Here is a 57,671-nt window from a genome sequence, read left to right on the forward strand (position 1 = left end):
GCACCGGCTCTCCCAGCCCATCGGAGCGAAGGCAACCGAGCGGGCGCCGGGCGGATACCGCTCCGAGCACGAGTGGTTCATGAAGTCGCGCCGTCTGGCAACGCTTGAGGACCGGCTGGAGCGGGAGCGGGCTGAGCGTGAGGCCGGTATCGTGCACGTGGTGCGCGGCGGTCGCCGTCTGCTGGGCACCCGGCACAACCTCGCCAAAGCCCAGCTCAGTGAGCAGGAGTGGCGGCAGCGGTGGGAGGCGGAGCGCTGGTTCCTGGCCGCGGACGGCGAGTCGGGCAAGCGGTACGGCAACGAAACCCTCCGCCTCACCCCCGAAGGCGAAGTGTCGATCAGGCTGCCCGCCCCGCTCGCCCCCCGGTCGGCGACCCGCACCGCTTCTTCTACGACCTGTCCGGCACCGCCAGCCACCGCGACGCGCAGATCCGGCATGCCATCACCCGGCTCCTGCACTGGGCCAAAGGTGCCGGTGTGGCCGCGATCGGTATCGAGGACCTGGACTTCACCGCCGAGAAGACCCGCGAGAAGCACGGCCGTAACAAGCGGTTCCGGCAGCTCATCTCCGGCATCCCCACCGGCAAGCTCAAGGCGCGGCTGGTGTCGATGGCCGCCGAGATGAATGTGTCCATCGTGGCCGTTGATCCGGCCTACACCTCGCAGTGGGGCGCGCAGCACTGGCAGAAGCCCATGAGCACGCCCCGCCGGAAGACCACCCGTCACGATGCCGCGAGCATCGCGATCGGACGGCGCGCCCTCGGGCACCCGATCCGGCGACGGACGACACCGCCCCAGCATCACCAGAGCGATGGTGCTGGGCATCGGACCGTCCAGGCCGATCGTGGTACCCGGGGGCGTGAGGAAACCCGCCGCCCCGTCACGGAACGTGCACATGATGCACGTAGCCGGACAGGGAACATACAAGGAACGCGGGCGACCGCGCATCCATCACCGTTCGGGATGCGCGCAGTGCCGGGCAGCGGGTCCAAGACCCACTCCTGATCACTGATGAGGAACGGTTAGGAGTGCGATGTCCTGGTGGCGGGGCGCCGCGATCTACCAGGTCTACCTGCGCAGTTTCGCCGACGGGAACGGCGACGGCGTCGGCGACCTGGCCGGGCTGCGCGACCGCCTGCCGTACCTGAAGGAGCTGGGGGTGGACGCGATCTGGCTCAACCCGTGGTACCCGTCGCCGATGGCCGACGGCGGCTACGACGTGGCCGATTACCGCGACATCGAGCCGGTGTTCGGGACGCTGGCAGAGGCGGAGCGGTTCATCGAGGAGGCCCACGACCTGGGCCTCAAGGTGATCATCGACGTGGTGCCGAACCACAGCTCCACCGCCAGCGCCTGGTTCCAGGAGGCGCTGCGCGACCGGTCCAAGCGCGACCGGTTCTGGTTCCGCGACGAGCCGAACGACTGGCAGTCGATCTTCGGTGGGCCCGCGTGGACCCAGGTGGACGACGGCCAGTGGTACCTCCACCTGTTCGACCCCGGGCAGCCCGACTTCAACTGGGACAGCCCCGAGGTGCGCCAGGAGTTCCACGACGTGCTGCGCTTCTGGTTCGACAGGGGCGCCGACGGCATCCGCGTCGACTCGGCGGCGCTGCTGGTCAAGTCGGCGACCGCCGTCGAGGACCTCGACGGCGTCCACGACATCTACCGCGGCTGGCGGCAGGTGGCCGACGAGTGCGACGACCGGATCCTCGTCGGCGAGGTGTGGCTGCCCGACCAGGAGCGCTTCGCCCGCTACCTGCGCCCCGACGAGCTGCACACCGCGTTCAACTTCGACTTCCTCGCCTGCCCGTGGGAGCCGGGGGAGATGCGGGCCCGCATCTCGCTGACGCTGGCGACGCACGCCTCCGTGGGCGCGCCGCCGACGTGGGTGCTGTCCAACCACGACGTCGCCCGCGTGGTCACCAGGTACGGCCGCGCCGACACCTCATGGGACCACGCCGCGCGCAGGGACGGCGTGCCCAGCGACCTGGAGCTCGGCCACCGCAGGGCCAGGGCGGCCGCGCTGCTGGCGATGGCCCTGCCCGGCGGCGTCTACGTCTACCAGGGCGAGGAGCTGGGCCTGCCCGAGGTCGACGACATCCCCGACCAGCTGCGCCAGGACCCCATCTGGACCAGGTCGGGGCACACGGTGCCGGGGCGGGACGGCTGCCGCGTACCGATGCCGTGGTCGGGCGACGCGCCGCCGTTCGGGTTCGGCTCGGGTGCGGGCGAGCCGTGGCTGCCGCAGCCACCGGAGTGGAAGGAGCTGACCGCCGAGGCGCAGACGGACGACCCCGGCTCCATGCTCACCCTTACCGCACGGCCCTGCGCCTGCGGGCGGACCGGCTGGGTGACGGGTCACTGACGTGGCTCAAGATGGGCGACGACGTGCTGGCGTTCACCCGCGACTCGGGGGTGGTGTGCGTGGTGAACCTGGGCCCCCATCCGGTACGGCTCCCGCCGCACTCGGCGGTGCTGGTGTCCAGCGGCCCGATCGGCGACGGCCTGCTGCCCGGCGACACGGCGGCCTGGCTGGAACCCTGAAGCCGGACGCAAAGGATCAGCGGACGGCTTTCAGGTTGAGGATCCACAGGTCACGACCCTCGGAGTCGCTCCACGCCAGCATCGTCCCCGGGTCGTTCCTGTCGCCCAGGCCGACCGCCATCGAGGGGTCGGGGGGGTCGAAGGTCGCCAGCGTCCCCGTCCGCAGATCCTTGATCACCTGTAGCCCCGCCCGCACCCGCAAGACCACGAACCGGTTCAGCACCGGCCCGTCCGTCGTCGAGCCCGGCAACTCGACCGTCCCAGACCCGTCCGTCCGGCGCGCGACCGTCATCCGTGAGATCGCGTGCCGTTCCACACACCAGTCGGGCGAGCACCGCTCCACCCCTCGCCCGCTGGTCACGAACTCCCTGGACCGGCCCGACTCCAGGTCGTGCCGTATCCCCTTCGCCAGGTCGGCCGCCCACGGCCACTCCAGCAGCCGCAGCCCGTCGCGCACCTTCGCCCTGCTGCCCTTTCCCGACAGCGGTTGGCGGTAGATCGCCTTGCCGGTGTCCCACAGCAGGTTGCCGCCGCCGAGCTGGAAGTGGATCTCCGGCGGCGCCGTCCTGTCACCTGTCGCTGCCCTCGTCACCAGCCGGGGCTTGCCGCCCTTGACCGGCACCCGCCAGAACCGCTTCTCCATCGTGTCGTCCGCGCGCAGCCCGAGCGCGCTCCACACCACGAACCGCCCGTCGGTGGCGAACCACCGCACCTCGTCATCCGGAGGCAGCCGCGCGAACCTGCCGATCCGGCCGGTGACCGCGTCGTAGACGTCCAGCCGTACGTCGTCGTGGCCGAGCCGTCGCTGCGCCAGCAGCACCACGCGGCGGTCGTCGATCGCGATGGCCGGCTGGTAGACCAGCCCGTCGGCCGAGCGGGCGGGCAGCCGGGAGACCGCGCGCGGCCACACCTCCTGGGCCGCCCTGGCCAGCCCGACCCTGGAGGGCGCGGGGCGGGCGGTGGCGGAGACGTGGTCGGCGGGCGCCGCCACCGTGGGCCTGACCAGCACGATCAGCCCGGTCACCGTGGCCAGCGCGAGCCCCGCGGCCGCCGCCGACCGCAGCCGCCTGCTGGTACGGCGCCGCCGTAACCGCGACAGTCCCGACAGCAGGTCGGCGGGCTCAGCCGTCGCCGCCGCCGCGTCGAGGGTCCTGACCAGGTCGTCCTGTCTGAAGGCGGCGGCCTGGTCGCGCACCCTGGCCGGGGGCAGGTCGAGGACGCGCGCGATCTCCTCGTTCGACAGCCCGCCGTACGAGCGGAGCACGATCACCGCCCTGGGCAGCGCGGGCAGCTCGGCCAGTTGCCGCCAGATGTCGGGGTCGCCGCCGTGCCTGGCGATGTCGGCCCCTGGGACGCCGGGCCCGTGGCGGCGCCGCCGTCCCGTCACGAACAGGCGGGCCATCGCCGTGCCGATGAAGGTGTCTGGACTGTCGGTCTTCCTCACGTCCAGCCGCGCCAGCGCCTCCTGGGCCAGCCGGACGCCTTCGCGCTGGTCGCCGGTGAGCACGAGGCCGTAGCGCACGAACCTCATGCCCTTGATGAGGACGAAATCGGTGAAGTCGCCCGGAGGACCCATCCAGCCACCTCCGTGGCCAGCATCTCAGGCCGATTCGCGGATGACCAGTTCGGTCGGCAGGATGACCGGATCGGCGGGGCCGCCCTCGAACAGCCCGAGCAGCAGCCGCGTCATGGCCGCGGCCTGCTCGAAGATGTGGTGGCGGACCGTGGTCAGCGGCGGGTCGGTGTACTTGGCGGCCTCGATGTCGTCGAAGCCGACTACGGCCACGTCGTCGGGCACCCTGCGCCCTGCCTGGCGCAGCGCCTGGAGCGCGCCCACCGCCATGAGGTCGTTGCCGCAGAAGACCGCGTCGAGGCCGGGGTCGTCCTCCAGCAGCTGCCGCATCGCGATCGCGCCCGACTCGCGGGTGAAGTCGCCGATCGCGACGATGGAGCGCCGGTCGGAGTCGCGCAGCACGTCACGGTAGCCGGCCAGCCGGTCCAGCCCCGCGATCATGTCCTGCGGCCCGGCGATGGTGGCGATCCTGCGCCTGCCCGAGGCGACCAGATGCCGTACGGCCTCGGCCGCCCCGCCCACGTTGTCGTTGTCCACGAACGGGATGTCGATGGGGACGGCGGGCCTGCCGTACGAGACGACGGGCACCCGCATGCGCGCGATCGCGGCGGGCAGCGGGTCGGAGCCGTGCATGGAGATGAGCATCACGCCGTCGACGTGCCCGCTGGCGATGTAGCGCTCGATCCGCGCATGGCTCTTGGCCGAGCTGGTCAGCATGAGCACGACCTGCTTGTCGGCCGCCTCCAGCTCCGCGCTGGCCGATCTGATGACGGTGGAGAACATCGGGTCCTCGGAGAACACCCTGGTCGGCGGCTCGGAGAAGACCAGGGCGATCGAGTCGGTGCGCTGGGTGACGAGGCTGCGCGCCGCCGGGTTGGGCACGTAGCCGAGCTCGTCGACCGCGCGCAGCACCGCGTCGCGGATGTGCGGGGCGACCGTCGCCTGCCCGTTGACCACCCGGGAGACCGTGGCGCGCGACACCCCCGCCCTGGCGGCGACCGCCTCCAGCGTGGGGCGCTTCACCCCTTGACGCTTCCGGCAAGGAGCCCGCGGACGAAGTAGCGCTGCATCGACACGAAGACCACGAGAGGAATGATGACAGATACGAACGCCCCGGCGGTCAGCCGCTGCCACTCGTTGCCGCGGGTGCCGGCCATCTGGGCCAGCCGTACCGTCATGGGCGCGCTCTCCTCGGTGCCGCCCGCGAAGATCAGCCCGACGAGCAGGTCGTTCCACACCCAGAGGAACTGGAAGATCGCAAAGGTGGCGAGCGCGGGCGCGACCAGCGGCAGCACGATCCTGCGGAAGATCGTGCCATGGGTGGCGCCGTCGACGCGGGCCGCCTCCATCAGCTCGTGCGGAAGCTCCGACATGAAGTTGTGCAGCAGGAAGACGCCGAGCGGCAGCGCGAAGCAGGTGTGGGCGAACCAGACCTGGACGAACCTGCCCGCGCCCTCCAGGTTCCAGGCGGGCGTGAGCGGCACGCCGAACACCTCGACGCCCTGGGAGAAGAACGACAGCAGCGGCACCAGCGCCATCTGCAGCGGCACGACCTGGAGCGCGAAGATCCCGATGTAGATCCAGTCGCGCCCCTTGAACGGCAGCCATGCCAGCGCGTAGGCCGCGAAGGCGGCGAAGGCCAGCGGGAACAGCACTGACGGCACGGTGATGACGATCGAGTTGATCAGGAAGCTGGCCAGCCGCCCCGAGGAGGAGGACGTGCCGAACAGCACCTCCTGGTAGTTGTCGAAGGTCAGGGCGGGCTCGGAGAAGAACGCCCCGGCCACCCGCCGGTCCAGGTGCCGGTCGTGACCACGGTAGACGGCGCCCATGCCACCCCGGCCCAGGGGCAGGTCGTCGAGCTCATAGCGGTCACCGATGACCATCCGCCCCTCCCGTTCCCCTCCAGGACAAGCCCGCACGAGACCCTCTGGGAATCTACAGCAACCCGGTGGATCTTGATCGCTTGCGGCGAAGGCGCACGCGTCTTCCAGGACGCGCTTCGATGAGGGGCCAGCCCCCGGCTGCCCGCCATGATCACATCACGGGCGACGACCGGGGGACGGGGCCGGGGTCCGGAGACCCACCGGTGGGGGCCCGGGGGAGTCGGGCACCCAGGGACCGGTCAGACGTTGCGGCGGTACTGGCCGCCTGCCTCGAAGAGGGCCTCGGTGATCTGGCCGAGCGAGCACACGCGCGCCGCGTCCATCAGCACCTCGAACGCGTTCTCCTCCGACATGGCGACCTCTCTCAGCCGCCGCAGCGCCGCCGCCGACTCCGAACGGTTCCTGGCGTGGAAGCCGTGCAGGCGGTCGAGCTGGGAGCGCTTCTCCTCCTCGGTCCCCCGGGCCAGTTCGAGCGGACCGTGCTCCACGTCGCCGCGCGGGTTGCGGAAGGTGTTCACGCCGATGATCGGCAGCGACCCGTCGTGCTTGCGGGTCTCGTAGAGCATCGACTCGTCCTGGATCTTGCCGCGCTGGTAGCCGGTCTCCATCGCGCCGAGCACGCCGCCCCTGTCCGACAGCCGCTCGAACTCGCCGAGCACCGCCTCCTCCACCAGGTCGGTCAGCTCGTCGATGATGAACGAGCCCTGGAGCGGGTTCTCGTTCCTCGCCAGGCCCCATTCGCGGTTGATGATGAGCTGGATGGCCATCGCCCGCCGTACCGACTCTGCGGAGGGGGTGGTGACGGCCTCGTCGAAGGCGTTGGTGTGGAGGCTGTTGCAGTTGTCGTAGATCGCGATGAGGGCCTGGAGGGTGGTGCGGATGTCGTTGAAGTCCATCTCCTGGGCGTGCAGCGAGCGGCCCGAGGTCTGGATGTGGTACTTCAGCTTCTGCGAGCGTTCGGCCGCGCCGTACCGCTCCCTCATGGCGACGGCCCAGATACGGCGGGCCACGCGTCCGAGCACCGAGTACTCGGGGTCCATGCCGTTGGAGAAGAAGAACGACAGGTTGGGCGCGAAGTCGTCGATGTTCATGCCGCGCGCGAGGTAGGCCTCGACGTAGGTGAAGCCGTTGGAGAGGGTGAAGGCGAGCTGGCTGATGGGGTTGGCGCCCGCCTCGGCAATGTGGTAGCCGGAGATGGACACCGAGTAGAAGTTGCGCACCTGGTTGCGGATGAACCATTCCTGGATGTCGGCCATCATGCGCAGGGAGAACTCTGTGGAGAAGATGCAGGTGTTCTGTCCCTGGTCCTCTTTGAGAATGTCAGCCTGTACGGTGCCCCGCACGGTGGCGAGCGTCTTCGCACGCAGCTGGGCGGCCTCCTGCGGGGAAGGCGCTCGGCCTTCGGCGGACTCGAAGCGCTCGAGGGCCTGGTCGATGGCGGCGTTGAGGAAGAAGGCCAGGATCGTGGGGGCGGGACCGTTGATGGTCATGGAGACGGAGGTGTTCGGCGCGGACAGGTCGAAGCCGTCGTAGAGCACCTTCATGTCGTCGAGCGTCGCGATCGACACCCCCGAAGTCCCGACTTTTCCGTAAATGTCGGGCCGCAGGTCGGGGTCGTTACCGTACAGCGTCACCGAGTCGAACGCGGTCGACAGCCGCGTCGCCGGCTGGCCCTCCGAGAGCAGCTTGAAGCGGCGGTTCGTCCTGAACGGGTCGCCTTCGCCGGCGAACATCCTGGTCGGGTCCTCGTCGTCCCGCTTGAAGGGGAACACGCCCGCCGTGAACGGGAAGCGGCCTGGGAGGTTCTCCGAGCGGAGGAAGCGCAGGAGCTCGCCGTGGTCCTCGAAGCGGGGCAGCGCGACGCGCGGAATCCGGTTGCCCGACAGGGTCTCGCGCCACAGCGGGGTGTGGATCTCCCTGTCGCGGACCCGCACGACGAGCTCGTCGGCCGTGTACTGCTCCTTCAGCGCCGGCCACTCGGCCAGCAGCGTCCGGCTCTCGTCGGACAGTTCCCCCTCGGCCCGCTCGGCCAGCTCAGCCAACCGCGCGTCCGTCGCGCCCGTCCTGTCGGCGGCTCGCCCGGAGTTCACGCCGGTCCCGCCGCTCGGGCCACCCGCGGCGAGGCCTGTGCCGCCGCTCGCCTGGGCCTGTGCGTCGGGCGAGGTGGCCGCCAACGCCGTGCCGGGCTCGCCGGTCGGGGTGAGGGTGGAGGTTTCACCCAGGAGGGCGCGTACGGCGGTCAGCTGCTGGCGGCGACGGGCCACCTCCACCTGGGCCAGTGTCTCGGCGTGGTAGCCGCGTACCGTCTCGGAGATCTCCGCGAGATAGCGGACCCGCGCGGGCGGCACGATCGCGGCGGCCGTCTGGGAGGTGCGCACCCGCACCTTCGGTAGCAGTCCGGCCCCGGCCGGCATGCCACGCTCCACCAGCACGTCACGCAGGTGCTGGTAGAGCGCCGTCACGCCCGCGTCGTTGTAGCGGGCCGCGATCGTCCCGAACACCGGCATCTCGTCGGGCGAGACCCCGAACGCCGCCCTGTTGCGCACCATCTGCCGGCGTACGTCGCGCAGGGCGTCCTCGGCTCCGCGCCGCTCATACTTGTTGATCACTACGGCCTCGGCGAAGTCGAGCATGTCGATCTTCTCCAGCTGTGAGGCCGCGCCGAACTCCGGCGTCATCACGTAGATCGGCACGTCCACGTGCGGGACGATCCCCGCGTCGCCCTGCCCGATGCCGGGCGTCTCGACGATGACGAGGTCGTATCCGGCCGCGCGGCACGCGGCGATCACGTCGTCGAGGCAGGCGGGCACCTCGCTGGCGGCGCCGCGGGTGGCGAGGGAGCGGAAGTAGGTCTGGCCGCCGAGGCTGTTCATCCTGATGCGGTCGCCGAGCAGGGCACCGCCGCCACGTCGCCTGGTGGGGTCGATGGCGATGACGGCGATGCGCAGCTTGTCGTCGTTGTCGACGCGGATCCTGCGCAGCAGCTCGTCGGTCAGCGACGACTTGCCGGACCCGCCGGTGCCGGTGATGCCCAGCACGGGCGCCCGCCGCACCGCGGGCGCGCCACCATCGGCGGCTCCGTCGGTTTCGCCGCCTTCCACGGGTTCCCGGTCCTCCACCGGCGCATAAGCCCCGGCTCCGGCAGCGCTCCCGAGAGGCGCGCGGCCCGGGCCCAGCGCGCCGCCCAGGGCGCGGATGCCCGCGAGGAGCTCCTCGGGCGCGCGGCCCGCCTCGATCAGCGTGATCGCCCTGGCCAGCGCCGCCTGGTCGCCCGAGGCGACGGCCTCGACCGACGGCGGGTCGCCGAGCTCGACGTCGCATTCCTCGATCAGCTTGTTGATCATCCCGGGGAGGCCGAGTCGCTGCCCGTCCTCAGGGGAGAAGATCCGCGCCACGCCCCTGGAGTGCAGCAGCTCGATCTCCTCGGGGACGATGACGCCGCCGCCTCCGCCGTACACCCTGACGTGCCCGGCGCCGCGCTCGCGCAGCAGCTCGACGAGGTAGCTGAAGAACTCGACGTGGCCGCCCTGGTAGGAGCTGATCGCGACGCCCTGGACGTCTTCCTGGATGGCCGCGGTCACGATCTCGTCGACGGACCTGTTGTGCCCGAGATGCACGACCTCGGCCCCTTGTGACTGCAGGATCCGCCGCATGATGTTGATCGCGGCGTCGTGGCCGTCGAACAGCGCCGCCGCGGTCACGAAACGGACGGGATGGACCGGTGCGTGCACGCCTGATCACTCCTTTGTGAGGGGCCTCCCTTCCGAAGATACTAGGACGTCCTACTATTTCCCAGTCGCCGCCTCGTACGGCCTGCGCCGCGTGGCCGTTCTCCCGGAGGGCTGCGGGCTCACGACGGTACGGCCGGCCTGGGCGGAACGCTCCAACGGCACGCGCGCCCGCTCTCCCCCCGAGAAGGCGACATCATCGCCCGGCACGCGAGCGCGAGGAACACCGGCCCGCGACCGGGCCTCCTCGACGCCCGATCCCCGGTGGCGGCCAGGGCCGCGGGACCGGCCCGCCACCCGGAACGACACGATCAACGCGGTCAGCACCATCGCCGCGAGCAGCGCCTGGGGCGTCCCCAGCACGTCGAACGGCGAGCCGCCCGCAGCGGCCGAAACCGAAGTCGATACCGAAGGCGGCGCGGCCTGGGCAGTGAGAGGCGGGCGTACCTCGATCAGCGTGGGTCGTTGCTCGACCAGCCGCGGCAGCCCGTAACCGACGACCTGGTCGGTGTCACGGACCTTGCGTTTGAGCCAGACCCTGTCGACGTTCGCCTCGATCGTGTGGATCTTCGAGCCGGCGACCTTCTCGACGATGCCGACGTGGTCGATGCCCTTGTAGCTCTTGCCGCCCTTCCAGTCGTAGAAGACGAGGGCGCCGGGCTCTGGTCTGTCCGACCAGGCTCCCCGCTGGATGAACCAGGCCGCGTGGGAGGGCGTCCAGGCGAACTGTCCGACATATTGCTGGACGCCCGCCTTCTGTGCGGCCCACGCGATGAACATGTCGCACCATGGCGCGTTGCGGTACTGGGGGTCCTGGACGAGGTTCGCGTACCACGTGCCGAACTTCGTGTGCTGGCCGCCCTTCTCGCGGTATCCGAGCTCGGGTCGCGCCGCCTCTAACAGTCCTTCAGCGATCGGGTCCAGGACGACTCCTTCCCAGAAGACCGGCGACTAACGAGGGACTGTAGTAGCGCCTTCGTGCCCGCGTGCCGGACATCTGGAAAGTGTCTATATATGAGGTGAAATATACCCGCTGGGACGGAGGTGACTTCCTACTGCAGGTAGGAGTAGAGGTTCTTCCAGCTACCCGCGTAGTAGCAGTTCAGCGACGGCTCCTTGGCCTTGCCCTCGTTGCACACCTTGACCTCGACGAGGACGACGCGGTGGTCGGTGAAGGCGAACTTCTTCGGCGTGCCCTTGGAGCAGTCGAGGTAGTAGCGGTGCTTGGACGGCACGCTTCCGTCGCTCTTCAGGTACGAGATGCGGAAGACCGTCCAGCCGCAGCCCTTGCTGTTCGTCAGGTCGGTGATCTTGCCCTTGACGTGGACGGTGGCGGTCATGGGGTTCGTGCTCTTGTCACGCGCCACCACGGTGAGAGTCCCGCCCGTGACGGCCCTGTCGCCCTGGGCGCGCAGCGGACCCCACGTGGTGGGGGAGTCGGTGGAGGCGGCGGCGGAGGCTGCGGTGGCGGAGGCCGCCGCGGTCAGCAGCCCCGCGGTGACGGCGATCAGGATGGTACGGCTGGTCCTCATGGAAGTTCTCCTCTCTGTGCCGAGAGTGTGGACTTCCGCGCTTTCACGCCGGTTGAGAACCGCCGTACCTTTTCATGAACCGACGCCGACCCGGTACATCGAGGTGCCGCCCTCCCCCGACGGCACGACGTCGGCCACGATGACGGTCACGTTGTCGGGCCCTCCGCCCTCGTTGGCCAGCTCGATGAGCTTGCGCACGGCGGCGTCGGGCTCGCCGTACGAGGTCAGGATCTCGTGCAGCGTCTCTGGCCCCAGCACGTCGGTCAGCCCGTCGGAGCACAACATGTAGCGGTCGCCGACCTCGGCCTCGCGCAGCGACATGTCCGGCTCGGACCTGCCCTCGCTGCCCAGCACGCGCAACACCATCGACCTGCGCGGATGCACCGCCGCCTGGTCCTCCGTGATGCGGCCTTCGTCCACCATCGACTGCACCAGGGTGTGGTCCTTGGTGATCTGGTAGAGCGCGCCGTCACGCAGCAGGTACGCCCGGGAGTCGCCCAGATGGGCCAGGGCGAACCTGGTGCCGTCCCACAACATGGCGGTCACGGTCGTGCCCATGCCCCTGCGGGCAGGGTCGATCTCGACCAGCTCGGCAAGCCTGCGCCCCGCCTCAAGAACGGCCGCCTCCAGGGCGGTTTCGAGATCGGCGCCCGCCTCTGGCAAGCTTGCGTCGAGCTCGCGCAGCACCGAGATCGTGGCGGAGCTGGCCAGCTCGCCGGCCGCGTGGCCGCCCATCCCGTCCGCGATCGCCAGCATGCGGGCGCTCACGTAGCCCGAATCCTCGTTCTGCTCCCTTCGTCGGCCCACGTCCGACCCGGCGGCATAGCGGATGTTGTGCTTCATAGTAGGCAGTAAATCATTGGTTGAAACACTTCACAAGCAGATGCGCTGAAGAGTGTTGTGAACTAATGTGGCCTTCATGAGCCACGACCCGACCGTGAACGCCGGCGACATCGCTCGGCTCGCCGGTGTCGGGCGGGCCGCGGTGAGCAACTGGCGCCGCCGCCACGACGACTTCCCCAAACCCGTCGGCGGAACCGCCGCGCAGCCGCATTTCGCGCTGCGCGAGGTCGAGGCATGGCTGAGTCGCTATGGGAAGTCCTACCAGGTCTCGCTGGCAGATCGCGCGTGGCAACGCCTGAAAGCTTCGGGAGATCTTCAGCTTGGCGAGCTCGTGGCCGCCGCTGGGGGCTTTCTCGCCAGTCCCGGCAGCGGCGATCACGGGCTCGACCCGCGTCTGGCCGCCGTGCTGCGCGAACTGGCCGCCGAGCGCGGCGCGCTGGCCGCCTACGAGTTCCTGTGCGCCCGCTACTTCGAGGCCCACTCCCGCAAACTGTCCGTCACCCGCGACGACGTGGCGGCCCTGATGGTACGGCTGGCCGCGCCCGAGGGCGGCATCGTCCTCGACCCCGCCTGCGGCGTCGGCACCCTCCTGCTGCCGCTGGCGCCCCGCGACCCGGCACCGGGCCCCCACCGGGTCCCCAACGGTGTCCCCAACGGTGGCCCCGGTGGTGTCAGGGTGCTCGGCCAGGAGCTGGAGGCCACCTCGGCCCGCATCGCCGCCGCCAGGCTGGCACTGCGCGGGGTCGAGGCCGAGATCGTCCACGGCGACGCGCTCAGACACGACGCCTTCCCCGGCCCCCGCGCCGACGCGGTGGTCTGCGACCCGCCGTTCAACGAGCGCTCGTGGGGCTACGACGAGCTCACCGGCGACCCCCGCTGGGAGCACGGCCTGCCGCCGCGCGGCGAGTCCGAGCTCGCGTGGGTGCAGCACTGCCTCACCCACGTCAGGCCGGGCGGCCTGGTCGCCATCCTCATGCCGGCCGCCGCCGCCAGCCGCAGGGCGGGCCGCCGCATCAGGGGCAACCTGCTGCGGGCCGGCGCCCTGCGGGCCGTCGTGACGCTCTGGCCGGGCGGCCCCGACCTGTGGCTGCTGCGCAGGCCTGACAGCGGTGAGCGCCCGCCGTCCGAGATCGTCATCATGGACGCCGAGGGTGACCTGAGCACGGTGGAGCCCACGCTGCGCGAGGGCGCGCACCAGGTCCGCATCATCGACCTGCTCGACGACGAGGTCGACGTCAGCCCCGCCCGCCACGCCCCCCGTGCGGGCGCCGATCTCGGCCGCGCCTTCGCCGACGCCCGCGAGCGCTTCCTGGCCGCCTCCGTCGACGCGCCCGACCTGCTGGTGCTCGACCAGCCGCTCGACCGGCCCGCCACCACGATCGGCGAGCTGGTCAAGGCGGGCCTGGTCACGATCCTGCAGGCCCCGCCCAGAATGGCGGCCGACGGCGGCGACCTGCCCGTGCTGACCGCCGACGACGTGGAGCGCGGCACGACGCCTTCGGGCGCCACGACCGCCGAGCCGGGACTGGTCAGGATCCAGCCCGGCGACGTCGTGGCCACCTACGCCACGGCCAGGGTCGTCAGCCAGGACGGCGCCGTCCTCGGCCCCCAGCTGACCCTCTACCGGGTCGACCAGCGCCGCGTCGACCCCCACTTCCTCGCCGGGTTCCTGCGCTCGGCAGGGGCGCGGGTGCCCGCGGGCTCCAGCAGGGTCGACGCGCGCCGCACCCGCCTGCCCAGGCTGTCGCTGGCCGAGCAGCGCGCCTACGGCGACGCCTTCCGCCGGCTGGCCGTCATGGAAGACTCCCTGCGCGAGGCGACCGCGCTGGGCGAGACGCTCATCAGGCTCGGCCACGAGGGCCTGGCCGACGGCCGCCTCCAGCCGCCGCGCTGACCGCGGATCAGGCCGCGCACGTGTCGTGCGTGGCGTCGAACCCCTTCAGCGCCTCCGCATCCCCCGCCTGCAACGGCTTCAGCCCCTTCCAGTCGTCGCCGATCGTCAGCACCAGCCGCGGCGTCGTCGCCTTGGCGACGAGCTGGGGCGTGCCGGACAGCAGGTCGCGGGTGATCGTGGGCACCCGGGTCTCGCCGTTCGGCGAGTACAGGATCAAGGTCTTCGGGTACGGCTTGCGCGGCGCGTCGCCGATCTTGGCGATGTGGTAGCCGCGCTGCTCGAGCGCCACCGCCACCTGGCTGGCCAGCCCGGAGCGGAGCGTGCCGTTGCGCACCTCAACATTGATCTTCGAGCGCGGCACCTTCGCCTGGCCGCCCTTGATCCCCGCCACGCTCTTGTCCTTGGCGACGATCTGGAACAGGGTCTTGGCCTGCGGCTGCACCCACTCCACCCGCCCCGGCTGGGTGATGGAGTAGTGCCACGGCGTGGTGACGAAGCGGATCTGCCCGGCGGTCATGCCCTGCGCGCTCTCGGCGAGGTCCTTCATGACGCCGGCCGTGAGGGCCGGGTCGGTGGCGACGGCCTTGGTGGCCGCGTCGAGGAAGCCGAGGAGCCTGGCCGGATCGGTGAGCGTCTGCCCGCTCATCACCTTCTTCAGCATGGAGGCGATGAACATCTGCTGCCGCTGGATGCGTCCGATGTCGGAGCCGTCGCCCATGCTGTAGCGGGCGCGGACGTAGCCGAGCGCCTGCTCGCCGGTGAGCGTCTGGCGCCCCGCGTCGAGGTGGAGCAGCGCCTTGGTGTCGTCGATGCGTTCGGGCAGGCACACCTCGACCCCGCCGACGGCGTCGACCATGCTCTTGAAACCGGTGAAGTCGACCTTCACGAAGTGGTCGATGTGGATGCCGGTCAGCGACTCGATCGTCTTCCACGTGCAGCCGATGCCGCCGGAGTTGAACGACTCGTTGATCATGCCGAGGTGGGGCTGCTGGCCCGGCAGCCTGCCCTTGGCGCGGCAGGCGGGCAGCTGGACCAGCGAGTCGCGGGGGAAGCTGATCACCATGGCGTCGTCGCGCCTGGACGACAGGTGCGCCAGCATGATCGTGTCGGTGCGCTCGCCCTCGATGGCGCGGCCGTACTTCGCGTTCTTCCCGCCGCGCTGGTCGGAGCCGACGATCAGCACATTGAGCGCGGTCGTGGGGGCCTTGGGCGGCCGGGTGGCGCCCAGATCGCCGGAGACGTCGATGTGCTCCACGTTGCCGGTCAGCTTCACATACACGCCGATCACCACGCCGGCGGCGGCGAGCACCAGCGCGATCGTCACCCCGGCGACCCAGCGAAGCCAGCGCCGCCGCGCCCGCGCGGGCGGCCCTGGAGGGGGCGAAGGCGAAGGAGGGGCGTCAACGAGCCCGCTACTCACATGTCACTCCAGGGGAGGGCCAAGTCGAACTCGCCGAGTGTACTGAGTCACACGGCCCCGGGTGCGCCGAAACGCGGGCAGGGGGAGGCCATAGGATCGAGCCCTTGGCTTTTGACCCTTTTCGCCGGGAGGCGTTCATGTCTGATGTCACCTTCAAGGGCAACCCGATCACCGTCGGCGGCACTTTCCCGCAGCCGGGCGACGCGGCCCCCGCGTTCAGCCTCGTGGGCAAGGACCTGTCCGACGTGACGCTCGCCGCGTTCGGCGGCAAGACCAAGGTCCTCAACATCTTCCCCAGCGTCGACACCGGCGTCTGCGCCGCCTCGGTCCGCCGCTTCAACGAGGTGGCCGCCCAGCACCCGGAGGTGGCCGTGGTGTGCGTCTCGGCCGACCTGCCGTTCGCCCAGGGCCGCTTCTGCGGCGCCGAGGGCCTCGACAACGTGGTGACGCTGTCGCTGATGCGGGGCAGGGAGTTCCTGACCGCGTACGGCGTCGCCCAGGAGTCGGGCCCGCTGGCGGGTCTGGCCGCCCGCGCCGTGGTGGTGCTCGACGCCGACAACAAGGTCGTCTACTCCGAGCTGGTCCCCGAGATCACCCAGGAGCCCGACTACGAGGGCGCGCTCAAGGCCCTGGCGTAACACTCTCGTGGCGGATCCCCGGGAAGGGGATCCGCCGCAAGCCCTGTGGAGGCGTGATGGCGTGCGATGACCTCGGCGTCGAGGTGCGGGTGCCCTCGGCGGTCGGCCGGATCGTCTCCCTCGTGCCCTCGCTCACCGAGTCGGTAGCGGCCACGGGCAAGCTGGTCGGGGCCACCGACTGGTGCAGCCATCCGGCCGACCTCGACGTGACCAGGGTGCGCGGCACCAAGAACCCCGATCTCGACCGGATCGTGGCGCTCGAACCCGACGTGGTGCTGGCCAACGCCGAGGAGAACAGGGAGGCCGACCTCCAGGCGCTCAGGCAGGCGGGCCTGGCGGTGTGGGTGACGCGCATCGAGACCGTCGAGGCCGCCTTCACCTCGCTGGCCAGGATGTTCGAGCACGCCTGCCGCAGTCCCGAACCGGCCTGGCTCGGCCGCGCGCGCCAGGCGTGGGACTTCCCTGAGCCCGAGGTCAGGCGCACCGCGATCATCCCCATCTGGCGGCGGCCGTGGATGGTGGTCGGCCGCGACACCTTCACCGGCGACGTCCTGCGGCGGCTGGGCGTCGACAACCTCTACGCCGACCACGCCGAGCGCTACCCCAAGATCCCGCTCGACGAGCTCGTCGCGCAGGACGCCGACCTGGTGGTGCTGCCGGACGAGCCGTACGCCTTCAACGAGCACGACGGCCCCGAATGCTTCGCCGCCAGGAGCGCGCTGGTGAGCGGACGCCTGCTGACCTGGTACGGGCCCTCGATGGTGGAGGCGCCGGCCGCGCTCATGGCCGGCCTGGGCCGCTGACTCACGCCAGGGCCGCGTCGACGCTCTCCGGCGACAGCACGTGCTCGGTCACCATCACCGCGGTCCCGATGATGCCGGCCCTGTCGCCCAGCACGCTGTTGACGATCTCCAGGTTCCTCGTCGTGTACGGCAGGCTGTGCCGGTAGACGCTCTCCCTGATGCCGGTCAGGTAGTGCTCCCTCGTCTCGGCCATGTCGCCGGCCAGCACCAGCACGCCCGGGTTGAGCAGGCTGACCGCGGTGGCCAGCACCAGCCCGAGCGTGCGCCCCGCCTCCTGGGTGCGGGCGATCGCCTCGGGATCGCCCGCCTGCACGAGGCGGACCACGTCGCGGCTGCTGTCCTGCCCGAGGTCCTGGGCCACGGCCAGGCCGCTGGCCAGCGAGGCCACGCACCCCTTCGAGCCGCAGGTGCAGACCCTGATGTCGCTCTCGTTCAGCCGCACGTGGCCGATGTTGCCCGCGCCCTCCTCCACGCCGCGGTAGATGCGCCCGTCGAGCACGATGCCCGCGCCGATGCCGGTGGAGACCTTCACCAGCAGCAGCGAGGGCGAGCGGCGGTGGGCGGCCCACCACTCGCCGAGCGCCATCGCCTTGGCGTCGTTCTCCACCAGGATCGGCACGTCGAACCGGGCGCCGAGGCTCGCCTTGATCGGCAGGTCGTCCCAGCCCGGCATCAGGAAGGACCGCAGCACCTTGCCCGAGGTGTGGTCGACCGAGCCCGGCAGGTCGAGGCCGATGCCGCACACCTGCTCGCGGGTGCGTCCGGTGCGGTCGAGCAGGCGCTCGAAGGCCTGCCGTACCCACGTCAGGACCTCTTCGGGGCCGCGGTCGATGCGCATGCTCGCCGACTCCTCGGCCTGCGGGCGCGCGGCGAGGTCGGTCAGCGCCACGCGCGCGTGGCCGGCGCCGAGGTCGGCGACGAGGACGGCCCTGCTGGTGGAGTCGAGGGCCAGGACCGAAGGCGGGCGCCCGCCGCCCGAGGCGCCCTTGTCGGCCTCGCGGATGTAGCGGGCCTCGATCAGCCGGTCGACCCTGTCGGTGATCGTGGACCTGGACAGGCCGGTGTGGTCGATCAGCTCTTTGCGGGTACGGCAGACGCCCTGCCTGATCAACTGGAGCACGTGTCCCGCTGTCAGCATCTCTAGCCCTTCTCCGCGCCTGCCGTGAGGCCCTCCGCCAGCAGCCGCTCACTGGCGAAGAACACCACCACGATGGGTAGCGTCAGGATGACCGATCCTGCCATGAGAACGGTCGTCGGGATCTCGATGCTGCCCGCCAGTTGCGACAGGCCCAGGGAGACAGTCCAGCTCTCCCTGCGCTCGACGAGGAAGAGCAGCGCGAAGAGGAACTCGTTCCAGGCGATCATGAAGGCGTAGAGCCCGGTGGCCATGAGCGCGGGCTTCGACAGCGGCAGCACCACCCGCCAGATGGTCTCGATCCGGCCGCAGCCGTCGATGGCCGCCGCCTCCTCCACGCTCTCCGGCACGGTCTCGAAGTAGTTGCGCAGCATGTAGACGGTGACCGGCACGGTCTGGGCGATGTAGACCAGGATCAGACCGAACAGCGACCCGCGCAGCCCGAGCATGGTGAACAGCACGAACAGCGGGATCGCCAGCACGATCGCGGGGAAGAGGTAGACCGCCAGGAACAGGAAGTGCACCTGGCGGCGGCCGAAGAAGCGCAGCCGCGCCACCGCGTAGGCGCCGGGGATCGAGATCAGCAGCGTCACCGCGACCGAGGCGACGGCGACGACCGCGCTGTTGCGCATGAACGTCAGGAAGCCCTGCCTGCCCAGCACGTCCTGGTAGGTGGACAGGGTGAAGTTGCGCGGCCACAGCGATCCGGGGTCGAGGATCAGCTCCTGGATGTCGCGGACCGACAGCATCACCATGTAGAGGAAGGGGAAGGCGGTGATCACCGTCAGGAACGCGATCACCAGCACCCTGAGCACCCTGAACAGCGCGCGCTCGAAGCGGTCCCTACTCACGCTCGCCCCCGAAGAACCTCAGGTACACCGCCAGGAAGACGACCAGCACCACGGCCAGCACGATGGCCTGGGCCGCCGAGGCGCCGATGTCGTCGCGCGCGGTGAGGAAGGTGTAGACCCTGACGCTGACCACCTCGGTGCCCGCGCCGCCGCCGGTGAGGAGGTAGACGTCGTCGAACTTGGTGAAGGTGAACACGAACCGCAGCACCGACAGCAGCGCCACGACGCGCCAGAGCTGCGGCATGATCACGTGCCGGAAGCGCTGGCTGGGCGTCGCGCCGTCGACGACCGCCGCCTCGTCGAGCTCGCGGGGCAGCGCCTGGAGCCTGGCGAGGATGAACAGGAAGGCGAAGGGAAAGTAGCGCCAGGCCTCGAAGGCGATGACGGTGAGCAGCGCCACCGGCACCGTCAGGCCGAGTAACGTGCCCCTGGCCTGGGTGAGGAAGGCGATCGGCTCGCTGAGCCAGGTGTTGACGATGCCGTACTGCGGATTCAGCATCACCTCCCACAGGAAGGCGACCGCCACGACCGGGGCGACGTAGGGGATGAGGATGGAGGCCCTGACCAGGGTGCGCCCCTTGAACCTGTCCTTCAGCGCCAGGGCGGCCACCAGGCCGATCGCGATCGACAGCGCGGTGCCCGCCACGGTGTAGACCAGCGTGTTGGTCAGGGCGCTCCAGAAGCCCGGCTCGGAGATGACGTAGGTGAAGTTGTCCAGCGTGTAGTTGCCGAACAGGCCGGTCCGCCTGATGTTGATCAGGCGCGCGTCCTGGAAGGCCAGCATGATCGCCCACAGCAGCGGGACGACCACGACGACCAGCGTGATCACGAGCGTGGGCGAGATGAGCAGCAGGCCCGTTCTGGCCTCCCGACGCCGCAGGGTCATTGCCTGATCCCGCGCTTGATCGCCTCGATGTCGGCCTTGGCCTGGGTGGCCGCGGCCTGCGGGGTCAGCGTGCCGTCCACGATGGCGCTGAGCGCCTTGGGCACGGGCAGTTCGCCCATGGTGGCCCCGACCAGCTTGCCCTGCCCCTGCGGGATGCCCCACCTGGCGAAGTTGTCAGGGCTGTCGCGCAGCGCGTCGAGCACCGCGGCCGGGTAGACCTCCGACAGCGGCTTCTTGGCGTCGACTCCCGCGGGCAGCGCGTCCCACTTGGCCGCGAAGCCCTCGCGGGTGGGGAACTTGCCCTCGGGCGCCATCCCGATCCACCGCTCGTAGCCCTCGTTCATCATGAAGGTGACGAACCGCTCGGCGGCGGCGGTGTTGGCGTCCCTGGTCACCGCCCACGAGACGATCTCGCCGTACTGGGCGGGCTGGTCGCCCGCCGGGCCCTTCAGCGCGGTGACCACGCCGGTGTTCTTGGCCAGCCACTCCTTGTCCTTCCTGCACTCGGGGCAGGACGGCAGCGCGTCGTTGCGCAGCCCGGCCAGCTCGTCGAGGATGAACGACGACCAGATGGTCATCGCGGCCTTGCCGGCGAAGTAGGTGGCCCTGGTCGAGTCGACGTCCTGCTCGCCCTTCACGGAGTACTGCGCGGCCAGGCGCGAGTAGAAGTCGAAGGCCTGCACGCACGCGGGGGAGTCGAGGGGGATGTTGCCCGCGCTGTCGACGAGCTGGCAGCCGTTGGCCAGCGCCACGTGCTCGAAGCTCTGCGCGGTGAAGGAGTCCTTGGGCGCGTTGGCCAGCGTGATGCCCGCGACGCCTCCGGTGTTGAGCTTCTTGGCCGCCGCCTCCAGCCGCTCGTAGGTGTCGGGCGGTTCGAGCCCCGCCTGATCGAACAGGTCCTTGCGGTAGAGGATCAGCTGCGCCCACCCGTCGCTGGGCACGGCCAGCAGCGTGCCGGAGGAGGTGTTGAGCTCCAGCGCCCTGGGCGAGAAGGTGGCGCGGCCGAGCCCGTCCACGACCTTGGCCGGAGTCTCGGTGTCGAGCAGATCGTTGGCCTCCAGCTCGCGCACCGCCGACAGGGGGAGCGCGCCGATGACGTCGGGCAGCCGTCCCGCCGCGGCGGCGGCGGTGACGATCTGGCTGAACTGGTCCTCCGCCACCCCGACCAGATTGACCTTGATGCCGGTCTTCTCGGTGAAGTCGGCGGCGATCCGGCGTTGCACGTTCATGCGGTCGGCGAGTGATTCCTCGGTCCACACGGTGATCGTGTCGGCGGGCTGTTCCTCCGTGCCGCCGCCGCACGCGGCCATGGTGAGAGCCAGCAGTGCGGCGGAGAGGACGGCGGTTACCTTGTACGGCATGGCTCGTTCCTCCTGACGTGATGGTGCCTGGAGTACCCGCTGCGCAGGGCGAGCAACGCGGTGTGCAATTTCCGGCATCCGTTGAGAAACTCGGCGGGTCCATCGTGCCTGGTCAGCGCCCGGATGCTTGATCATGGGAAAGGTAGCGTCCCGGGAATCTACGTTCCAACTCGCAGCAATGTGCGGTTAAAGACGTAGACTCTTAAGTGTGATTTGAGCGCCACTATGGTTTGCGATCACGCGGTAAATCGCCGACTTTTGTTTGATCAAAAAGCGTAAGTGTGGGAAATGCACGTCATAACCATTGAAGAGCCGGGTCTCGTCCGCGTCACCAAGGAAGAGCCCGGCCACCTGGCGCCAGGTACCGTGCGGGTACGCACGCTGTACTCGGGCGTCTCGGCCGGCACCGAGCTGACCGCCTACCGGGGGACCAACCCCTACCTCAACCGCAGCTGGGACACCGAGCGCCGGCTGTTCGTCGAGGGCCAGAGCCACTCCTACCCGCTGGCGGGCTGGGGCTACCAGGAGGTCGGCGAGGTCGTCGAGGCCGCGCCCGACGTCGCCGACCCGCCGGTCGGGTCGCTGGTGTGGGGCATCTGGGGCCATCGCGAAGAAGCGGTCGTCCCGGCCGCCAAGCTCGTCGGCCACCTGATCCCGCCCGGCGTCGACCCGCTCATCGGCGTCTTCGCCAGGGTCGGCGCGATCGCGCTCAACGCCGTCCACGCCGCCGACATCCACCTCGGCGACCAGGTGACCGTCTTCGGGCAGGGCGTGATCGGGCTGCTGGCCACCCGCCTCGCCGTGCTCAACGGGGCCAGGGTGGTCGCCGCCGACGCGCTGCCCGCCCGCCTCGAACTTGCCAGGCGGTTCGGCGCGGCCGAGACCTTCGACGTCCAGTCGGGCTCGGTGGCCGAGTTCGTGCGCAAGCGCATCGAGGGCGCCGACACCGCCATCGAGCTGAGCGGCAGCCACCTCGGCCTGCACGAGGCCATCAGGACCGTCCGCAGGGGCGGCAGGGTCGTCGCGGCGGGCTTCTACCAGGGCGAGGGCCTTGGGCTGCGGCTCGGCGAGGAGTTCCACCACAACCAGGTGCAGCTCGTCTCCTCGCAGATCGGCGGCGTGGCCTCGTGGCTGTCGCACCGCTGGGACGTCGAGCGGCTGCAGCGCACGTTCATGGAGCTGGTCTACCGCGGCGAGGTCGACGCCGCCCAGCTGATCAGCCACGTCATGCCCGTCGAATCGGCCGCCGAGGCCTTCGCCCTGCTCGACCGGCAACCGGCCGACGTTCTGCAACTCGTCTTCGCTTTTGAAGGAACCACAGGATGAAGCTCGCCGTACAGGAGCAGCTGCTGCCCGGCCGCACGCTGCAGGAGAAGTTCGCGTTCGCCCTCGATGCCGGGTTCGACGCGATCGAGCTGCGCGGCAAGGGCGACTTCCAGTTCGCCACCAGGCTGACCGAGCTCAAGCGCGCGCTGGCCGACGGGGTCGTCATGCCGACCGTCTGCGTCGACATGCCGCACTTCATCGGCGACTTCGACCCGGCCAAGCGCAAGGACGCCATCCAGCAGCTACGCTCCCAGCTGACGGTGATCGCCGAGCTGGGCGGCATCGGCGTGATGACGCCCGCCTCGTGGGGGCAGTTCTCCAGGCGGCTGCCGCCGTTCGAGCCGCCGCGCGGCCCCGAGGAGGACCGCGAGGTGCTGGCCGAGGCGCTGGGCCTGCTGGGCGAGCATGCGCAGCGCAACGGCGTGAAGATCATGCTGGAGCCGCTCAACAGGTACGAGAACCACATGGTCAACACGCTGGCCGAGGCGGTCTCCTACTGCGCCATGGACTCCATCAAGGTCGTCGGCGACACCTACCACATGAACATCGAGGAGGACGACCCCTGCCGCTCGCTGGTGGAGGCCGCGCCGTACCTCGCCCACATGCAGATCAGCGAGTCGAACCGCAACCAGCCGGGCACCGGGCACCTCGACTGGGGCGCGCAGCTGGCCACCCTGGACGCGGTCGGCTACGACGGCTACCTCGCGCTGGAGTGCCGCCTGCGCGGCGAGCCGGAGATCGTCCTGCCCCAGACCGCCGCCTTCATCAGGAAGTTCCTATGATCGCACGTGAGGCCGTGCGTGTTCTGGTCGCCAACTGGGACGGCAGCTACACCGTCCCGTCGCGGCGGCTCTATCCCCACCAGTGGAGCTGGGACTCCGCGTTCATCGCGATCGGCAACGCGCGGTGGTCGCCGCGCAGGGCCCGCTCGGAGCTGCTGTCGCTGTTCGGCGCGCAGTGGCGCGACGGCAGGGTGCCGCACATCGTCTTCAACCCCAGCGTGCCCGACAGCGCCTACTTCCCTGGACCGGAGTTCTGGGACGTCCGCGCCCCCTCGGGCAGCGCCACCTCGGGGATCGTGCAGCCGCCCGTGCACGCCATCGCGGCCTGGCAGGTGCACCTGGCCGAGCCCGACACCACCTTCCTGCGCCGCCTGTACCCGCGCCTGGTGGCCCAGCAGCACTTCCTCCGTACGGCCAGGCGCTCGGCCGACGGCCTGATGGCGATCGTCCACCCGTGGGAGTCGGGCATGGACAACAGCCCCGCCTGGGACATCCCACTCGCCGCCGTCGCGCCCGGACCGGCGGGCGTGGCGCGCCGCGACCTCACCCACGTCAGCCCCGACGAGCGGCCCACCGACCGCGACTACGAGCGCTACGCCGCGCTCGCCCGCGCCTACCGCGACACCGGCTACCGCAGGGCGGGCGCCTTCGCCGTGGAGGACCCGCTGTTCAACGCCGCCTACGGCGCGTCGGAGTCGGCCCTGGCCAAGATCGCCGCCGCCTGCGGCCTCGACCCCGCGCCGCACCACGCGGAGGCGGCCAGGGTCACCGCCGCGATGGTCGAGCACCTCTACGACGACGGCCTGTTCCACAGCCGCGACATCGACAGTGGCATCCTGCTGCGCTCCCACAGCGCGGCAGGCCTGGTGCCGCTGATCCTGCCCGACCTGCCGCGCGAGATCGTCAACGCGCTCACCGGCACGGCCCTCGACAGGTTCGAGATCAAGCGGGGGTTGCTGCCCAGCTTCGCGCCCGGTACGCCGGAGTTCGACCCGGTCCGCTACTGGCGGGGACCGAGCTGGATCAACCTGACCTGGCTGGTCTGGCACGGCCTGCGCCACCGCCGGCCCGACCTGGCCGAACTGCTGGCCGAGGGGATGATCAGGGCGGTGTCGACCGCGGGGTTCAGGGAGTACTTCGACCCGTTCACCGCCGAGGGGCACGGCTGCGGCGACTTCAGCTGGTCGGCGGCGCTAGTCCTCGACATCCTGGCTCAGCACGGCCTGGATGGTGTGCCGACGTCCCTGAGCCAGGTCGGCGAGGAGCTCGGGAGCCTGGCCGAATCCGACGACGTCGGTCACCACGTGCTCGCGTAGCCCCGTCCTGGCTTTGAGCAGCTCGACCGTCTCGTGGGAGAGCCGCTCCCTGTCCCACGCGTGGGCCAGGCCCCGCGGCACCCTGCCGATCTGGGCGCACCTGATCGACAGCCCGTTGTGGTGGAACTCCTCTCCCAGGCGCACCTCGTCGGCGCCGTGCGGGTAGAAGGCCAGGTCGATGACCGTGCCCTGGGGCCGCAGCAGCTTCAGCGCCAGGGCGAGGTAGCGGGCCTGCCCCCTGCACTGGAACACCACGTCGGCGCCCCTGTCGCCGGGGCCGTGCCGCCATCGTTCCTTCAGGGTGACGGCGGGCTCCTCCTCGGCGGTCGTCGCGCCGAGCGCCTCGGCGACGCGCAGCCGTTCGGGCGTCTCGTCCACCACGACGACCTCGGCGGCGCCGTGGTGGAGGGCGAAGCAGGCGGTCAGCAGGCCGACCACGCCCGCGCCCGTGACCGCCACCCTGCGGCCGCGCACGCCGTCGCCCAGGCTGTGGAAGGCGGGGCCGTACAGGTCGGCGGCGGCGTGCAGCAGGCCGTTGGCGCAGATGGGGCCCATGTGCGCGACGTAGATGCCCAGCAGCGGGTCGAGGTCGTCGGGCAGTTCGACGAAGCGGTCCTTGAGCGGGTCGGCCACGTGGCCGGTGCGGTGACCGTAGGCCATGGCCAGCAGCGAGCCCTCCCGCACGGCCCCGGTCCTGGTCTCGGTGACCATGCCGACCTGCATGTAGCCGATGCCGCGCACCGGGTACTCGATCGACGGCAGGCCCTCGGTGAACAGCCCGAGCACCGGATCCCAGGTGGCGTTCAGGTAGGGGTTGGTGCCCTTCACGTAGGTCAGCTCGGTGCCCGCCGACACGCCGCTGTAGACCGTCTGGACACGGAAGGCGCCCTTGGCCAGCGCGTTCGTCTTCTCCTCGACGAAGGTCACCTCGCCGGGCGCCTCGATGCTCAGTGTGCGGATCTCATCCATGCAGCACCACGGGAACCCTCTCGCTCGCCGAGCGCGCGACCGCGTGCGCCAGCCGGTGGGTGCGCAGCGCCTCCTCGTACGGCACGCGCACGTCACTCGCCCTGCCCTGGACCGCGTTCACGAACTCTCTGTCCACCCGCGTCTTGGCCTTGCCCGGGTCTTCCATGATGCTCTTCCCGTCGGCGACCAGCCGGGTTTCGCTCAGATCCAGCGACACCCCTTCCGCGCACACCTCGAGCCCGACCCGGCCCTTGGCGGGCAGCATGCAGGTGACCGCCAGCAGCCCCGCGGCTCCCGACTGGAACCTGAGCACGGCCGCGGTCGCCCGGTCGATCTCGCCGTCCTCTGGCATCCCGCCGGGCACGGCGTGCACCATGCTCACCTCGCCCACCAGCGCTCTGGCCAGGTCGAGCACGTGCACGGCCTGTTCGAGCACCTGCCCGCCCGACAGGTCGCGCCTGATCCACCACGGCACCGGCGCCACCTTGTCCAGCCAGTGGCCGATCGCCAGCTGGATCGGGCGGTCTTCGAGCAGTTCTCTGGCCCAGTCGATGATGTCGAGGTAACGCCAGTGGTGCCCGACGGCCGAGGGCAGACCTTTACGCAGGATCTCGCTGCCGATCCTTTCGGCCGTTTCCAGGTCGAGTGCGAGCGGTTTTTCAACAAATATCGGTAGATCGGACTCCAGACAGTCAAGCTCTGGCGTACCGTGCGCGAAAGGAGGAACACATACATAAACCGCATCAAGTCTGCCGGCAGCCAGCAGGTCGGCATGGTCGCCGTAGGCGGGGGAGCCATGCCGTGAGGCCAATGCCTCGGCCTTGTGGGGATCGGTGTCGGCGATTCCAGCGATCGTCACGTCGGGGAATGTGGAGAGGACGTCAGCGTGGCGTGCGGCGACATTTCCCGCTCCGATGATGCCGATACGGGTGAGTGAGGTCACGGATTGGCATATGCCTCATCAGCGGCCGAGCAAACAACAATGTTCGGATCGCTATGAAAGGGGCAGTTTGCCATTCCTGACGTCATCAGATCGGGGCAGACTGCATGGAACCAGGTACCAGCACCGCCGCCGACTGGCCGCTTGACGCGCTGCGCAAGGCCAAGGGCGGCACGACCGTCAGTGTGGTGCTCCCCGCACGGGACGAGGAGAGCACGGTCGGCGCGATCGTCTCGACGATCCGCGACGAGCTGTCCTCACTGGTCGACGAGATCCTTGTCGTCGACTCCCATTCCACCGACGCCACGGCTGCCCGCGCGGCCGAGGCGGGGGCCAGGGTCGTCCACCAGGACGACGTGCTGCCCGCGCTGCCGCCGCTGTCGGGCAAGGGCGAGGCGTTGTGGAAGGGCCTGGCCGCCAGCCACGGCGACCTGGTCGTCTACATCGACGCCGACCTGCGCAACTTCGGCTCCCACTTCGTCACAGGGCTGCTCGGGCCCCTGCTCGCCAACCCTCGGACGCAGTTCGTCAAGGGCGCCTACGAGCGTCCGCTGCGCGGGCGGCGCGGCGAGGGCGGGCGGGTCACCGAGCTCGTCGCCAGGCCCCTGCTCAACCTGTTCTGGCCCGAGCTGGCCGGGTTCGCCCAGCCGCTCGGCGGCGAGTACGCCGCCAGGAGGTCGGTGCTGGAGCGGGTGCCGTTCGTCACCGAGTACGGGGTCGAGTTCGGCCTGCTCGTCGACCTCCTCGAACTGGTCGGCCTGCAGGCCATGGCCCAGGTGGACCTCGGCTCCCGCGAGCACTCCCACCAGAGCACGGCCGCCCTCGGCCGGATGGCGGGGCAGATCATGCTCACCGCGTGGTCAAGGCTGGAGCGCCAGGGCCGGATCGTCACCTCGGAACCACCCGCGACCCTGCTGCGCCAGTTCAACCCCGAGACCGTCACCGACGTGTCGGTCGCCGAGCGGCCGCCGCTCGCGTCCCTGATCGACGTCATGGAGGAGGACGTGGCATGAGGATCCTGATGAACGCGGGACCGTGGCTACCGATTCCGCCTTCCGGCTACGGCGGGATCGAGAACGTCGTCGCCACGCTCGTGCCGGCGCTCCGCTCGCGCGGCGTGCACGTCGTGCTGGCCTCGGTCGGCTCCAGCACCATCGAGGCCGACGAGCTGATCTGGGCCTTCCCCGACGGGCAGTTCGGCCATCTGCAGAAGCCGTACAACCAGGTCATGGGCCTGGCCCACGCCCACCAGAGCAGGGTCCTCGAAGAGCTGCGCGGGCGCGACGACATCGACCTGGTCCACGACCACCTGGAGGTCGTGGGCCCGGCGACCCTGTCGGCCTTCGGCGGGCCGCCCGTCCTGCACACCCTCCACTGGGACCTGCGCAAGCATCCGGCGTTCTACGGCTCGTTCCCGCCGGGGATCGCGGTCAACGGCGTCTCGGAATCGCAGCTGGCCCGCGCCCCCTCCGCCCTGCGCGCGGCCGCGCTCGGCGCCGTGCACCTGGCCACACCGCTGGCCGGCACGCGACCGGCCGGAGAGGGCGGCGAGCAGGTCGTGGTCATGGGCAGGGTCTGCGCGCTCAAGGGCCAGCACCTGGCGGCGCGCGTGTGCCAGAAGCTCGGCCTGCCGCTGGTCATGGCGGGCCCGGTGAGCGGCCTGAACACCCCTGCCGAGCTCGACGCCGTCCTGCAGGACCCCGACCATCCGCTGCACGGCCACCCCGATGTCCGCTACCACCGCGATCACGTCGCCCCCTACCTGGACGGCGAGCTGGTCCGCTGGATCGGCGGCGTCGGCGGCATCGAAAGGGACGAGCTCTACGCCTCGGCGAAGGCCGCCCTGTTCCCCATCCAGTGGGACGAGCCAGGCGGCACCGCCGTGGTCGAGGCCCTCGCCCTCGGCGTGCCGCCCGTCGGCCTGCGCCGCGGCTGCCTGCCCGAGCTCGTCGACCACGGCCGCACCGGATGGCTCGCCGACACCGAGGAGGAGCTGGCCGAGCTGCTGCTGCGGGTGGACGAGATCGACCCCGAGGAGTGCCGCCGCGAGGCGCGGCTGCGCTTCTCCCCGTCGGTCATGGCCGACCGCTACCTGGACCTGTACGGCCAGGCCATCACTCGCGGGCGCCGATCGCCTCGGCGGGCGGCGTGCTGAGGGCGAACCTGCCGGGGATCGCGGTGGCCGCCAGCGCGAGCGCCGCGGCCCCTGCGACCACCGCCAGATAGGTCAGCGGCGGCACGGACGGCGTCGCCGACCCCGTCATCCCCGTGCTGAAGGCCATCAGCGTGACCAGCGCGACTGCGCTGCCGAGGACCGTCGACACCAGCACGGCGGCCAGGCTCTCCATCCGCAGCATCCGCAGGACCTGCCGCCTGGTGGTGCCGGCCAGGCGCAGCAGCGCCAGCTCGCGGGTGCGGGCCGCGGTCGACATGGCCAGCGTGTTGACCACGGCGATCGCGCAGAAGGCGACGATCAGGCCCATGGCGACGTAGGTGACCGCGGGGTTGGACACGCTCACCTCGGTGGGCAGCTGCGCGCCGTACCGCTCCAGGACCGCCCGGTCTCCTCCGGCGACCAGAACGCTGCCGTGGGGGTTGTCGACGTGCCCGGCGACGAGGGCGTGGGAGAGCGTGAGGTCGCCGAAGCCGAGGCCTCTGCCGTAGACGGCGGCGACCGTGAGCTTGGCAGGGGTGCCGTCGCCGAGCGTGAGGGCGAGGGTGGAGCCCACCGCGACGCCCAGCCGGTCGGCGGCCGTCGTGCTGACCGCGACGGACCGCTCGTCGAGCTTCTGGAGGGAACCCGCGACGACGCCCAGGTCCATGGTCTGGTCCAGGCCCTCGGTGGTGACGGCCTGCGCGCCGTACCTCGCCAGGTCGATCCTGACCGAGGTGCGCAGCACCTCGGTGGCGGCCCGGACGCCCGGCAGCTCACGGACCTCGGCGGCGGAGACGCCCGCCCCGAGGACGTGGTCGGCCTTCACCCCCGAGGCGGCCTGCTCCCGCGCGGCGTCCCCCATCGTGGTCTGCACGAACAGGATCGTGCAGGTCATCGCGATCAGCAGGCTGAGCGGGGTGATGACGGCGGCCATCCGCTTGGTGTTCGCCCGCAGGTTGGCCGCCGACAGGTAGCCGCTCGCGCCGGGGGCGCGCAGGGGCAGCGCCGTCACGGCCTTCGCGATCAGCGGACCGAGCAGCGCGATGGCGATCGTCCACACGAGCGCGGTGAGCATGGTGACCGGGCTCGAGGCCGCCTCGGTGTTCAGGGTCGAGACCAGGACCGTCAGCACCACCCCGGCCACCAGGGCGAGCACCCCCGCCACCAGCCGCCCCCTGGGCAGCCCCGCGCCCTGCAGCGCGGCCTCGCCGAGCGCCTCCACCGGCCTGATCTTGGCGGTACGGCGGGCGGAGACCAGCGCCGCGGCCCACGCCGCGCCCACGGTGGCCGCCACCGCGGCGATCATCGGGAACGGGCTCACGACGAGCCGCAGGTTGTCCGGCATCGCGCCCAGCGCGACGAACCTGGTGCGCAGCCAGAAACCGAGCAGGATGCCCACGCCCGAGCCGAGCACGCCCGCGCCCGCGCTGACGAGCAGTGCCTCACCGCCGAGCAGCTTGCGGATCTGCCGGGGCGTGGCCGCGATCGCCCTGAGCATGGCCAGCTCCCGCTGGCGCTGCTGGACCGACAGCGCGAGGGTGCCGACCACCACGAGCACCGCCACCAGCAGCGAGGTGCCGCCGAGCGCGCCGCCCAGGCTGACCAGCATCGTCCGCGACTTCTCCGCGCCGAGGAACTCCACCGCGCCGCGCTCGTCGCCGGTGTAGGCGAGCGCGCCCTTCACCTGCCCGCCGAAGGAGCCGCCGGAGGAGGGGAAGACGCCGATCGCGCTCACCATCCCCTGCCTGCCGGCCAGGCGACGAGCCTCGCGGGTGGCGAAGAAGACGGTGTCCTGGCTGGGCAGGGCCTGCGCGGTGACGCCGACCACGCGGTAGTCCCGCCCGCCCGCCTTCAGCGTGTTCCCTGCGAAGCGCGCGTCCACGACGACCTCGTCGTCCGCCCTGGGCGCGCGGCCCCTGGCGAGCGTGAACGGCGTGAGCGCCGCCGACTCCCACCCGTGCCCGAGCGCGTTCCCCACGGGGAAGGTCACCTCGGTCACCACCTTCTCGACGCCGGGCGCCTGCTTCAGCTCGGCGGCGATCGAGGCGGGGATCCATCGCCGCTCGGCCAGCGGCTTGGCCTTGGTCTTGACGTCACCGTCGTCGTCGCGCGTGGTCTGACGGTCGAACCGGTCACCGGCGACGATCACCGGCGCGCCCGCGTAGCGCTCGGGCGCGACCCCGCCCCGCAGTCCGGTCTCCAGCAGCATCCCGCAGGCCGTCACCAGCGCCGCCGCGCACAGCAGGGCCACGAACGCGCCCGCGAACCCCGCCTTGCGGTGCCGCAGCGTGCTGATCGCGAAGGAGATCATCACTTCCACGCCCCCAGCCTGGTCATCCGCTCGGCCACCTTGTCGGCGGTGGGGGCGGCCATCGAGTCCACGATCCGGCCGTCGGCCAGGAACAGCACGGTGTCGGCGTAGGAGGCGGCCACCGGGTCGTGCGTGACCATCACGACCGTCTGCCCCAGCGAGGAGACCACCTCGCGCAGCAGCGTCAGCACGTCACGGGCGGTCATGGTGTCGAGCGCGCCCGTCGGCTCGTCGCCGAACACCACCTCGGGCCTGGTCACCAGCGCCCTGGCGATGGCCACGCGCTGCTGCTGGCCGCCGGACAGCTGGGCGGGCCGATGCTCGGTACGTCCCTCCAGGCCGACGCGGCGCACGATCTCGGACAGCCACGCGGCGTCGGCCTTCAGGCCCGCCAGGCGCAGCGGCAGCGTGATGTTCTCGGTCACCGTCAGCGCCGAGACCAGGTTGAAGGACTGGAAGACGAAGCCGACGCGCTGCCTGCGCAGCTCGGTCAGCGCCGTCTCGTTCATGCGGGCCAGCTCGGTGTCGCCGAGCCGTACCGAACCTGAGGAGGGCACGTCCAGGCCCGCCGCGCAGTGCAGGAACGTGCTCTTGCCCGAGCCCGAGGGGCCCATCACGGCAGTGAAGGTGCCGCGTGGGATGCCCACCGACACCTCGCGCAGGGCCGCCACCGCGCTCTGGCCCCTGCCGTAGATCTTGCTCACCGCTTCCAACCGCACCACGTCTGTCATGGGAAACAGCCTGCTGACCTGAGGATTCACCGGCCAGAGACGCCGTCATGAGCCGGGCATGACATCATCATGATCCGGACACTGGTAGACATATCTCCGTGATTCGCCTGCTTTTAGCTGAGGACCAGCACGTGATCAGGGGCGCCCTGGTCGCGCTGCTCGGCCTCGAAGATGACATCGAGGTCGTCGCCGCCGTCGAGTCGGGCGACGCCGTCCTGGCCGCCGCGCTGGCGCACCGGCCGGACGTCGCGGTCCTCGACATCGACATGCCCGGCGCGATCGACGGCCTGGAGGCGGCCGGCGAGCTCCGCGCCAAGCTCCCCACCTGCCGCACGCTCATGCTCACCGCGTACGGCAAGCCAGGCCACCTGCGGCGCGCGCTGGCCGCGCAGGTGGACGGGTTCGTGCTGAAGACCGCGCCGCCCGAGGAGCTGACCGCGGCGATCCGCAAGGTGGCGGCGGGGGAGCGGGTGCTCGATCCCTCGCTCGCGGTCACCGCGTGGGACCTGGCCGACAACCCGCTCACCCCGCGCGAGGCCGACGTGCTGCGCATGGCCGCTGCAGGGGCGGAGGCGCCGGAGATCGCCGCCCAGCTGTACCTGAGCGCCGGAACCGTCCGCAACTACCTGACCACGATCGTCGCCAAGCTCAACGCCCGCAACCGCACCGATGCCGCGCGCATCGCCAGGGAGGCGGGCTGGATCTGACGGTCAGCCAACCCTCGCGGGAACCCACGCCAGGGTGGGCGCCTGCGCGACCAGCTCGAACCAGCCGTCCTCGCGGGAGGTGGTGAGCCGCCCGTCCAGCGCGGCCAGCCTGGTGGTGAGGTTGCCGAGCCCGGACGAGCCGGGTCGGCGATCGGCCGAGCCTGACCGCACGCCGTCGTTGCGGACGCGCAGCCGTACGACGCCGTCCTGGTGGGCGGTCTCGATCGCGCAGCGGCGGGGCGAGCTGTGCCTGAGCACGTTCGTCACCGACTCCCTGAGCACCGTGCTCAGCACCGTCTCCACCTCCTGGCCGAGGTCGCCGTGGTCCAGAGAGAGGGTGACTGTGACGTCCGCGGCGGCCAGCACCGAGCGGGCCGACTCCGCCTCCTCGGCCAGCGACATCGTCAGCTCACCGCCGGAGACCGCCCGGAGGTCGGCCTCGGCCCGCTCGACCATCGCCAGCACGTCGTCGAGCTCGGCCCGCGCCCGCTCCTGATCCAGGCGGCGGGCCAGCTCGCACTTGAGCAGGATCGCCGCCAGGTTGTGGCCGAGCAGGTCGTGCAGGTCGCGGGCGGCCCGCAGGCGCTCCTCGACCACCGCGGCCCGCGCCAGGCCATGGCGTGCGTCCTGCAGCTCCTTGACCACCTGCGCCAGCCGGACCAGGCCGTAGACGACCAGCCCGGTGACCACCGTGCTGATCGCGTAGTTGACCGTCAGCGCCACCGGCATGGCCAGCAGCACGCCCACGGTCGCGACGCTCGCCACGACGGCGGCCACCAGCGGCAGCGCCAGCGTCCACGGGAAAGCGAGCAGGATCGGACCGGCGAGGAAACCGGCCACTCCCAGCCACGCCTGACCGAAGACGGGGATGGGCGCGTAGGTCAGCACCGCCATGATCCCGAGGGAGAGCATGTGGCGGCCCGACACCGAGCGCAGTTGCAGGACGAAGATCACAGCGAGGATCGCCGCCGCCGGCCACACCGGCTCCGCCACCAACAGCGCCTTCATCGAAGAGCCCGCCAGGACGGTGGCGAGCAGCGCGACCGACAGCAGGTAGGTGCCCCTGTCGTGCTCGGGCTCGGCCGAAGTCCGCGTGCACGGCAGCACGGCCTCCACGGTCAGCCGGCCCTCGGCCGACAACTCCGTGGTGAGCGTGCCGCCCGCCGCCTCCACCTGGTCGGACACCATGGCCATGCTCTGGTCGTCGGCGGTGGGTGCGCCGTCGTTGGTGACGCACAGCCGTACCTTGCCATCCTCCGCGGAGGTCTCGATGAGGCAGGTGGTGGCGGCGCGCCGCCGTACGACCTCGGTCACGGCCTCGCGGAGCACCACCGCCAGCAGCGCGCCCGCGGGACCGAGCGGCTCGGCGTGTCCCACCCGGACCTCCACCCCGATCCCCTCGGCGGCCAGCATCGCCTTGGCGGTGGTGATCTCGGGCGCCAGCGATGTCGCCCGGAAGCTCGATGCGGCGGACCTGGCGTCGGCCAGCGCCTGCCGCGCGGTGGCCACGTCGGGACTGCCCGTGCGCGCGCCGGCGGCGATCGTGGCCAGCGCCTTGCCCAGCCCCTCGTTCAGCTCGGCGGCGATGCGCAGCCGCTCCTCCGCCGCGGCCGACATCGCCAGGGCGAGCCTGGTGGCGTGGACCTCGTCGACCCGCTCGGTCAGCCGGGTCAGGCCGTAGACGACCAGCGAGATCAGCACCGCGCTGATCGTGGCGTCGGCGCTGCCGAGCGCGGCGGCGCTCACCGCGACGCCCGCCGCCAGCGGCCACAGCGGCGTCAGCAGCAGCGAACCGCCCACGAACCCGAGGATGCCGACGGAGCTGCCCAAGGCCAGCACCGAGGCGTAGGCCGCGACCGCCACCACGACCGGCTGCCACCACGCGCGCCGGACCGTGAACAGCGCCTGCGCGGCGAACACGACCAGCGCCAACGGGGAGCCGGCCACGACATAGACGCTCGCGAAGCTCCCGAGCACCACAAATACGATCACTCGGGCTCTGTGCGGCACGCCAGCAGCTTAGGAGAAGCCCCTCGGGAGCACGGCGGCGGGGCAGACCGACGCGGGCTAGGAGAAGCCCCTCGGCAGCACGGCGACGGGGCAGGATGACGCCTTCAGCGCCTTCATCGCCACCTCGCCCAGGAACACCCGGTGCGGCTGGGCGTCTTCACTGGCCGCGCAGACCAGTAGGTCGCCCGGCGGCCACTCCACGCTGTCCAGCGCGGTTGCCACGTCGTGCCCCTCCGCGGTCTCCGCCTCCGCCTCGATGCCCGTGCTCTCCCACGCCAGCCGTACGGCCAGCGCCAGGTCGTCGCGCAGCCGCCCCGCGTCGTCCGTGCGCAGGTCGAAGGTGATCAGCCGCATGGGCACGCCGAGCCGCAGCGCCGCCTGCGCCACCCGCTCGACCGCCTCGTCGGCCTGCGGCCGGTGCACGTAGGCGAGGGTCAGGCGGCTCGGCGCCTCCGGCGGCGCGTAGCCGGCCGGCGTGAGCAGGACCGCCTCGGGCGACAGGTGCAGGAGGTGGTCGGCGGTGCTGCCGATCGTGATGCGGCCGCGGGGCCCGCCCTGCGCCGAGCCCACCACGATCAGGTCCGCCCTGATCCGGCCGGCCAGCACCGCGAGGCCGCGGCCCGAGCCGCGGCTCTCGAAGGTCAGGTAGTCGGCAGGGACCTCGCCGAGCGCCTCCGCCGCGTGCGCCAGGTTGGCCTGGGCCTCGACGGCGAGCCCTGGACTGCCGGGGGGATAGATCGTGGCCACGGTCAGCTCCCCGCCGGTGACCCGCGCGATGGCGGCCCCGAGTGCGAGAGCGTCACGTCCACCCGGGTCGTGCGTGTATCCGACGACGACGTGCTCTCCGATCACCATGCGCCCGTACCCCGCTTGACCTGGGAATATTCATGTTTCGTCGAGGGTTGACCCTCAAGGGAGCTCACGGAGAAGGTGATGACGACGAAGATCACTCTTGACACCTGTTTCAACGGCGCTCTCGGTCCGGTCACACTCCGCGACGCGGTGCGCAGGCTGAGAGCCAAAGAGCTCGCCTGCACCGTCGAACCCGAGCTGGTCGCGGGCAAGGTCAACGTGTTCTGCGACTGTGTCGAGCACGGGTTCACGCCGCTCCGCAGCGAGATCATGGCCGCCTACTACGTCGCGGAACGTGACGCGACGATCGAGGCTTACGATCGCGGCCTGATCACCGAGGGCGAGCTCAGGCAGAAATACCTCGATCTCGACCGTTTGGTGCTGACACGGGCCTGAGATCGACCGAAAGGTCGAGGCGATGAGATGCTGGAGGCTCTACGGTGACATGTTCATCGATCCTTCACTGATTGGACATGACGCCACGTGTACGGGGACATCGTCGGCTTCGCCATGAGCACGCCCGGCTGGGTCCACGCCCTCGCCGAGTTCGGCACGGACGCCGGTCTGCTCGTCTTCGCCGCGCTCTTCACCCTCGCCATCTGGCGGGCGCGGGCGGCTCCCGACCGCGACCTGGCCCTCACCTTCGCGGGGCCCGTCGCGGTCGCCGCCGCCTACGCGCTGAGCGAGGCCGTCAAACTCCTCATCAGGGAGGAACGGCCGTGCAGGGGAGGGATCGCCACCATCGCGGCGTGCCCGCCGGTCGGCGACTGGTCCTTCCCCAGCAACCACTCGGTGATCGCCGCCGCCTCGGCGGGCGCGCTCGTCCTGGTCTGGCGGCGGCTGGCCTGGCTGGTGCTGCCGCTGGCCGCGATGATGGCCTTCTCACGGGTGTTCGTGGGTGTCCACTATCCCCACGACGTGGCCGTCGGCTACCTGTTCGGCGTGCTCATGGCGCCCCTGCTGGCGTTGCTGACGGTCGGCGCCTTCATCCCCGTCGTACGGCGGGCCCGCGAAAAGAGTCCGTGGTTTCGACCAGCCGAGCCACGATCCCCGGCTCGGTGAACGCGTGTCCCGCGTCGTCGACGACGTGGAAGGCCGCCTCGGGCCACGCCTTGTGCAGGTCCCAGGCGGTGGTCATCGGCGTGCAGGCGTCGTAGCGGCCCTGCACGATGACCGCGGGAATGTGCCGGATCTTGTCCACGTCGCGGATGAGCTGGCCCGGCTCGAAGAAACCGCCGTTGACGAAGTAGTGGTTCTCGATCCTGGCGAAGGAGACGGCCTTGTCCGCCTCCCCGAACTCGGCCACGTGCTCGGGATCGGGCCGCAGCGTGATCGTGGCCGCCTCCCACTGCGCCCACGCGATGGCGGCGGCCACCCGCACCTGCGGATCGGAGCTGTCCAGCCGCCGCGCGAACGCGGCAATCAGGTCGCCCCGCTCCTGCTCGGGGATGGGCGCGACGTACGACTCCCACAGGTCGGGGAACAGGAACGAGGCGCCCTCCTGGTAGAACCAGCGCAGCTCGTGCTCCCTGAGCGTGAAGATGCCGCGCAGGATCAGCTCGCTGACCCTGTCGGGATGGGTCTGCGCGTAGGCCAGCGCCAGCGCGCTGCCCCACGACCCGCCGAACACCTGCCAGGTGTCGATCCCGAGGTGCTCGCGCAGCCGCTCCATGTCGCCCACCAGGTTCCAGGTGGTGTTCGACGCCAGTGACACGCCGGGGTCGCTGGCGTGCGGCGTGCTGCGCCCGCAGTTGCGCTGGTCGAACAGCACGATCCGGTACGCCTCGGGGTCCCACTGGCGGCGGTGCTTGGCCGAGCAGCCGCTGCCGGGACCACCGTGGAGCATGACCGCGGGCTTGCCCTCGGGGTTGCCGCAGACCTCCCAGTAGACGTGATCGCCGTCGCCGACGTCGAGCATTCCGGAGTCGTAGGGCTCAATGGCTGGATAGAGGCTCATGACGTCCTGTCATACCGGAACCCGGCCGGTGGCGGCGACCTCGCCGGGCCGGACAATGGGGGCATGGAGCTCGTCTCGATCGATGACATCAGGGCCGCCGCCGACCGCATCGCGCCGCATGTGCTGCGCACCCCGCTGATCCAGGCCGACGACCTCTGGATCAAACCGGAGAGCCTCCAGCGCGTGGGCTCCTTCAAGATCCGGGGGGCGATCAACGCGGTCGCCGTCCTCGAACCCCGGGGCGTGGTCACCCACTCCTCAGGCAACCACGGTCAGGCCCTCGCCTACGCCGCCGCGCTCAAAGGGATCCCGTGCGTCGTGGTCGTCCCCGAGGGCGCCCCGAAGGTCAAGACCGACGCCATCCGGGCATGGGGCGCCGAGCTGGTCGTCGTCCCGCCCAGCCAGCGGGTGGTCGCGGCCGAGAAGCTCGCCGCCGAGCGCGGGCTGACGATGGTCCCGCCGTACGACCATCCGGCGATCATCGCGGGCCAGGGCACGATCGGGCTGGAGATCATGGCGGACCTGCCCGACACCGAGGTGGTCCTCGTCCCGGTGAGCGGGGGCGGCCTGGTCTCGGGGATCGCGTCGGCGGTCAAGGCGATCGACCCGTCCGTGCGGGTCATCGGCGTCGAACCCGAGCTGGCCGCCGACGCCGCCGAGAGCCTGGCCGCGGGACGGCGCGTCACGTGGGAGCCGGAGCGGACCTTCCGCACCATCGCCGACGGGCTGCGCGCTGACCTGTCCGAGCTGACGTTCGCGCACATCAGGGCGCGGCTGGACGCCATCGTGACCGTGTCGGAGGAGGAGATCCGCGAGGCGATGCGCTACCTCGCCGCCCGCGCGCGGCTGGTCGCCGAACCGAGCGGCGCGGTCGCCACCGCCGCCTACCTGTCCGGCGCGGCGGCGGGCGGTCGTACGGTGGCCATCCTCTCGGGCGGGAACCTGGATCCGTCGCTCCAGCTCTAGCCCTAGCCGGAGGTCCACTCGAAGCGGTCGAGGAAGCCGCGCTCGCCCCTGGCGTACTCGTCGAAGGCCCGCCTGACCTCCTCCAGGTCGGTCACGAGCGTGGTGCGCAGCGTGCCCTCCTTGTACTCCAGCTCGTAGCCTGGCGAGACCTGGATGAAGTGGTGGCCGAAGGTCACCAGGACGGCGAAGGGGTTCTGCGCGGACAGCGTGCCGAGCACGTCGCGGACGAGCCCCAGGTCGGGGTTGACGACCATCATGCCGTCGCCGGTGTGGAGCTGGGTCTCCGGATCGACTCCGAGCGGCGAGAGGTTGTGCACGAGGTCGCCCTGCGGGTCGTAGCAGACCAGGCCGTACCGCCTGGCCAGGGCGAACGTCGCGTTGGACACCTCGTCGAGCGCTTCGGGCGTCATGGTGACCAGCGCGTGTCCCGGATAGCCGACGGCGTGCCCCGGCAGCTCCTTGACCAGCGCCGCGACCTCGGCGACCGCGGGCTCGCCCGGCTGGGCCTCGCGGGCCGCCCGGTAGACGGCGGCGGCCTGCTCCCTGGTGATCGGACCGGCCTCGCGCCAGGCCATCAACTCCATGCTCATGCCCCTATCTTGCAGGCAGGCGCCGGGGGCTCATTCCTAGATGCCGTCGAAGCGGCCCGCTTTCACGGCGTCGCGAAAGCTCTCCCACTCCTGGAGCGAGACCAGATGAGCATGCATCACGAAACCACATGCCTGCCGTTCCGGTATTCGTCTGACGGCGTCACCGCCGCGAAGCGGACCGTTGAGCGGGAATGGCTCGGGCAGGTGTCCCCGGTGCCGTTGCAGCAGTCGTTGCGGGACCTGGATGTGGCGTACAGGAACTTCTTCGAGTCGGTGTCGGGCAGGCGGAAAGGCCCGAAGATGGGCTTGCCCGTCTTCAAGTCCCGCCATGATCACCGGCAGTCGGCCCGGTTCAACACCAACGCCTTAAAGGTGCGAGACAACGGCACTCTCTACCTCGCGAAGATCGGCGAGATCGAGGTCCGGTGGTCACGTGAGCTGCCCGCTCCGCCGTCCAGCGTGACGGTCGTCAAGGACGCGGCGGGCAGATACTTCGCCTCCTTTGTCATCGAACTCGACGACGACGCCCACACGCTCCCGCAAGCGGACGCCGAGGCGGGGATCGATCTCGGTCTGACCCACTACGCGGTGACGTCCGACGGCGAGAAGATCGCGAATCCGAAGTGGTTGCGCCGCAGGGAACGCAAGCTCAAGAAGCTTCAGCGGGCCCTGTCGCGTAAGAAGAAGGGGAGCGCCAACCGGGCCAAGGCCCGGATCAAGGTCGCTGGTCAGCACGGACGCGTCGCCGACGCCCGCCGAGACTTCCTGCACCAAACCAGCACCACACTGCTCCGTGAGAACCAAGCGGTAGTGGTGGAAGGGCTGGCGGTGCTGGGCCTGGCGCGGGGCATGCTCGCCAAGAGTGTGAATGACGCCTCCTGGGGCGCGTTCCTGCGGCTGCTGGAGGGCAAGGCAGCCCGGTACGGCCGCGACTTCATCCAGATCGACCGCTGGTACCCGTCCTCGCAGCTGTGCCCGTGCTGCGGGTGGAAGGTCGGGAAACTCGCGCTGGACGTCCGGGAGTGGGACTGTCAATCGTGTGGCGAGCACCACGCCGTGACATCGCTGCCGCGCTCAACATCCTCGCTGAGGGCGTCCGCCTGAGGTACCTGTACGACGTGGCCGCCGGGCTGGCGGACACCCGAAACGACTGTGAAGGGCAGGTAAGACCAGGTGAGGCAATCCCGACCCTGGCTCCGCCCGAAACCTGCACCGCGCAAGCGGCGTAGAGGCAGCAGTAAACACCCCGCCGCGAGGCGGGAGAATCCCCGTCATTTATGGCGGGGAGAAGCCAACGTCGCGAATGAGGACCAGGCGCGTGTGGCGGCTCAGTCGCCTGGCATATTCCTTTGGCAATTGCCAAACCGGGTAAATCCGTTTGCGAAGAACGGAGCACCCGATGGAGATCAGCGATCTGAACCTCAGAGCGGCGATGACCCTGCCGTTCAGGAACCTGCTCGAACTGCTCGACATCTGGACGTTCGCCCGATGGGACAGGCGAGCCGAGGCGCAGGGGTGGACCGTGGTCAGGCCGCAGCCGCTGGTCCACGTCTACCGCCACCACGGGTTCGCCGCCATGGTCACGTGCGGCGGCTGCGAAGGCGAGGGGGTGACCAGGAAGGGCGCCTGTCACACCTGCCTGGGCTCGGGCAGGCAGCCGCCCTGAACCCGATCAATGACGGGCATGGGGTTATCGGTGGCGTCTAAGCGGGCATCTAGGCAGCCGCTGCCTCCTGGGCGAACATGGGGGCCAGAGCGTAAGGGGAGCCTCGATGATCGAGATCTGGCCGGGAGACCCGTATCCTCTCGGCGCCACCTACGACGGCGCGGGCACCAACTTCGCGCTGTTCACCGAGGCGGCCGATCGCGTCGAGCTCTGCCTGTTCGACGACGACGGCAAGGAGTCCAGGGTCCCTTTCACCGAGTGCGAGGGGTTCATCTGGCACGGCTATCTACCCGGCGTGGGCCCGGGCCAGCGGTACGGCTACCGCGTCCACGGCCCGTACGAGCCCGCCCGCGGCCTGCGCTGCAACCCCGACAAGCTGCTGCTCGACCCGTACGCCAAGGCGATCGAGGGCGGCGTCACCTGGAACAAGGCGCTCTACGACGGCGACCGGCCCAACCCCGCCGACTCCGCCCCCTACGTGCCGCGTTCCATCGTCGTCAACCCGTTCTTCGGCTGGGGGCACGACCGGCCGCCCGCCACGCCTTACCACGACACGGTGATCTACGAGGCGCACGTGCGCGGGCTGACGATAGCCCACCCCAAGATCCCCGAGCGGATCCGCGGCACCTACGCAGCGCTCGGCCATCCCGAGATCATCGATCACCTCACCAAGCTCGGCGTGACCGCTCTGGAGCTGATGCCGGTCCACCAGTTCGTCAGCGAGCAGCACCTGGAGGAGAAGGGGCTGACCAACTACTGGGGTTACAACACCAGCGGCTACTTCGCCCCGCACAACCGCTACTCCAGCCAGGGGCAGCGCGGCGGGCAGGTGCTGGAGTTCAAGGCGATGGTCAGGAACCTGCACGAGGCGGGCATCGAGGTCATCCTCGACGTCGTCTACAACCACACCGCGGAAGGCAACCACCGCGGCCCGACGCTCGGCCTGAAGGGGATCGACAACCGCACCTACTACCGCCTGGTCGACGGCGACCCCCAGCACTACATGGACACCACCGGCACCGGCAACAGCCTGCTCATGCGCAGCCCCCAGGTCCTTCAGATGATCATGGATTCGCTCCGCTACTGGGTCATCGAGATGCACGTCGACGGCTTCCGCTTCGACCTGGCCGCCACGCTCGCCCGCGAGCTGCACGAGGTGGACCGGCTGTCGGCCTTCTTCGACCTGGTCCAGCAGGACCCCGTCCTGTCGCAGGTGAAGCTGATCGCCGAGCCGTGGGACATCGGTCCTGGCGGCTACCAGGTCGGCAACTTCCCCGCCAGGTGGACCGAGTGGAACGGCAAGTACCGCGACACGATCAGGGACCTGTGGCGGGGCGAGCCCGCCACGCTGCCCGAGTTCGGCTCGCGCTTCACCGGCTCCGGCGACCTCTACCAGAGCGACAGCCGCCGCCCCGTCGCCTCCATCAACTTCGTGACCTGCCACGACGGCTTCACCCTGCACGACCTGGTCTCCTACAACGAAAAGCACAACGAGGCCAACGGCGAGGACAACAGGGACGGCACCGACGACAACCGCTCATGGGACGCGGGGACCGAGGCGCTGCGGGAGCAGCAGAAGCGCAACTTCCTGACCACGCTCTTCCTGTCGCAGGGCGTGCCCATGCTCTCCCACGGCGACGAGCTCGGCCGTACCCAGCGGGGCAACAACAACGGCTACTGCCAGGACAACGACCTGACCTGGGTCGACTGGTCGGACGTGCGGGGCAAGTGGCTGCTGCTGGAGTTCACGCAGCGGCTGGCCAAGCTGCGCCGCGAGCATCCCGTCTTCCGGCGCAGGCGCTTCAACTACGACATGGCGTGGCTGACTCCGACGGGCGAGCAGATGACGGTCGCCGACTGGAACGTGGGCTACGCCAAGTCGCTGGCCGTCTACCTCAACGGCAAGGCGATCACCGAACCGGACAGAAGGGGTAGACCCATCGTCGACGACTCCTTTCTCGTGCTGTTCAACGCCCACCACGACACCATCAGGTTCACGATCCCGAAGGACTACGGTGAGATGTGGCTGACCGAGATCGACACCGCCATGCCGATCATGCTCGACACCAGGGTCAAGAGAGCGGGGGAGCGGCTGCTGGTGCCCGGACGCTCGATGAGGGTGTTGCGCGGTGTCTAGGCCCGTCTCGACCTACCGCGTCCAGCTGACCCCCGACTTCGGCTTCGCCGAGGTCGCGGGCATCGCCCCCTACCTGCGCGACCTGGGGGTCAGCCACGTCTACCTCTCGCCCGTGCTGCAGGCGGTGCCCGAGTCGCTGCACGGCTACGACGTCATCGACCACTCCAGCATCAGGCGGGAGTTCGGCGGCGCCAAGGGCTTTCGCGAGATGGCCGACGTGCTGGCCGCCCACGATCTGGCCGTCGTGGTCGACATCGTGCCCAACCACATGAACACCGCCAACGAGCAGTTCAGGTCGGTGCTCAGCTTGGGGCTCGACTCGCCGTACGCGCACTGGTTCGACATCGAGTGGCGCGAGGGCAGGGTGGCCGTGCATTCCTTCGCCGAGGACCTGCCCGAGTCGGAGTACTACCACATCGTCGACTGGCGCGACGGGCCGGGCTACCGGCGCTTCTTCGACGTCTCCTCGCTGATCGGGCTGCGCGTCGAGGACCCCTCCGTGCTGTTCGCCACCCACGAGGTGATCTTCTGGCTGCTCGACGAGGGCCTGGTCGAGGGGCTACGGATCGACCATCCCGACGGCCTGGCCGACCCGCGCGACTACCTCGACAAGCTGCGCACCAGGACCGGCGGGGTGTGGACGGTCGTCGAGAAGATCCTCATCGGTGAGGAACGGCTGCCCGACGACTGGGCCTGCGACGGCACCACGGGCTACGACGTGCTCAACCGCGTCAACGGCCTGTTCGTCGACCCCGAGGGCAAGGCGCCGCTGGTCGCGCTGTTCACCCGGATGACCGGCCAGGACGCCCACTACCCGAGCGTGATGACCCGCGCCAAGCGCGAGGTGATCGACCTGTTCTTCGGCGGCGAGCTGGACCGGCTGTCCCGCGTCACCGGTGTGCCCGCGGCCGACCTCGCCGACCTGTTGGTGGCCATGCCGGTCTACCGGGCCTACGTCACCCCTGGCGAGCCGGTCGAGCCGGGGGCGAAGGAGATAGTCGAGACGGCCGCGCCCAACCCCGAGACCGCCAGAGCGGTCCTTTCCGGCTCGCCCGAGGCGATCGTCCGCTTCCAGCAGACCTGCGGCCCCGTGATGGCCAAGGGCGTGGAGGACACCGCGCTCTACCGGTGGTTCCCGCTGGCCTGCCTGAACGAGGTGGGCGGCGAGCCCGACCACTTCGGGATGCCGGTGGACGACTTCCACGCCTACTGCGCGCAGTTGCGGCCCTTCACGATGACCACGCTGTCCACCCACGACACCAAGCGCTCGGAGGACGTGCGCGCCCGCCTGCAGGTGCTGTCGGAGCTGCCCGCCGAGTGGGAGCAGGCCGTGGAGGGATGGGCGGCCGAGCTCGCCTTCGACCCGAGCATCGACTACCTGGCGTGGCAGACGCTGATGGCCGCCTGGCCGATCTCGGCCGACCGGTTCACCGACTACCTCCTCAAGGCCGCCCGCGAGGCCAAGACCGCCACCTCGTGGATCGCCCCCGACCCCGCCTACGAGGAGGGGCTGCGCGCCTTCGCCAGCAAGGCCGTCGAGCTGCCGGTCGGCGACTTCACCGCGATCGTCGACCGCTACGCCGTCGCCAACTCGCTCGGCCAGAAGCTGGTGCAGCTCATGATGCCGGGCGTGCCCGACGTCTACCAGGGCAACGAGCGCACCGACTTCTCCCTCGTCGACCCCGACAACCGGCGGCCCGTCACCTTCCCGTGCGTCGCCGAGTCGGCGTGGGACGCGGCCAAGCTGCTGGTCACCACCCAGGCGCTGCGCCTGCGCCGCAGGCTCGGGCCAGCCGCGCCGTACGAGCCGATGGCCGCCTCGGGGGAGGCCGCCGAGCACGCGGTCGTCTTCGGCAGGGGCCGCGCCGTCGCGGTGGCGACCCGCCTGCCCGTACGGCTGGCCAGGCGCGGCGGCTGGGGGGCGACCTCGATCACGCTGCCCGCCGGACGCTGGCGCGACCTGCTCACCCGCGAGCTCTACACCGGCCGCACCCCTGTCGGCCACCTGCTCAGCCGCTATCCCGTCGCGCTTCTGGAGAGACATGATCTTTGAGGTGTGGGCATCGCAGGCGACCTCCGTCGAGATCGAGACCATGGGCGAGCGGCTGCCGCTGCGGCCCGGCTCGGGCGGCTGGTGGTCGGTGGACGTGCCGGAAGCCGGGCACGGCACCGACTACCGCTATCTCGTCGACGGCGAGGGGCCCTACCCCGACCCGCGCTCCCGCAGGCAGCCGGAGGGCATCTTCGGGCCCAGCCGCGTCTACGACCATGCCCGCTTCACCTGGAGCGACCACGAGTGGAAGGGCCGCGACCTGCGCGGCTCGGTCATCTACGAGCTCCACATCGGCACCTTCACCGGCGAGGGCACCTTCGCCGCCGCCCTGGAGCGGCTCGACCACCTGGTCGAGCTCGGCGTCGACTTCGTGGAGGTCATGCCGGTCGCCCCGGTGCCCGGCGGGCGCAACTGGGGCTACGACGGGGTCGACCTCTACGCGGTGAACGAGACCTACGGTGGCCCCGACGGCCTGAAGGAGTTCGTCGACGGCTGCCACCGGGCGGGCCTCGGCGTGCTGCTCGACGTCGTCTACAACCATCTCGGCCCGTCGGGCAACTTCCTGCACCCGTTCGGCCCCTATTTCGGCGGCTACCAGGGCAGCTTCTGGGGCGAGGCGGTCAACCTCGACGGGCCTGGCTCCGACGAGGTCAGGCGATACTTCGTCGACAACGCGCTGCAGTGGTTGCGCGACTTCCACCTCGACGGGCTGCGGCTGGACGCCGTCCACGCCCTGCACGACAGGCGCGCCAGGCACCTGCTGGCCGAGCTGGCCCAGGAGGTCGACGCGCTGGCCTGCGCGGTGGGCCGGCCGCTGACGCTGATCGCCGAGTCCGACCTCAACGACCCCCGCATGGTCACCCCGCTGGAGGCGGGCGGCCTCGGCATGGCCGCCCAGTGGAACGACGACGTCCACCACGCGCTGCACACCGCGGTGTCGGGGGAGAGCCACGGCTACTACGAGGACTTCGCCTCCATGGCGGCGCTGGCCAAGGCCTTGGCGTCGGGATTCGTCCACGACGGGGGCTATTCCGGCTTCCGCGGGCGCTCGCACGGCGCCCCGCTGACCGGCGTGCCCGGCTACCGGCTGGTGTGCTGCCTGCAGAACCACGACCAGATCGGCAACCGGCCCGCGGGCGACCGGCTGGGCCCGACCGCGCTGAAGCTGGGGGCAGGACTGCTGCTCACCTCGCCCTTCACGCCGATGCTGTTCATGGGCGAGGAGTGGGCGGCGCGCACGCCGTTCCTGTTCTTCACCGACCACGTCGAGGCGGCGCTGCGCGAAGGGGAGGGTGAGCGCAGGGCCCGCGAGTTCGAGGGTTTCGGCTACGACTGGATCGCGCCCGACCCCTCGGCCGAGGACACCTTCCAGCGCAGCAAGCTCGACTGGAGCGAGCTCAAGGAGGAGGAGCACTGGTCGGTGCTGTGCTGGTACCGCGATCTGATCGCGTTGCGTAAGGCGCTGCCGGAGCTCACCGATCCCCGGCTGGAGCGGGTCGAGACCGAGTACGACGAGCAGGCCGGATGGCTCATCGTCAGGCGTTCGTCACTGAACGTCATGGCATATTTTTGTCCGGATCCTGTGACATTGCCCGTTTCGGTGGGGTCGGTTCTGCTGGCCTCCGAGGAGGGTGTTTCCGCTGGTCGAGACGGGCTCACCGTGCCCGGGCCATGCCTCGTGATCTACCGGTCTGAGATAAATCCGTAATACGGACAGACCGATAACCTGCGACGAGCCGTCAAGTCCCTGTCAAGGGACGGTCACGGCTTTCTCGTCGCGGGGGCGACCCTAGAGTTTCAGGCTGCCCGGCCCCCGTTCGTCCGAACGGAGGGCAATGGGCGCATACCTGCTGCGCAGGCTGCTGTCGAGCGTCATCCTGGTCGCCATCGCCGCGAGCCTGGCGTACCTGCTGGCGGCCGGCAGCCTCAACCCCCGCGCCAACTACGAGGGCCGTCAGCCGCCCATCCCCGTGGGGGTCGTCGACAGCACGCTGAACGAGTACAACCTCAACGACAAGACGCCGCTGCTTGAGCGCTACGGCACCTGGGTGTCGGGCGTGGTCAGGGGCGACTTCGGCAGGACCTGGGACGGCGGCTCGGTCAACGACCAGATCGCCAGGCGAATCGGTGTCAGCCTCCGCCTGCTGCTGATCGGCACCGTTCTCGGCTCCGCCCTCGGCGTCGTCATCGGCGCGTTCGCCGCGGTCAGGCAGTACCGCGTCAGCGACAGGGCGATCGGCGTGGCCTCGTTCGTCGTCATGGCCGTGCCCGTCTTCGTCCTGGCCACGGTGCTGACGATGGGAGCCACGGGGATCAACACCGCGCTCGGCCACACGCTCATCGAGTTCACCGGCGAGTACAACCCGGCCCTCTCCGGCACCGACCAGCTGCTCAACCGGCTCAACCACCTGATCCTGCCGACGCTGTCGCTGTGCCTGGGCCAGATCGCCTTCTACAGCCGCATCCAGCGCAACATGATGCTCGACGTGCTCGGCCAGGACTTCGTCCGTACGGCACAGGCCAAGGGTCTCTCGCGCAGGACCGCCCTCTACAAGCACGCCCTGCGCACCGCGCTCATCCCGGCCGCGACCTACTTCGCCTTCGCCTTCGGCACCATGCTGACCGGCGCCACCTTCACCGAGAAGATCTTCGGCTGGCACGGCATGGGCGCCTGGCTGGTGGAGTCGATCCAGCACAACGACACCAACTCCGTCGCCGCCGTCGCCCTGTTCGCCGCCGTCTGCGTGCTGGTCGCGGGACTGCTGTCCGACCTGCTCGTCGCGGCGCTCGACCCGAGAGTGCGGGTGAGCTAGATGCGTTCCAAGGTCGTCCTGCGCCGGATCCTGGCCAGGAAGCAGGTGCTGTGGGGGCTGGCGGGCGTCGTCCTGCTCCTGGTGCTCGCCTATGCGGGGCCGCTGGTCGGACCGTACGGCTGGCAGGAGAAGGACTTCACCTCCTTCAGGGTCGCGCCGAACGCCGACCACTGGTGGGGCACCACCCAGATCGGCCAGGACGTGTTCGCGGTGACGCTGCGCGCCATGCAGAAGTCGATCCTCATCGGCTTCCTCGTCGCGCTCATCTCCACCGGCCTGGCCGCCGTCGTCGGCGCGTTCGCCGGCTACTTCGGCGGCTGGCTCGACAAGGCGCTGATGTGGGGCGCCGACCTGCTGCTGGTGCTGCCGAGCTTCCTGATCATCGCGGTCATGTCGCCGCGGCTGAAGGGCGCCTCCTGGCTGTGGTTCGTGGTGCTGCTGGCGGCCTTCTCCTGGATGATCACCTCCAGGGTGGTCAGGAGCATGACGCTCTCCCTGCGCGAACGGGAGTACGTGCTGGCCGCCCGCTACATGGGCATCAGCGACTGGAAGATCATCTTCCGGCACATCGTGCCGAACCTGTCGTCGCTGCTCATCATCGACGCCACCATGAACATCAGCGGCGCCATCATCGGCGAGACCGCGCTGTCCTACTTCGGCTTCGGCGTGCAGCCGCCGGACGTCTCTCTCGGCACGCTCATCTCCGCCGCGGGCGGCAGCGAGGCGATCAGCTACCCGTGGCTGTTCCTGTTCCCCGCCGGCCTGCTCGTGCTGCTCGTGCTGTGCATCAACCTCGTCGGCGACGGACTGCGCGACGCCCTCGACCCGGGGAGCAACTCATGACGATCCTCGAGGTGAGCGACCTCACCGTGACCTTCCGTGGCGGCGTCCAGGCCGTCAGAGGCGTCTCCTACCAGGTCGGCAGGGGTGAGGTGCTCGGCATCGTCGGCGAGTCCGGCTCCGGCAAGTCCGTGACCTCCCTCGCTGTCATGGGCCTGCTGCCCGCGGGCGCGCAGGTGACCGGCTCGGTGAAGCTCCACGGCCACGAACTGCTCGGCATGCGGGAGCAGGAGCTCCTCCAGCGCCGCGGCAAGTCGATCAGCATGATCTTCCAGGATCCGCTGTCGGCCTTCACACCCGTTTACACCATCGGCGACCAGATCGCCGAGGCGGTCAGGGTCCACCAGAAGGTCACCAAGGAGCAGGCCGCCAGGCAGGCCGTCGACCTGCTCGAACTCGTCGGCATCCCGCACCCCGACGTGCGCGCCAAGGCCTTCCCGCACGAGTTCTCCGGCGGCATGCGGCAGCGCGCGATGATCGCGATGGCCATCGCCAACGACCCCGACGTGCTCATCTGCGACGAGCCCACCACGGCGCTCGACGTCACCATCCAGGCGCAGGTCCTCGAAGTGCTGAAGACCGCGCAGAAGGAGACGGGGGCCGGTATCGTCATGATCACCCACGACCTGGGGGTGGTCGCGGGCCTGGCCGACAGGGTGCTGGTGATGTACGCCGGCAAGCCCGTCGAGCAGGGAACGGTCGAAGAGATCTACTACGAGCCTCGCATGCCGTACACGATGGGGCTGCTCGCCTCGATCCCGCGGCTGGACCAGGACAACCAGCGCCTGGTGCCGATCGAGGGCGCCCCGCCCTCGCCCGCCGCGCTGCCGCCCGGCTGCCCCTTCGCGCCCCGCTGCCCCCTCAAGGTGGCCGCGTGCGACGACGCCGAGCCCGACCTGGTCAGGGTCGGCAAGCGCGAGGTGGCCTGCATCCGCTCCCACGAGATCGAGCTGAAGAAGCTCAGAGGCGCCGACGTCTTCCCCGCCCCGGAGATCATCGACGAGCCTGTCGTCGAGAAGCCCCGCTCGCAGCGTGACACGGTGCTCGAACTCGACGGGCTCGTCAGGCACTACCCGCTGATGAAGGGCGCCGTCTTCAAGCGCCGCGTCGGCACCGTGCACGCCGTCGACGGCATCAGCTTCGACATCGCCGCGGGCGAGACCCTCGCCCTGGTAGGCGAGTCCGGCTGCGGCAAGACCACCACCCTCCAGCAGATCATGCAACTGGAGGCCGCCCAGGACGGCAAGGTCGTGGTCTTCGGCAAGGACAGCGGCGCGCTGACCAAGCGCGAACGCAGGGAACTCCGCCGCGACCTGCAGATCGTCTTCCAGGACCCCATGGCCGCGCTCGACCCGCGCATGCCGGTCGGCGACATCCTCGCCGAACCGCTGCGCGCCCACGGCCACCAGGACGTCGGCAAGCGCGTGGCCGAACTGCTCGACCTCGTCGGGCTCGACCCCTCCTACGCCGAGCGCTACCCGCAGCACTTCTCCGGCGGCCAGCGCCAGCGCATCGGCATCGCCCGCGCGCTGGCCCTGGAACCCAGGCTGATCGTCCTCGACGAGCCCGTCTCCGCGCTCGACGTGTCCATCCAGGCGGGCGTCATCAACCTGCTGGAGGACCTCAAGGCCAGGCTCGGCCTGTCCTACCTGTTCGTGGCCCACGACCTGTCCGTCGTGCGCCACCTGGCCGACCGCGTCGCCGTCATGTACCTCGGCAAGATCGTCGAGATCGGCGACGTCACCGAGGTGTACGGCGCGCCCGCCCACCCCTACACCAGGGCGCTCATGTCGGCCATCCCGCTGCCCGACCCGAGGCTGGAACGATCACGCAGGAGGATCATCCTCGACGGCGACCTGCCCAGCCCCGCGCAGCCCCCGACCGGCTGCCGCTTCCACACCCGCTGCCCCAAGCGCGCCCTGCTCCCGGAGCCCGAGCGCGCGCGGTGCGTGGCCGAAGAGCCCCCCGTTGTACGGCTCGCGCACGCCGACGATCACGGCGCCGCCTGCCACTATCCCGAAGTGAGGAACTCGTGAAGGTTGTTGGCTACAAGGCCGCCGCTGGCGCGGCCCTGCTGGCACTCGCCCTTGCCGCCTGCGGCGGTGGCGCCGACAAGCCGAAGGCAGGCTCGACGGAGGCCGCCGCGCAGGCACAGGAGCAGGCCGCCGCGCTTCCCGGCAGCTCCGTCAACCCGGTCGCCTACGACCAGGTCAAGGACGGCGGCACCATCACCCTCGGGCTGACCCAGTGGCAGCAGCAGTGGAACTACAACCAGGTCAACGGCACGCACGCTACCGTCGACGACATCTACGACGCCACCATGCCGAGCATGGGCAAGGCCGACGACCAGGCCGAACTGGTCAACAACCCCGACTACGTCACCGAGTGGAAGATGGAGCTGAAGGGCGACAAGCAGGTCGTCACCTACAAGCTCAACGACAAGGCCACCTGGTCCGACGGCAAGCCGATCACCTACAAGGACTTCGTCGCCCAGTGGAAGGCGCTCAACGGCAGCGACAAGAAGTACCAGGTCAGCTCCACCGACGGCTACGACCGCGTCGCCTCGGTAGAGAAGGGCGAGACCGACCACGACGTCGTCGTCACCTTCGCCAAGCAGTACCCCGACTGGAAGGGCATGTTCTCCCCGCTGCTTCCGGCCGCCACCAACGCCGACCCCGCCGAGTTCAACAAGGGCTGGATCGACAAGATGCCGGTCACCGCGGGCCCGTTCAAGGTCGACTCGATCGACCAGACCGGCAAGACCGTCACCCTCGTCCGCGATGACAACTGGTGGGGCAAGAAGGCCAAGCTCGACAAGGTCATCTTCCGCGCCCTCGACTCCGGCGCCACCGTCAACGCCTTCGCCAACGGCGAGCTCGACGCGATGGAGATCAGCCCCATCGCCGCCGACCTCCAGCGCGCCAAGAACGTCCCGAACGTCGACATCCGCAAGGCCGCGGCCCCCAACTGGCGGCACATCACCGTCAACGGCTCCGCGCCCAACCTGACCGACAAGTCGGTCCGCCAGGCCGTCCAGCTCGGCATCAACCGCGAGGCCATCACCCAGTCCGACCTCAAGGACCTCGACTGGCCCGTCCAGGTGCTCAACAACCACCTGTACATGAACACCCACAAGGGCTACGTCGACAACTCAGGCGAGCTCGGGAAGTACAACCCCGAGAAGGCCAAGCAGCTGCTCGACGCGGCCGGCTGGACGATGCAGGGCGACTACCGCATGAAGGACGGCAAGGAGCTCGAGCTGCGCTTCATCGTCCCGGCCGCCTACCCGCTGGCCAAGCAGGAGGGGGAGCTGACCCAGGCGATGCTCAAGGACGTCGGCGTCAAGGTCAAGGTCGAGCCGGTCCCCGACGACAAGTTCTTCGACGACTACATCATCCCCGGCAACTTCGACCTGGTGCCGTTCTCGTGGCTCGGCACGCCGTTCCCGAACGGGGCGCTGCCGCAGATCTACAAGCAGCCCACCGGCAAGGACAACTACGGCAGCAACTTCCCGCGCATCGGGTCGCCGGAGCTGGACGAGCTGATCGAGAAGGCGGCCGGGGAGATGGACCCCGCCAAGTACATCGAGCTCGGCAACCAGGCCGACAAGCTGATCTGGGACGAGGTGCACACGATCCCGCTGTACCAGCGGCCCAGCATCTTCGCGGCCAAGAAGACGCTGGCCAACTACGGGGCGTTCGGCTTCGCCAGCATCGACTGGTCATCGGTCGGCTTCACCCAGTAGCCCGACCCGCTACAGAAAGAGGGCCCCGCTGGACTCCAGCGGGGCCCTCTCCTCGAGAGCGTCAGACGACCTTGGTGTTCACCTCGGCGAAGTGGCAGGCCACCGGGTGCCCGTTGCCCCGGTCGACCAGCGCCGGTTCCTCGGTCGCGCAGATCTCCTGCGCCTTCCAGCACCGCGTCCTGAACCGGCACCCGCTCGGCGGATCCATCGGCGACGGCACGTCACCGGTCAGGATGATCCGCTCCCGCTGCCGCTCCTCCTCGGGATTGGCCATGGGAGCCGCCGACAGCAGCGCCTGCGTGTAAGGGTGCGCCGGGCGGTCGTACAGGTCGTCCCTGGGCCCGGTCTCCACGACCTTGCCCAGGTACATCACTGCCACCCGGTCGGAGATGTGCCGCACCACCGACAGGTCGTGCGCGATGAACACGTACGCCAGACCCAGTGAGTCCTGCAGGTCCTCCAGCAGGTTCACCACGCCGGCCTGGACCGACACGTCCAGCGCCGACACCGGCTCGTCCAGGATCAGCAGCTTCGGCTCAAGCGCCAGCGCCCGCGCGATGCCGACGCGCTGCCGCTGACCGCCCGAGAACTCGTGCGGGTACCGGTTGCCGTGCTCGGGCGACAGGCCCACCAGCGACAGCAGCTCGGCCACCCGCTTCGGCCCGTTCTTGTCCCACCGGCCGTGGACCTTCAGCGGCTCGGCGATGATGTCGTTGACCGGCATCTTGGGGTTCAGCGAGGCGTACGGGTCCTGGAAGACGATCTGCATGTCCTGCCGTACGGCCTGCATCTGCCGGTTCGGCAGCCCCGTCAGCTCCTTGCCCTCGAACTTCACCGAGCCCGACGTCGGCTTGTGCAGCTGCAGGATGGCCCGGCCGGTCGTCGACTTGCCGCAACCCGACTCGCCCACCACGCCGAGCGTCTCGCCCTTGTCCACGTGGAGAGAGACGCCGCTGACCGCCTGCACGTGCGAGACGACGCGGCGCATCAGGCCGGTCCCCCTGACGGGGAAGTTCATGACGAGGTCGGTGACCTCAAGCAGTTTCTCGGTCATGAGGTGGTCTCGCTGTCCGTGCGGAAGATGGCGGTCGGATCTGCCTTTTCTGCAAGCTGGGGCCAGTGGTGGCAGGCGGCGTAGTGCGCGCCGCCGTCCGTCTCCTCAAGCGTAGGCTCCGTCGTACGGCACTCGTCGGTGGCCATCGGGCAGCGCGGCGAGAACGGGCACCCCGTGGGCAGGTTGATCAGGGACGGGGGCGTGCCCTTGATCGGCCGCAGCCTGCTGCCCGAGGTCTCCAGCGAGGGAATCGAACCGAGCAGGCCCGCCGTGTACGGCATGCGCGGCGTGTTGAACACCGTGTCGACGTCGCCGATCTCGACCGGCTTGCCCGCGTACATGACCAGCACCCTGTGCGCCATGCCCGCGATGACGCCCAGGTCGTGCGTGATGAGCACGACGGCGGCGTCGACCGCGTCCTTCACCTCGAGGAGCTTCTCCAGGATCTGCGCCTGGACGGTCACGTCGAGCGCCGTGGTCGGCTCGTCGGCGATGATCACGTCAGGGTTGTTGATGATCGCCATGGCGATCATCGCGCGCTGCCGCATACCGCCGGAGAACTCGTGCGGGTAGGACCGCAGCCTGCTCGCCGCCTGCGGGATGCCGACCAGGTCGAGCATCTCCTTGGCGCGGGCCTGAGCCTGCTTGTACGGCACCAGCTCGTGCGCCAGCACGGCCTCGGCCAGCTGGTCGCCGATGGTGTGGACGGGGTTGAGCGCCGTCATCGGGTCCTGGAAGACCATCGCGATCTTCCTGCCGCGCAGGCTCCGCCGCTTGCGCGCCGACATCTTGAGCATGTCGTCGCCGCGGTAGGAGATGCTGCCGGTGATCCTGGCGGACTTGGGCAGCAGGCCCATGACCGCCATCGACGAGACCGACTTGCCCGACCCGGACTCGCCGACGATGCCGAGCACCTCGCGCTCGTGCACCGTGTAGGAGACGCCGCGCACGGCCTTGACCACGCCGTCGTCGGTGGGGAAGTTGACCTGGAGGTTCTCGACCTTGAGGACCTCGGTGGCGCCGGGACCCTTGGCCTCCGACAGCCGCTTGGCGATGTGGACAGAGGTCATCAGTCACGCACCCTGTTCTGTCGAGGGTCGAAGGCGTCACGCAGGCCGTCGCCGATGAAGTTGACCGACAGCGCGATGGCCACGATGAACAGTCCGGGCCACCAGAACAGCCACGGCCTGACCACCATGGCGTTCTTGTAGTCGCTGATCAGCAGGCCGAGCGAGGTGTCAGGGCTCTTGACGCCGAACCCGAGGAACGACAGGGCCGTCTCCAGCAGGATGCCGGAGGAGATCGCCAGGGTGGCCGAGACGATGATCACGCCGAGCGTGTTCGGCAGGACGTGCTTGAAGATGATCCGCATCGAGGAGGTGCCGACGGCCCTGGCGGCCTCGACGAACTCCTTCTCGCGCAGCGACAGGAACTCGCCGCGGACCAGCCGGGTGACGCTGGTCCAGGTGATCAGGCCCAGCATGACGGCCATGAAGTAGGGGCCCAGGTTGCCGGTGGCGCTGCCGACCACCGCGGCGATCACCAGCACCGGGATGGTGATCATCACGTCGGTGAAGCGCATGATGACGGCCTCGATCTTGCCGCGGAAGAATCCGGCGAAGGCGCCCAGCACCGTGCCGACCAGGGTGGAGACCAGCCCGATGGTCAGCGCGACGATGATCGAGACCTGCGCGCCGCGCATGGTCATCGCGAAGTAGTCCTTGCCGATGTTGTCCTGGCCGAAGGGGTGCTCGCCCATGTGCATGCCCGCGCCGCCGAGGAACTCGGGGATGACGCTGAGGGTCGGGCGGCCACCGTCCACGACGGTGCCCGAGCCCGTCCACGGCTTGTCCCACCAGCCGGGGATCGGGCCGAAGCCGATGGAGCTGAAGGCCAGCACGAAGACGATCCCGAACAGGATCATGCCCGCGAGGGCGCCCCGGTGGCGGAAGAACCTGCGCCGGACGAGCTGGCCCTGCGTGCGGGCGACGATCGTCATGCCCTGCGCGTCGTTGGCCGAGGGCTGCTCCGTCTTGATGGTCATCTCGGTCTTCTCCGTCATGACAGCCTGATCCGCGGGTCGAGGTAGGCGTAGGCGATGTCGGCGAGCATGTTCCACACGACGATGGCGGTGCCGGTGACGAGGAAGAAGCCCATGACCGGCATGGGGTCGACCTCCCTCAGCCCGATCTCGAACATCTTGCCCATGCCCCGCCAGCCGAAGACCGTCTCGGTGATGACCGCGCCGCCGAAGACGCCGGCGAAGTCGAGGGCGAGGATCGTGGTGATCGGGATCATGCCGTTGCGGAAGGCGTGCTTGATGACGACGGTCCGCTCGGGCAGGCCCTTGGCGCGTGCCGTACGGACGTAGTCCTGGTTCATCACCTCGAGCATGCTGGCCCGGCTGTAGCGGGAGTGGCTGGCCAGACCCACCAGGATCAGCGCCAGCGTGGGCAGCAGCAGGTGCATGCCGGAGTCGAGGGTGTTCTGCCAGAAGTTGCCCATGAAGTTCGGCGTCTCGGAGCCGATGGTGGCCACCGGGCGGCCCTTGAGCGCCCTGGCGTAGCCGTCCCACGACTCCAGCAGCCGGTCGAAGAAGATCATGGCGGCGACGAACAGGCCGCTGAAGACGGCCAGCGGGATCGCCTGGCGGCGCAGCAGGCCGCCGAACTGCCAGCCGATGGCCGCGCTCACCAGTCCGGCCACGACGAACAGGCCGATGAGGGTCCAGACGCTGGGAGCGGTCAGCATGGGCAGCAGCGGGTAGTACAGCAGCGCGCCGAGGCCGGCGGCGCCCAGCGAGGCGTACATCGGCTGCAGGTGCTCGACACCCGCGACCAGGGCGGTGACGCCGGCGGCGGTGGCCAGGCCCACCACGAGGATGAACGGGAAGCCGAGACCGGGGTCGGCGAACCATCGGCTGGCGGACAGCGCGAACAGGATCACGGCGGTGACGACCAGGCCGATGCCGAAGGCGGTCAGCTTGCCCTTCCTGTCACCGTTGAAGACCGACGCCCAGATCAGGCCCGCGGCCACCGCGATGGCCAGGATGATGGGAACCGGGATGAACGGGTCCCGCAGCCAGTCGTTGAACTCGATCGCCACATACTGCTTCAGCATCGTCGCGACCCAGAAAACCGGTAGCGAGAAGCAGATGAAAGCTGCGAAAGTGATCCCGTGGTCGAAGCTGCTGTACTGGCGGAGCGCGGAGACGATGCCGATCGCGATGCCGATCACCGCGGCCAGGATCGTGGCGACCACGACGAGCTTGAGCGTGGATGACATGGCGCCGGCGAGCAGCGAGGAAACGGTGGTGCCCGCCTTGTTGACCCCGAGGTCGCCCTGGAAGATGCCGGCCAGCCAGGAGAAGTAGCGGACGGGGATGGGCTCGTCCAGGTGCATGGCCGTGATACGTGCTTCCATCAGCCTGGGAGCGTCCGGCAGGGTGCTCTCGCGCAGGTCGGCGAGCGGATCCCCGGACAGCGCGACCAGGACGTACATGATGAACGTGGCGGCCAGCAGCGTCAGGCTTGATATGGCGAGCCTACGCGCGATGAATACAAGCAATTCCCCGAACCTCCTGCAGGTGACGGCTTCCGGGGGCCACAGCGGGGGATGGCCGGGCTAGGGCCGGAGCCGGGCCCGCCACGGTGCCTCGTGAGCGCGGCTTCGGCGGGCTGACGATATTGACGACTTGGGTGTTACAGCCATGACGCGGGGCCGGTCTGGTGACCGGGCCCCGCGTCAGTTGTCGGCTAGGCCCTGCTTACTGGGCAGCCCACTGGTGCATGTTCCAGGTGATGGAAGCCTGGCTCGGGTTCGGCTGGACGTTCTGGAGGTTAGAGCTCCAGGCGGACAGAGCCGGCTGCGAGTACAGCGGGATCGTCGCCAGGTCGTCCCAGAGGATCTTCTCGACCTGCTGGATCAGCGGCGCGACCTTGGTCGGGTCGGTCTCGGCCAGGATCTGCTCGGCGAGCTTGTCGTACTCCTTGTTGGAGTAGCAGCCCTTGTTGTTGCCCTTGGCCGACGGGGTGCACTTCTTCGGCGTCTGGTAGGTGGAGGTCCAGCCGCTGTTCAGCGACGAACCGGCCCAACCGAACAGAGCGATGTCGAAGTTGCCGTTGGCCAGGTCACCGGCGTCGTCGAAGAACTTCTCGCTGCCGGTGTCGGTGATCTCGAAGCCGACCGGGTCACACGAGGCCTTGATCAGCTCGACGACCTGGGTGCGGCGCGGGTTCGGCTGGTTGTAGCCGATGTTGACCTTGATCGGGGTCTTGACGCCCGAGTCGGCGATCAGCTTCTTGGCGCCCTCGATGTCGACCTTGTTGAACTTCTCGGAACCCGCGAAGGCCACGGCCTCGGCGTAGCCCGGCTGGAACGGCGTGATGTTGCGGGTGTTCATCGGGGCGGCGTTCGGGTTCTGCGGCTTGATCAGGTTGTCGACGATCTGCTGCCGCGGGGTGCAGGCCGCGAAGGCCTGACGCAGCTTGGCGTCCTTGAACGGGCCCTTGTTGAAGTTGAAGTCCAGGTGGTCATACAGGAACTGCTCACCTGTCTTCACAGTGACGTTCTGCAGCGCCTGCACCTGGGCCAGGATGTCCGGGTTCGACTGCGGCTCGATGATGTTCGTCTCACCGTTCTGCAGCGCCTGGACCTG

46 protein-coding genes and 2 pseudogenes (1 of these 48 only partly in view) are annotated in these 57,671 nt (G+C 69.9%); 23 read left to right on the top strand and 25 right to left on the bottom strand.

Going from position 1 to position 57,671, the window contains the following annotated elements; genetic code table 11:
- The first annotated feature begins 477 nt into the window (after positions 1-477).
- Together ACFXJ8_RS16525 and ACFXJ8_RS16530 are read left to right on the top strand one after the other, a co-directional pair.
- Positions 478-1,005 (top strand): hypothetical protein, encoded by a 528-nt coding sequence (locus tag ACFXJ8_RS16525; protein ID WP_379644744.1) that lies wholly within the window; start codon positions 478-480, stop codon positions 1,003-1,005.
- Between the two features lie 28 nt (positions 1,006-1,033).
- Positions 1,034-2,544 (top strand): annotated as a pseudogene (locus ACFXJ8_RS16530) (alpha-amylase family glycosyl hydrolase).
- A gap of 16 nt (positions 2,545-2,560) precedes the next feature.
- Here ACFXJ8_RS16530 and ACFXJ8_RS16535 read toward each other — a convergent pair.
- The 7 genes from ACFXJ8_RS16535 to ACFXJ8_RS16565 form a co-directional block, all read right to left on the bottom strand.
- Positions 2,561-4,120, bottom strand: a complete 1,560-nt coding sequence (locus tag ACFXJ8_RS16535; protein ID WP_379644745.1) for a sigma factor-like helix-turn-helix DNA-binding protein — start codon at positions 4,118-4,120, stop codon at positions 2,561-2,563.
- Positions 4,121-4,144: 24 nt separating this feature from the next.
- Positions 4,145-5,140 (bottom strand): LacI family DNA-binding transcriptional regulator, encoded by a 996-nt coding sequence (locus ACFXJ8_RS16540; RefSeq protein WP_379644746.1) that lies wholly within the window; start codon positions 5,138-5,140, stop codon positions 4,145-4,147.
- The gene (locus ACFXJ8_RS16545) at positions 5,137-5,949 is read right to left on the bottom strand and encodes a carbohydrate ABC transporter permease (RefSeq protein WP_379644804.1); all 813 of its coding nucleotides are present in this window, start codon (positions 5,947-5,949) and stop codon (positions 5,137-5,139) included. Before ACFXJ8_RS16545 ends, ACFXJ8_RS16540 begins: the two co-directional genes overlap by 4 nt.
- A 293-nt stretch (positions 5,950-6,242) precedes the next feature.
- On the bottom strand, positions 6,243-9,734 hold the full coding sequence (locus ACFXJ8_RS16550; RefSeq protein WP_379644747.1) for a methylmalonyl-CoA mutase family protein: 3,492 nt from the start codon (positions 9,732-9,734) through the stop codon (positions 6,243-6,245).
- A 54-nt stretch (positions 9,735-9,788) separates the two neighbouring features.
- Positions 9,789-10,655, bottom strand: coding sequence for a CHAP domain-containing protein (locus ACFXJ8_RS16555; RefSeq protein ID WP_379644805.1), 867 nt, complete (start codon positions 10,653-10,655; stop codon positions 9,789-9,791).
- Between the two features lie 128 nt (positions 10,656-10,783).
- Entirely contained in the window at positions 10,784-11,263 is a 480-nt protein-coding gene (locus ACFXJ8_RS16560; RefSeq protein ID WP_379644748.1) for a hypothetical protein, read from the bottom strand.
- 72 nt (positions 11,264-11,335) lie between these two features.
- On the bottom strand, positions 11,336-12,106 hold the full coding sequence (locus ACFXJ8_RS16565) for a PP2C family protein-serine/threonine phosphatase (protein WP_379644749.1): 771 nt from the start codon (positions 12,104-12,106) through the stop codon (positions 11,336-11,338).
- Positions 12,107-12,182: 76 nt separating this feature from the next.
- Here ACFXJ8_RS16565 and ACFXJ8_RS16570 point away from each other — a divergent pair, with 76 nt between their 5' ends.
- Positions 12,183-14,000, top strand: coding sequence for a class I SAM-dependent DNA methyltransferase (locus ACFXJ8_RS16570; protein ID WP_379644750.1), 1,818 nt, complete (start codon positions 12,183-12,185; stop codon positions 13,998-14,000).
- Positions 14,001-14,007: 7 nt separating this feature from the next.
- Here the strand turns inward: ACFXJ8_RS16570 and ACFXJ8_RS16575 are convergent, their stop codons facing one another.
- Positions 14,008-15,324 carry an LCP family protein gene (locus ACFXJ8_RS16575; RefSeq protein ID WP_379644751.1) on the bottom strand — a complete coding sequence of 439 codons (1,317 nt, stop codon included), beginning with the start codon at positions 15,322-15,324 and terminating at the stop codon, positions 14,008-14,010.
- Between the two features lie 233 nt (positions 15,325-15,557).
- Here ACFXJ8_RS16575 and tpx point away from each other — a divergent pair, with 233 nt between their 5' ends.
- Together tpx and ACFXJ8_RS16585 are read left to right on the top strand one after the other, a co-directional pair.
- A complete protein-coding gene (gene tpx / locus ACFXJ8_RS16580; RefSeq protein ID WP_379644752.1) occupies positions 15,558-16,058 on the top strand; it encodes a thiol peroxidase in 501 nt (166 codons plus the stop codon).
- Positions 16,059-16,114: 56 nt separating this feature from the next.
- Complete coding sequence (locus tag ACFXJ8_RS16585; protein WP_379644753.1) at positions 16,115-16,861, top strand: helical backbone metal receptor; 747 nt, start codon at positions 16,115-16,117, stop codon at positions 16,859-16,861.
- 1 nt (position 16,862) lies between these two features.
- Here ACFXJ8_RS16585 and ACFXJ8_RS16590 read toward each other — a convergent pair whose 3' ends face one another.
- From ACFXJ8_RS16590 to ACFXJ8_RS16605, 4 genes are read right to left on the bottom strand one after another with little or no spacing between them, the layout of a single operon-like run.
- On the bottom strand, positions 16,863-17,999 hold the full coding sequence (locus ACFXJ8_RS16590) for an ROK family transcriptional regulator (RefSeq protein WP_379644754.1): 1,137 nt from the start codon (positions 17,997-17,999) through the stop codon (positions 16,863-16,865).
- 2 nt (positions 18,000-18,001) lie between these two features.
- Positions 18,002-18,847 (bottom strand): carbohydrate ABC transporter permease, encoded by an 846-nt coding sequence (locus ACFXJ8_RS16595; RefSeq protein ID WP_379644755.1) that lies wholly within the window; start codon positions 18,845-18,847, stop codon positions 18,002-18,004.
- Entirely contained in the window at positions 18,840-19,733 is an 894-nt protein-coding gene (locus ACFXJ8_RS16600; protein WP_379644756.1) for a carbohydrate ABC transporter permease, read from the bottom strand. The genes ACFXJ8_RS16595 and ACFXJ8_RS16600 overlap by 8 nt, the downstream gene beginning before the upstream one ends.
- The gene (locus tag ACFXJ8_RS16605; protein ID WP_379644757.1) at positions 19,730-21,094 is read right to left on the bottom strand and encodes an ABC transporter substrate-binding protein; all 1,365 of its coding nucleotides are present in this window, start codon (positions 21,092-21,094) and stop codon (positions 19,730-19,732) included. Before ACFXJ8_RS16605 ends, ACFXJ8_RS16600 begins: the two co-directional genes overlap by 4 nt.
- 288 nt (positions 21,095-21,382) lie before the next feature.
- Between ACFXJ8_RS16605 and ACFXJ8_RS16610 the strand changes: the two genes are divergently transcribed.
- The 3 genes from ACFXJ8_RS16610 to ACFXJ8_RS16620 are packed head-to-tail and all read left to right on the top strand — an operon-like array spanning position 21,383 to position 24,518.
- Positions 21,383-22,420: a zinc-binding dehydrogenase gene (locus ACFXJ8_RS16610; RefSeq protein WP_379644758.1), complete on the top strand. Its 1,038-nt coding sequence runs from the start codon at positions 21,383-21,385 to the stop codon at positions 22,418-22,420.
- Positions 22,417-23,202, top strand: coding sequence for a sugar phosphate isomerase/epimerase family protein (locus ACFXJ8_RS16615; RefSeq protein WP_379644759.1), 786 nt, complete (start codon positions 22,417-22,419; stop codon positions 23,200-23,202). Before ACFXJ8_RS16610 ends, ACFXJ8_RS16615 begins: the two co-directional genes overlap by 4 nt.
- Positions 23,199-24,518 (top strand): hypothetical protein, encoded by a 1,320-nt coding sequence (locus ACFXJ8_RS16620; RefSeq protein ID WP_379644760.1) that lies wholly within the window; start codon positions 23,199-23,201, stop codon positions 24,516-24,518. Before ACFXJ8_RS16615 ends, ACFXJ8_RS16620 begins: the two co-directional genes overlap by 4 nt.
- A 105-nt stretch (positions 24,519-24,623) precedes the next feature.
- Here the strand turns inward: ACFXJ8_RS16620 and ACFXJ8_RS16625 are convergent.
- Positions 24,624-25,487 (bottom strand): annotated as a pseudogene (locus ACFXJ8_RS16625) (zinc-binding alcohol dehydrogenase); the annotation flags it as partial.
- Positions 25,480-26,430, bottom strand: a complete 951-nt coding sequence (locus tag ACFXJ8_RS16630) for a Gfo/Idh/MocA family protein (RefSeq protein WP_379644761.1) — start codon at positions 26,428-26,430, stop codon at positions 25,480-25,482. The gene ACFXJ8_RS16630 and the pseudogene ACFXJ8_RS16625, both read right to left, overlap by 8 nt.
- A gap of 104 nt (positions 26,431-26,534) precedes the next feature.
- On the opposite strand from ACFXJ8_RS16630, the gene ACFXJ8_RS16635 reads away from it, so the two are divergent.
- Both ACFXJ8_RS16635 and ACFXJ8_RS16640 read left to right on the top strand, forming a co-directional pair.
- On the top strand, positions 26,535-27,440 hold the full coding sequence (locus tag ACFXJ8_RS16635) for a glucosyl-3-phosphoglycerate synthase (protein ID WP_379644762.1): 906 nt from the start codon (positions 26,535-26,537) through the stop codon (positions 27,438-27,440).
- A complete protein-coding gene (locus ACFXJ8_RS16640) occupies positions 27,437-28,582 on the top strand; it encodes a glycosyltransferase (RefSeq protein ID WP_379644763.1) in 1,146 nt (381 codons plus the stop codon). The genes ACFXJ8_RS16635 and ACFXJ8_RS16640 overlap by 4 nt, the downstream gene beginning before the upstream one ends.
- On the opposite strand, the gene ACFXJ8_RS16645 is transcribed toward ACFXJ8_RS16640, so the two are convergent.
- Together ACFXJ8_RS16645 and ACFXJ8_RS16650 are read right to left on the bottom strand one after the other, a co-directional pair.
- A complete protein-coding gene (locus ACFXJ8_RS16645) occupies positions 28,542-30,893 on the bottom strand; it encodes an FtsX-like permease family protein (protein WP_379644806.1) in 2,352 nt (783 codons plus the stop codon). The two genes, ACFXJ8_RS16640 and ACFXJ8_RS16645, sit on opposite strands and share 41 nt — an antisense overlap.
- Complete coding sequence (locus tag ACFXJ8_RS16650; RefSeq protein ID WP_379644764.1) at positions 30,893-31,624, bottom strand: ABC transporter ATP-binding protein; 732 nt, start codon at positions 31,622-31,624, stop codon at positions 30,893-30,895. The genes ACFXJ8_RS16645 and ACFXJ8_RS16650 overlap by 1 nt, the downstream gene beginning before the upstream one ends.
- Before the next feature lie 98 nt (positions 31,625-31,722).
- Between ACFXJ8_RS16650 and ACFXJ8_RS16655 the strand changes: the two genes are divergently transcribed.
- Positions 31,723-32,331: a DNA-binding response regulator gene (locus tag ACFXJ8_RS16655; protein WP_379644765.1), complete on the top strand. Its 609-nt coding sequence runs from the start codon at positions 31,723-31,725 to the stop codon at positions 32,329-32,331.
- Positions 32,332-32,334: 3 nt separating this feature from the next.
- Here ACFXJ8_RS16655 and ACFXJ8_RS16660 read toward each other — a convergent pair whose 3' ends face one another.
- Positions 32,335-34,323, bottom strand: coding sequence for a sensor histidine kinase (locus ACFXJ8_RS16660; RefSeq protein ID WP_379644766.1), 1,989 nt, complete (start codon positions 34,321-34,323; stop codon positions 32,335-32,337).
- A gap of 75 nt (positions 34,324-34,398) precedes the next feature.
- Positions 34,399-35,196, bottom strand: a complete 798-nt coding sequence (locus ACFXJ8_RS16665; protein ID WP_379644767.1) for a universal stress protein — start codon at positions 35,194-35,196, stop codon at positions 34,399-34,401.
- A gap of 78 nt (positions 35,197-35,274) precedes the next feature.
- On the opposite strand from ACFXJ8_RS16665, the gene ACFXJ8_RS16670 reads away from it, so the two are divergent.
- Positions 35,275-35,589 carry a hypothetical protein gene (locus tag ACFXJ8_RS16670; RefSeq protein ID WP_379644768.1) on the top strand — a complete coding sequence of 105 codons (315 nt, stop codon included), beginning with the start codon at positions 35,275-35,277 and terminating at the stop codon, positions 35,587-35,589.
- Positions 35,590-35,676: 87 nt separating this feature from the next.
- A complete protein-coding gene (locus ACFXJ8_RS16675; RefSeq protein WP_379644769.1) occupies positions 35,677-36,255 on the top strand; it encodes a phosphatase PAP2 family protein in 579 nt (192 codons plus the stop codon).
- Here ACFXJ8_RS16675 and pip read toward each other — a convergent pair.
- The gene (gene pip, locus ACFXJ8_RS16680) at positions 36,179-37,150 is read right to left on the bottom strand and encodes a prolyl aminopeptidase (protein ID WP_379644770.1); all 972 of its coding nucleotides are present in this window, start codon (positions 37,148-37,150) and stop codon (positions 36,179-36,181) included. The genes ACFXJ8_RS16675 and pip overlap by 77 nt on opposite strands.
- A 63-nt stretch (positions 37,151-37,213) precedes the next feature.
- Here pip and ACFXJ8_RS16685 point away from each other — a divergent pair, with 63 nt between their 5' ends.
- Complete coding sequence (locus ACFXJ8_RS16685) at positions 37,214-38,116, top strand: threonine/serine dehydratase (RefSeq protein ID WP_379644771.1); 903 nt, start codon at positions 37,214-37,216, stop codon at positions 38,114-38,116.
- 2 nt (positions 38,117-38,118) lie between these two features.
- Here ACFXJ8_RS16685 and ACFXJ8_RS16690 read toward each other — a convergent pair whose 3' ends face one another.
- Entirely contained in the window at positions 38,119-38,706 is a 588-nt protein-coding gene (locus ACFXJ8_RS16690) for a hypothetical protein (RefSeq protein WP_379644772.1), read from the bottom strand.
- Between the two features lie 9 nt (positions 38,707-38,715).
- Here ACFXJ8_RS16690 and ACFXJ8_RS16695 point away from each other — a divergent pair, with 9 nt between their 5' ends.
- From ACFXJ8_RS16695 to ACFXJ8_RS16735, 9 genes are all read left to right on the top strand, one after another.
- On the top strand, positions 38,716-39,810 hold the full coding sequence (locus tag ACFXJ8_RS16695; RefSeq protein ID WP_379644773.1) for an RNA-guided endonuclease InsQ/TnpB family protein: 1,095 nt from the start codon (positions 38,716-38,718) through the stop codon (positions 39,808-39,810).
- A 295-nt stretch (positions 39,811-40,105) separates the two neighbouring features.
- A complete protein-coding gene (locus tag ACFXJ8_RS16700) occupies positions 40,106-40,372 on the top strand; it encodes a hypothetical protein (protein ID WP_379644774.1) in 267 nt (88 codons plus the stop codon).
- 106 nt (positions 40,373-40,478) lie between these two features.
- Entirely contained in the window at positions 40,479-42,509 is a 2,031-nt protein-coding gene (gene glgX, locus ACFXJ8_RS16705) for a glycogen debranching protein GlgX (protein WP_379644775.1), read from the top strand.
- Positions 42,502-44,562, top strand: a complete 2,061-nt coding sequence (gene treY, locus ACFXJ8_RS16710; protein WP_379644776.1) for a malto-oligosyltrehalose synthase — start codon at positions 42,502-42,504, stop codon at positions 44,560-44,562. Before glgX ends, treY begins: the two co-directional genes overlap by 8 nt.
- Positions 44,552-46,270: a malto-oligosyltrehalose trehalohydrolase gene (treZ, locus tag ACFXJ8_RS16715; protein WP_379644777.1), complete on the top strand. Its 1,719-nt coding sequence runs from the start codon at positions 44,552-44,554 to the stop codon at positions 46,268-46,270. Before treY ends, treZ begins: the two co-directional genes overlap by 11 nt.
- Before the next feature lie 127 nt (positions 46,271-46,397).
- Complete coding sequence (locus tag ACFXJ8_RS16720; RefSeq protein ID WP_379644778.1) at positions 46,398-47,375, top strand: ABC transporter permease; 978 nt, start codon at positions 46,398-46,400, stop codon at positions 47,373-47,375.
- Positions 47,376-48,218, top strand: coding sequence for an ABC transporter permease (locus ACFXJ8_RS16725; protein WP_379644779.1), 843 nt, complete (start codon positions 47,376-47,378; stop codon positions 48,216-48,218). It abuts the gene before it with no gap.
- A complete protein-coding gene (locus ACFXJ8_RS16730; RefSeq protein WP_379644780.1) occupies positions 48,215-50,251 on the top strand; it encodes a dipeptide ABC transporter ATP-binding protein in 2,037 nt (678 codons plus the stop codon). The genes ACFXJ8_RS16725 and ACFXJ8_RS16730 overlap by 4 nt, the downstream gene beginning before the upstream one ends.
- Complete coding sequence (locus tag ACFXJ8_RS16735; RefSeq protein ID WP_379644781.1) at positions 50,248-51,960, top strand: ABC transporter family substrate-binding protein; 1,713 nt, start codon at positions 50,248-50,250, stop codon at positions 51,958-51,960. The genes ACFXJ8_RS16730 and ACFXJ8_RS16735 overlap by 4 nt, the downstream gene beginning before the upstream one ends.
- 61 nt (positions 51,961-52,021) lie before the next feature.
- On the opposite strand, the gene ACFXJ8_RS16740 is transcribed toward ACFXJ8_RS16735, so the two are convergent.
- The 5 genes from ACFXJ8_RS16740 to ACFXJ8_RS16760 form a co-directional block, all read right to left on the bottom strand.
- A complete protein-coding gene (locus ACFXJ8_RS16740) occupies positions 52,022-53,014 on the bottom strand; it encodes an ABC transporter ATP-binding protein (RefSeq protein WP_379644782.1) in 993 nt (330 codons plus the stop codon).
- Positions 53,011-54,084 (bottom strand): ABC transporter ATP-binding protein, encoded by a 1,074-nt coding sequence (locus ACFXJ8_RS16745; RefSeq protein WP_379644783.1) that lies wholly within the window; start codon positions 54,082-54,084, stop codon positions 53,011-53,013. The genes ACFXJ8_RS16740 and ACFXJ8_RS16745 overlap by 4 nt, the downstream gene beginning before the upstream one ends.
- On the bottom strand, positions 54,084-55,058 hold the full coding sequence (locus tag ACFXJ8_RS16750) for an ABC transporter permease (protein ID WP_379644784.1): 975 nt from the start codon (positions 55,056-55,058) through the stop codon (positions 54,084-54,086). Before ACFXJ8_RS16750 ends, ACFXJ8_RS16745 begins: the two co-directional genes overlap by 1 nt.
- 14 nt (positions 55,059-55,072) lie before the next feature.
- Positions 55,073-56,581: an ABC transporter permease gene (locus tag ACFXJ8_RS16755; RefSeq protein ID WP_379644785.1), complete on the bottom strand. Its 1,509-nt coding sequence runs from the start codon at positions 56,579-56,581 to the stop codon at positions 55,073-55,075.
- Positions 56,582-56,780: 199 nt separating this feature from the next.
- A protein-coding gene (locus ACFXJ8_RS16760) for an ABC transporter family substrate-binding protein (RefSeq protein WP_379644786.1) crosses the window boundary here: on the bottom strand, positions 56,781-57,671 show its 3' portion. The gene runs 858 nt beyond the window's last position; 891 of the gene's 1,749 nt are visible here — the last part of the coding sequence; the start codon falls outside the window, past its right edge; the stop codon is at positions 56,781-56,783.

The sequence above is a fragment of the Nonomuraea sp. NPDC059194 genome (genome assembly GCF_042754765.1).
Lineage (GTDB): Bacteria > Actinomycetota > Actinomycetes > Streptosporangiales > Streptosporangiaceae > Nonomuraea.

Coding starts and splice junctions, on each gene's coding strand:
- ACFXJ8_RS16535 (WP_379644745.1), bottom strand. CDS start 4,120: ATGGGTCCTCCGGGCGACTTCACCGATTTCGTCCTCATCAAGGGCATG.
- ACFXJ8_RS16545 (WP_379644804.1), bottom strand. CDS start 5,949: ATGGGCGCCGTCTACCGTGGTCACGACCGGCACCTGGACCGGCGGGTG.
- ACFXJ8_RS16560 (WP_379644748.1), bottom strand. CDS start 11,263: ATGAGGACCAGCCGTACCATCCTGATCGCCGTCACCGCGGGGCTGCTG.
- ACFXJ8_RS16565 (WP_379644749.1), bottom strand. CDS start 12,106: ATGAAGCACAACATCCGCTATGCCGCCGGGTCGGACGTGGGCCGACGA.
- ACFXJ8_RS16570 (WP_379644750.1), top strand. CDS start 12,183: ATGAGCCACGACCCGACCGTGAACGCCGGCGACATCGCTCGGCTCGCC.
- tpx (WP_379644752.1), top strand. CDS start 15,558: ATGTCTGATGTCACCTTCAAGGGCAACCCGATCACCGTCGGCGGCACT.
- ACFXJ8_RS16585 (WP_379644753.1), top strand. CDS start 16,115: ATGGCGTGCGATGACCTCGGCGTCGAGGTGCGGGTGCCCTCGGCGGTC.
- ACFXJ8_RS16590 (WP_379644754.1), bottom strand. CDS start 17,999: ATGCTGACAGCGGGACACGTGCTCCAGTTGATCAGGCAGGGCGTCTGC.
- ACFXJ8_RS16600 (WP_379644756.1), bottom strand. CDS start 19,733: ATGACCCTGCGGCGTCGGGAGGCCAGAACGGGCCTGCTGCTCATCTCG.
- ACFXJ8_RS16605 (WP_379644757.1), bottom strand. CDS start 21,094: ATGCCGTACAAGGTAACCGCCGTCCTCTCCGCCGCACTGCTGGCTCTC.
- ACFXJ8_RS16610 (WP_379644758.1), top strand. CDS start 21,383: ATGCACGTCATAACCATTGAAGAGCCGGGTCTCGTCCGCGTCACCAAG.
- ACFXJ8_RS16615 (WP_379644759.1), top strand. CDS start 22,417: ATGAAGCTCGCCGTACAGGAGCAGCTGCTGCCCGGCCGCACGCTGCAG.
- ACFXJ8_RS16620 (WP_379644760.1), top strand. CDS start 23,199: ATGATCGCACGTGAGGCCGTGCGTGTTCTGGTCGCCAACTGGGACGGC.
- ACFXJ8_RS16635 (WP_379644762.1), top strand. CDS start 26,535: ATGGAACCAGGTACCAGCACCGCCGCCGACTGGCCGCTTGACGCGCTG.
- ACFXJ8_RS16640 (WP_379644763.1), top strand. CDS start 27,437: ATGAGGATCCTGATGAACGCGGGACCGTGGCTACCGATTCCGCCTTCC.
- ACFXJ8_RS16645 (WP_379644806.1), bottom strand. CDS start 30,893: ATGATCTCCTTCGCGATCAGCACGCTGCGGCACCGCAAGGCGGGGTTC.
- ACFXJ8_RS16650 (WP_379644764.1), bottom strand. CDS start 31,624: ATGACAGACGTGGTGCGGTTGGAAGCGGTGAGCAAGATCTACGGCAGG.
- ACFXJ8_RS16665 (WP_379644767.1), bottom strand. CDS start 35,196: ATGGTGATCGGAGAGCACGTCGTCGTCGGATACACGCACGACCCGGGT.
- ACFXJ8_RS16670 (WP_379644768.1), top strand. CDS start 35,275: ATGACGACGAAGATCACTCTTGACACCTGTTTCAACGGCGCTCTCGGT.
- pip (WP_379644770.1), bottom strand. CDS start 37,150: ATGAGCCTCTATCCAGCCATTGAGCCCTACGACTCCGGAATGCTCGAC.
- ACFXJ8_RS16685 (WP_379644771.1), top strand. CDS start 37,214: ATGGAGCTCGTCTCGATCGATGACATCAGGGCCGCCGCCGACCGCATC.
- ACFXJ8_RS16690 (WP_379644772.1), bottom strand. CDS start 38,706: ATGAGCATGGAGTTGATGGCCTGGCGCGAGGCCGGTCCGATCACCAGG.
- ACFXJ8_RS16700 (WP_379644774.1), top strand. CDS start 40,106: ATGGAGATCAGCGATCTGAACCTCAGAGCGGCGATGACCCTGCCGTTC.
- glgX (WP_379644775.1), top strand. CDS start 40,479: ATGATCGAGATCTGGCCGGGAGACCCGTATCCTCTCGGCGCCACCTAC.
- treZ (WP_379644777.1), top strand. CDS start 44,552: ATGATCTTTGAGGTGTGGGCATCGCAGGCGACCTCCGTCGAGATCGAG.
- ACFXJ8_RS16720 (WP_379644778.1), top strand. CDS start 46,398: ATGGGCGCATACCTGCTGCGCAGGCTGCTGTCGAGCGTCATCCTGGTC.
- ACFXJ8_RS16725 (WP_379644779.1), top strand. CDS start 47,376: ATGCGTTCCAAGGTCGTCCTGCGCCGGATCCTGGCCAGGAAGCAGGTG.
- ACFXJ8_RS16730 (WP_379644780.1), top strand. CDS start 48,215: ATGACGATCCTCGAGGTGAGCGACCTCACCGTGACCTTCCGTGGCGGC.
- ACFXJ8_RS16740 (WP_379644782.1), bottom strand. CDS start 53,014: ATGACCGAGAAACTGCTTGAGGTCACCGACCTCGTCATGAACTTCCCC.
- ACFXJ8_RS16745 (WP_379644783.1), bottom strand. CDS start 54,084: ATGACCTCTGTCCACATCGCCAAGCGGCTGTCGGAGGCCAAGGGTCCC.
- ACFXJ8_RS16750 (WP_379644784.1), bottom strand. CDS start 55,058: ATGACCATCAAGACGGAGCAGCCCTCGGCCAACGACGCGCAGGGCATG.